Annotated in this window: 50 protein-coding genes and 1 pseudogene (2 of these 51 only partly in view); 29 read left to right on the plus strand and 22 right to left on the minus strand. The window is 36.8% G+C overall.

The window, feature by feature from the left end; translation table 11 throughout:
* The 12 genes from IGI63_RS02180 to queG all read left to right on the plus strand — a co-directional run.
* Positions 1-145, plus strand: the end of a protein-coding gene (locus tag IGI63_RS02180) for a shikimate kinase (protein ID WP_368021022.1). 362 nt of this gene lie to the left of the window's left edge; the window shows 145 of its 507 coding nt (coding positions 363-507); the start codon falls outside the window, past its left edge; it ends in the stop codon at positions 143-145.
* Positions 146-152: 7 nt separating this feature from the next.
* The gene (gene pheA, locus IGI63_RS02185) at positions 153-1001 is read left to right on the plus strand and encodes a prephenate dehydratase (protein WP_142666424.1); all 849 of its coding nucleotides are present in this window, start codon (positions 153-155) and stop codon (positions 999-1001) included.
* Positions 1002-1144: 143 nt separating this feature from the next.
* Positions 1145-2317 carry an LCP family protein gene (locus IGI63_RS02190; protein WP_002365661.1) on the plus strand — a complete coding sequence of 391 codons (1173 nt, stop codon included), beginning with the start codon at positions 1145-1147 and terminating at the stop codon, positions 2315-2317.
* 75 nt (positions 2318-2392) lie between these two features.
* The gene (locus IGI63_RS02195) at positions 2393-3241 is read left to right on the plus strand and encodes a DegV family protein (protein WP_002382324.1); all 849 of its coding nucleotides are present in this window, start codon (positions 2393-2395) and stop codon (positions 3239-3241) included.
* Between the two features lie 193 nt (positions 3242-3434).
* Positions 3435-3629 carry a hypothetical protein gene (locus IGI63_RS02200; protein WP_002357574.1) on the plus strand — a complete coding sequence of 65 codons (195 nt, stop codon included), beginning with the start codon at positions 3435-3437 and terminating at the stop codon, positions 3627-3629.
* 11 nt (positions 3630-3640) lie between these two features.
* Positions 3641-4117 (plus strand): hypothetical protein, encoded by a 477-nt coding sequence (locus IGI63_RS02205; RefSeq protein ID WP_002360311.1) that lies wholly within the window; start codon positions 3641-3643, stop codon positions 4115-4117.
* A 77-nt stretch (positions 4118-4194) separates the two neighbouring features.
* Positions 4195-4527, plus strand: coding sequence for an ACP phosphodiesterase (locus tag IGI63_RS02210; protein WP_002357572.1), 333 nt, complete (start codon positions 4195-4197; stop codon positions 4525-4527).
* A 35-nt stretch (positions 4528-4562) separates the two neighbouring features.
* A complete protein-coding gene (locus IGI63_RS02215; RefSeq protein WP_429975229.1) occupies positions 4563-6617 on the plus strand; it encodes a cation:proton antiporter in 2055 nt (684 codons plus the stop codon).
* A gap of 110 nt (positions 6618-6727) precedes the next feature.
* Positions 6728-8617 carry an ABC-F family ATP-binding cassette domain-containing protein gene (locus IGI63_RS02220; protein ID WP_002396340.1) on the plus strand — a complete coding sequence of 630 codons (1890 nt, stop codon included), beginning with the start codon at positions 6728-6730 and terminating at the stop codon, positions 8615-8617.
* A 17-nt stretch (positions 8618-8634) separates the two neighbouring features.
* Entirely contained in the window at positions 8635-9582 is a 948-nt protein-coding gene (locus tag IGI63_RS02225) for a thymidylate synthase (protein WP_429975230.1), read from the plus strand.
* A gap of 17 nt (positions 9583-9599) precedes the next feature.
* Complete coding sequence (gene dfr, locus IGI63_RS02230; protein WP_002360302.1) at positions 9600-10094, plus strand: trimethoprim-sensitive dihydrofolate reductase; 495 nt, start codon at positions 9600-9602, stop codon at positions 10092-10094.
* A gap of 23 nt (positions 10095-10117) precedes the next feature.
* Positions 10118-11287 (plus strand): tRNA epoxyqueuosine(34) reductase QueG, encoded by a 1170-nt coding sequence (gene queG, locus IGI63_RS02235; protein WP_429975231.1) that lies wholly within the window; start codon positions 10118-10120, stop codon positions 11285-11287.
* A gap of 13 nt (positions 11288-11300) precedes the next feature.
* Here the strand turns inward: queG and lexA are convergent, their stop codons facing one another.
* Positions 11301-11921 (minus strand): transcriptional repressor LexA, encoded by a 621-nt coding sequence (gene lexA, locus IGI63_RS02240; RefSeq protein ID WP_002357566.1) that lies wholly within the window; start codon positions 11919-11921, stop codon positions 11301-11303.
* Between the two features lie 150 nt (positions 11922-12071).
* On the opposite strand from lexA, the gene IGI63_RS02245 reads away from it, so the two are divergent.
* Both IGI63_RS02245 and tkt read left to right on the plus strand, forming a co-directional pair.
* Positions 12072-12314 (plus strand): DUF896 family protein, encoded by a 243-nt coding sequence (locus IGI63_RS02245; protein WP_002384502.1) that lies wholly within the window; start codon positions 12072-12074, stop codon positions 12312-12314.
* Positions 12315-12385: 71 nt separating this feature from the next.
* Positions 12386-14380 (plus strand): transketolase, encoded by a 1995-nt coding sequence (tkt, locus tag IGI63_RS02250; protein ID WP_429975232.1) that lies wholly within the window; start codon positions 12386-12388, stop codon positions 14378-14380.
* A 51-nt stretch (positions 14381-14431) separates the two neighbouring features.
* On the opposite strand, the gene IGI63_RS02255 is transcribed toward tkt, so the two are convergent.
* Positions 14432-15622 carry an MFS transporter gene (locus tag IGI63_RS02255; protein ID WP_002357563.1) on the minus strand — a complete coding sequence of 397 codons (1191 nt, stop codon included), beginning with the start codon at positions 15620-15622 and terminating at the stop codon, positions 14432-14434.
* Positions 15623-15976: 354 nt separating this feature from the next.
* On the opposite strand from IGI63_RS02255, the gene IGI63_RS02260 reads away from it, so the two are divergent.
* From IGI63_RS02260 to IGI63_RS02275, 4 genes are all read left to right on the plus strand, one after another.
* On the plus strand, positions 15977-16837 hold the full coding sequence (locus IGI63_RS02260) for a glucosaminidase domain-containing protein (RefSeq protein ID WP_002357562.1): 861 nt from the start codon (positions 15977-15979) through the stop codon (positions 16835-16837).
* 228 nt (positions 16838-17065) lie between these two features.
* Entirely contained in the window at positions 17066-17998 is a 933-nt protein-coding gene (gene cysK, locus IGI63_RS02265) for a cysteine synthase A (protein WP_429975233.1), read from the plus strand.
* A 138-nt stretch (positions 17999-18136) separates the two neighbouring features.
* Positions 18137-18580, plus strand: a complete 444-nt coding sequence (locus IGI63_RS02270) for a Fur family transcriptional regulator (protein WP_002357560.1) — start codon at positions 18137-18139, stop codon at positions 18578-18580.
* A 297-nt stretch (positions 18581-18877) separates the two neighbouring features.
* Positions 18878-20218, plus strand: coding sequence for an NADH oxidase (locus IGI63_RS02275; RefSeq protein WP_002361833.1), 1341 nt, complete (start codon positions 18878-18880; stop codon positions 20216-20218).
* A 47-nt stretch (positions 20219-20265) separates the two neighbouring features.
* Here the strand turns inward: IGI63_RS02275 and IGI63_RS02280 are convergent, their stop codons facing one another.
* Positions 20266-20874, minus strand: a complete 609-nt coding sequence (locus IGI63_RS02280) for an NUDIX hydrolase N-terminal domain-containing protein (protein WP_002360295.1) — start codon at positions 20872-20874, stop codon at positions 20266-20268.
* A 233-nt stretch (positions 20875-21107) separates the two neighbouring features.
* Here IGI63_RS02280 and IGI63_RS02285 point away from each other — a divergent pair.
* Both IGI63_RS02285 and IGI63_RS02290 read left to right on the plus strand, forming a co-directional pair.
* Positions 21108-21212: pseudogene (locus tag IGI63_RS02285) on the plus strand (GNAT family N-acetyltransferase); the annotation flags it as partial.
* Positions 21213-21231: 19 nt separating this feature from the next.
* Positions 21232-21759 carry a GNAT family N-acetyltransferase gene (locus IGI63_RS02290; RefSeq protein ID WP_002361836.1) on the plus strand — a complete coding sequence of 176 codons (528 nt, stop codon included), beginning with the start codon at positions 21232-21234 and terminating at the stop codon, positions 21757-21759.
* Between the two features lie 54 nt (positions 21760-21813).
* On the opposite strand, the gene IGI63_RS02295 is transcribed toward IGI63_RS02290, so the two are convergent.
* Positions 21814-22632 carry a helix-turn-helix transcriptional regulator gene (locus tag IGI63_RS02295; RefSeq protein ID WP_002363966.1) on the minus strand — a complete coding sequence of 273 codons (819 nt, stop codon included), beginning with the start codon at positions 22630-22632 and terminating at the stop codon, positions 21814-21816.
* A 136-nt stretch (positions 22633-22768) separates the two neighbouring features.
* Between IGI63_RS02295 and IGI63_RS02300 the strand changes: the two genes are divergently transcribed.
* The 5 genes from IGI63_RS02300 (at position 22769) to IGI63_RS02320 (ending at position 29691) form a co-directional block, all read left to right on the plus strand.
* A complete protein-coding gene (locus tag IGI63_RS02300; protein WP_002357553.1) occupies positions 22769-24517 on the plus strand; it encodes an ABC transporter ATP-binding protein in 1749 nt (582 codons plus the stop codon).
* A complete protein-coding gene (locus tag IGI63_RS02305; protein WP_002378276.1) occupies positions 24510-26288 on the plus strand; it encodes an ABC transporter ATP-binding protein in 1779 nt (592 codons plus the stop codon). Before IGI63_RS02300 ends, IGI63_RS02305 begins: the two co-directional genes overlap by 8 nt.
* Positions 26289-26376: 88 nt before the next feature.
* Positions 26377-26802 (plus strand): NUDIX domain-containing protein, encoded by a 426-nt coding sequence (locus tag IGI63_RS02310; protein WP_429975234.1) that lies wholly within the window; start codon positions 26377-26379, stop codon positions 26800-26802.
* A 139-nt stretch (positions 26803-26941) separates the two neighbouring features.
* Complete coding sequence (locus IGI63_RS02315) at positions 26942-27952, plus strand: hypothetical protein (RefSeq protein ID WP_429975235.1); 1011 nt, start codon at positions 26942-26944, stop codon at positions 27950-27952.
* 302 nt (positions 27953-28254) lie between these two features.
* On the plus strand, positions 28255-29691 hold the full coding sequence (locus tag IGI63_RS02320) for a catalase (RefSeq protein WP_429975236.1): 1437 nt from the start codon (positions 28255-28257) through the stop codon (positions 29689-29691).
* Positions 29692-29888: 197 nt separating this feature from the next.
* Here the strand turns inward: IGI63_RS02320 and IGI63_RS02325 are convergent, their stop codons facing one another.
* From IGI63_RS02325 to IGI63_RS02340, 4 genes are all read right to left on the minus strand, one after another.
* Positions 29889-31322, minus strand: coding sequence for a cryptochrome/photolyase family protein (locus tag IGI63_RS02325; protein ID WP_429975237.1), 1434 nt, complete (start codon positions 31320-31322; stop codon positions 29889-29891).
* A gap of 132 nt (positions 31323-31454) precedes the next feature.
* The gene (locus IGI63_RS02330) at positions 31455-32336 is read right to left on the minus strand and encodes a helix-turn-helix domain-containing protein (protein ID WP_002363971.1); all 882 of its coding nucleotides are present in this window, start codon (positions 32334-32336) and stop codon (positions 31455-31457) included.
* Between the two features lie 272 nt (positions 32337-32608).
* On the minus strand, positions 32609-34537 hold the full coding sequence (locus IGI63_RS02335) for a sucrose-specific PTS transporter subunit IIBC (protein WP_002357541.1): 1929 nt from the start codon (positions 34535-34537) through the stop codon (positions 32609-32611).
* A 16-nt stretch (positions 34538-34553) separates the two neighbouring features.
* The gene (locus IGI63_RS02340) at positions 34554-36227 is read right to left on the minus strand and encodes an alpha-amylase family glycosyl hydrolase (RefSeq protein WP_174118989.1); all 1674 of its coding nucleotides are present in this window, start codon (positions 36225-36227) and stop codon (positions 34554-34556) included.
* Positions 36228-36469: 242 nt separating this feature from the next.
* On the opposite strand from IGI63_RS02340, the gene IGI63_RS02345 reads away from it, so the two are divergent.
* Positions 36470-37930, plus strand: coding sequence for a sucrose-6-phosphate hydrolase (locus tag IGI63_RS02345; RefSeq protein WP_429975975.1), 1461 nt, complete (start codon positions 36470-36472; stop codon positions 37928-37930).
* Positions 37931-37948: 18 nt separating this feature from the next.
* Positions 37949-38929 carry a LacI family DNA-binding transcriptional regulator gene (locus tag IGI63_RS02350; RefSeq protein ID WP_429975238.1) on the plus strand — a complete coding sequence of 327 codons (981 nt, stop codon included), beginning with the start codon at positions 37949-37951 and terminating at the stop codon, positions 38927-38929.
* Between the two features lie 59 nt (positions 38930-38988).
* Here the strand turns inward: IGI63_RS02350 and IGI63_RS02355 are convergent, their stop codons facing one another.
* The 8 genes from IGI63_RS02355 to IGI63_RS02390 form a co-directional block, all read right to left on the minus strand.
* Positions 38989-39150: a hypothetical protein gene (locus IGI63_RS02355; RefSeq protein WP_002361843.1), complete on the minus strand. Its 162-nt coding sequence runs from the start codon at positions 39148-39150 to the stop codon at positions 38989-38991.
* A gap of 108 nt (positions 39151-39258) precedes the next feature.
* Positions 39259-40668 (minus strand): glycoside hydrolase family 1 protein, encoded by a 1410-nt coding sequence (locus IGI63_RS02360; RefSeq protein WP_429975239.1) that lies wholly within the window; start codon positions 40666-40668, stop codon positions 39259-39261.
* Positions 40668-42548: a beta-glucoside-specific PTS transporter subunit IIABC gene (locus tag IGI63_RS02365; protein WP_429975240.1), complete on the minus strand. Its 1881-nt coding sequence runs from the start codon at positions 42546-42548 to the stop codon at positions 40668-40670. The genes IGI63_RS02360 and IGI63_RS02365 overlap by 1 nt, the downstream gene beginning before the upstream one ends.
* A 338-nt stretch (positions 42549-42886) precedes the next feature.
* Positions 42887-43705 (minus strand): metallophosphoesterase family protein, encoded by an 819-nt coding sequence (locus tag IGI63_RS02370; RefSeq protein ID WP_002389125.1) that lies wholly within the window; start codon positions 43703-43705, stop codon positions 42887-42889.
* Between the two features lies 1 nt (position 43706).
* Positions 43707-44489, minus strand: coding sequence for a PhnE/PtxC family ABC transporter permease (locus IGI63_RS02375; RefSeq protein ID WP_429975241.1), 783 nt, complete (start codon positions 44487-44489; stop codon positions 43707-43709).
* Positions 44486-45265 carry a phosphonate ABC transporter, permease protein PhnE gene (gene phnE / locus IGI63_RS02380; RefSeq protein WP_002360273.1) on the minus strand — a complete coding sequence of 260 codons (780 nt, stop codon included), beginning with the start codon at positions 45263-45265 and terminating at the stop codon, positions 44486-44488. The genes IGI63_RS02375 and phnE overlap by 4 nt, the downstream gene beginning before the upstream one ends.
* Positions 45262-46035 carry a phosphonate ABC transporter ATP-binding protein gene (gene phnC / locus IGI63_RS02385; protein ID WP_429975242.1) on the minus strand — a complete coding sequence of 258 codons (774 nt, stop codon included), beginning with the start codon at positions 46033-46035 and terminating at the stop codon, positions 45262-45264. The genes phnE and phnC overlap by 4 nt, the downstream gene beginning before the upstream one ends.
* Positions 46036-46073: 38 nt before the next feature.
* The gene (locus IGI63_RS02390) at positions 46074-46997 is read right to left on the minus strand and encodes a phosphate/phosphite/phosphonate ABC transporter substrate-binding protein (protein WP_429975243.1); all 924 of its coding nucleotides are present in this window, start codon (positions 46995-46997) and stop codon (positions 46074-46076) included.
* A 196-nt stretch (positions 46998-47193) separates the two neighbouring features.
* Here IGI63_RS02390 and IGI63_RS02395 point away from each other — a divergent pair, with 196 nt between their 5' ends.
* Positions 47194-47859 carry a cyclic nucleotide-binding domain-containing protein gene (locus tag IGI63_RS02395; RefSeq protein ID WP_429975244.1) on the plus strand — a complete coding sequence of 222 codons (666 nt, stop codon included), beginning with the start codon at positions 47194-47196 and terminating at the stop codon, positions 47857-47859.
* 94 nt (positions 47860-47953) lie between these two features.
* On the opposite strand, the gene cls is transcribed toward IGI63_RS02395, so the two are convergent.
* Positions 47954-49414 carry a cardiolipin synthase gene (gene cls / locus IGI63_RS02400; protein ID WP_429975245.1) on the minus strand — a complete coding sequence of 487 codons (1461 nt, stop codon included), beginning with the start codon at positions 49412-49414 and terminating at the stop codon, positions 47954-47956.
* A 180-nt stretch (positions 49415-49594) separates the two neighbouring features.
* On the opposite strand from cls, the gene IGI63_RS02405 reads away from it, so the two are divergent.
* Complete coding sequence (locus IGI63_RS02405) at positions 49595-50146, plus strand: DUF2179 domain-containing protein (protein WP_002361848.1); 552 nt, start codon at positions 49595-49597, stop codon at positions 50144-50146.
* A gap of 58 nt (positions 50147-50204) precedes the next feature.
* Here the strand turns inward: IGI63_RS02405 and IGI63_RS02410 are convergent, their stop codons facing one another.
* The 5 genes from IGI63_RS02410 to parC form a co-directional block, all read right to left on the minus strand.
* Complete coding sequence (locus IGI63_RS02410) at positions 50205-51089, minus strand: DUF1803 domain-containing protein (protein ID WP_016626662.1); 885 nt, start codon at positions 51087-51089, stop codon at positions 50205-50207.
* 71 nt (positions 51090-51160) lie between these two features.
* The gene (locus tag IGI63_RS02415; RefSeq protein WP_002360265.1) at positions 51161-52087 is read right to left on the minus strand and encodes a manganese-dependent inorganic pyrophosphatase; all 927 of its coding nucleotides are present in this window, start codon (positions 52085-52087) and stop codon (positions 51161-51163) included.
* 95 nt (positions 52088-52182) lie between these two features.
* Positions 52183-52947: a pyruvate formate-lyase-activating protein gene (gene pflA / locus IGI63_RS02420; protein WP_002357530.1), complete on the minus strand. Its 765-nt coding sequence runs from the start codon at positions 52945-52947 to the stop codon at positions 52183-52185.
* 76 nt (positions 52948-53023) lie between these two features.
* Complete coding sequence (pflB, locus tag IGI63_RS02425) at positions 53024-55270, minus strand: formate C-acetyltransferase (protein ID WP_002357529.1); 2247 nt, start codon at positions 55268-55270, stop codon at positions 53024-53026.
* Between the two features lie 289 nt (positions 55271-55559).
* On the minus strand, positions 55560-57671 hold the 3' portion of the coding sequence (gene parC, locus IGI63_RS02430; RefSeq protein WP_002357527.1) for a DNA topoisomerase IV subunit A. 351 nt of this gene lie beyond the right edge of the window; only the last 2112 of its 2463 coding nucleotides appear in the window; the start codon falls outside the window, past its right edge; the stop codon is at positions 55560-55562.

Below are 57671 nucleotides of genomic sequence, written 5' to 3' on the forward strand. Positions count from 1 at the left end.
TATAGAACGTTCTTCAAAAGAAATCATTGCTTTGTTTGAGTCTCGTAAAAATTTTTATGAAGAATGTGCGAAGATGACAATTGATACGACCAATCGCTTGCCAGAAGAAATTATCAATGAAATTCTGCAACAATTAAAGGAGTAGAGAAACGATGAAAGTTGGTTATTTAGGTCCGATTGGTTCCTTTACGTACAGTGCAACGTTGGCTGCTTTTCCTGATGCTACATTGATACCGTACGCATCGATTCCAGCTTGCTTGAAAGCAATTGAACAGCAAGAAGTGGCATGGAGCATTATCCCAATAGAAAACACGATTGAAGGAACCGTTAATGCATCGATAGATTATTTGTATCATCAAGCGCAGTTACCTGTCCAAGCAGAGTTGGTTTTACCGATTCAACAACAATTAATGGTGGCAAAAGAGAATCAAGCGATCTGGCAACAAAGTCAGAAAATTTTATCACATCCGCAAGCATTAGCTCAATCGCAGATGTTTCTAGAGAAAAACTTTCCAGAAGCGATTTTAGAAGCAACGCCTTCAACAGCTTACGCCGCCAAATACATTGCAGAACATCCAGAATTACCTTTTGCAGCTATTGCACCAAAACTTTCTGCGGAAATGTATGATTTGACCATTGTTGAAAAAAATATACAAGATTTATCGGTAAATCAAACCCGATTTTGGGTTCTTGGTTCTGAAAATTTAGCGATTTCTTTCCCGCTATCTGAGAAAAAAATAACGCTGGCGATTACGATGCCAAGTAATGTTCCTGGCTCTTTACACAAAGCATTAAGCGTGTTTAGTTGGCGAGGGATTAATCTTAGCAAAATAGAATCGCGGCCGTTGAAAACAAAGCTAGGAGAGTACTTCTTTTTAATGGACTTAGTGAATGATCAACCAGAAAAATTAATTGAAGCAGCCTTAACAGAACTGGAACTCATTGGCGCAGAAATAAAAATTTTAGGGGATTACCCGATCTATGTTTTGTCCACACTTTAAAGAGTTAAAAATGAAAATGAAGCTTACTTATTAGATAAAGTGAGTTTCATTTTTTATTAAATTACATATTTGTAATAGGAATTTCCTGCGAAATGAGGTATCCTAAGAAAGGTGATAAAACACAGAGGTAAAGGAGTGACACGATGAGTCGTGTAGATCGTTATAAACATATTCATGAAAAATCGAGACCAGCAGAGCATAAAAAGACCTTTAATCCCCGAAAATCAATGGGTGAACATAGAGAAGAAGAACCAGAAGAACTAGCTGAAAGCCTTCAAGAGCCAGTTTACGAAGACAGCTATACTGAGGACAGTCGCAGAAGTGAGAGGCGACATCAAACAGATTCAGGTGGTGGCAACGGTTCTGACCAACCACCCCGCGGAAAAAAAGACAAGAAACCAAAAAAGAAACGTAAAAAATCAAAAACAAAACGCTTTTTCAAATGGCTAGTGATCCTATTGATTCTGTTATTTGCCTATAGTACAGTCATGTTTTTAAAAGGAAAATCTGCAGCAGAACATGATGACTCGTTGCCTCAAGAAAAAGTAGAAACATTTAATGGTGTCAAAAGTAGCAATGGGGCTAAGAATATTTTAATTCTTGGCAGCGATACACGTGGGGAAGATGCTGGACGAGCCGACACAATAATGGTTCTCCAACTAAATGGACCATCAAAAAAACCGAAATTAATTTCATTTATGCGTGATACATTCGTGGACATTCCTGGTGTCGGGCCGAATAAAATTAATGCCGCATACGCTTATGGCGGTGCTGAATTGGTTCGTGAAACGTTAAAACAAAACTTTAATTTAGATACGAAATATTATGCTAAGGTAGATTTCCAATCATTTGAAAAAATTGTTGACTCTATGTTTCCAAAAGGTGTCAAAATCGATGCAGAAAAATCACTGAATTTAGATGGTGTTGACATTGAAAAAGGGCAACAGGTCATGGATGGACATGTCTTACTTCAATACGCTCGCTTTAGGATGGATGAAGAAGGCGACTTTGGTCGGGTTCGTCGCCAACAACAAGTTATGTCAGCTGTAATGAGCCAAATGAAAAACCCAATGACTTTATTAAGAACTCCAGAATCACTTGGGAAATTAGTCGGCTATATGTCGACAGATGTGCCTGTCAGTTTCATGCTAACGAACGGACCATCATTGCTGATTAAAGGAAAAGCAGGGGTTGAGTCATTATCGGTTCCGGTACCAGATTCTTGGAATTTTGGTGAATCCTCTTATGCAGGCAGTATTTTAGAAGTAGATGAACAAAAAAATGCTGACGCCATCGAAAAATTCCTGAACGAATAAGGAAAGCATTTTAAAATATCCTTTTTTATGCTATATTAGAAACAACGTGGAAAATTAGTGAAACGAGGTTACAAAATGAAAATTGCTATTGTGACAGATAGTACAGCTTATTTACCCGAGCGCATTAAAGATCATCCGAATCTTTTTGTAATTCCCATCCCAGTCATTTTAGATGGAAAAATATACAACGAAGGCATTGACATTGAAGCAGATGAATATTATGCATTGCTAAATAATAGTAAAGAATTTCCGACGACTTCACAACCTGCTTTAGGAGAAGTGTTAGAGCTTTACAAATCAATCGCTGAACAAGGGTACGACACCATCATCAGCATTCATCTTTCTTCAGGAATCTCTGGTTTTGTTCATACATTGCACGGACTTACTGATGAAATCCCAGGCGTTGCTTTGTATCCATATGACTCAAAAATTACAAGTATGCCAATGGGACACATGGTAGAAGCTGCTTTAGATTTAACAGAAGAAAAAGCCAGCTTAGAAGAAATTTTTGCCAAATTAGATTTAATTCGTGATAATACGTATGCATATCTAATTGTAGAAGATCTGAACAACTTAGTTCGTGGCGGTCGCTTAACGAATGGCGCAGCCTTGATCGCTGGGCTATTGAAGATTAAACCTATCTTGACTTTTGAAGATGGAAAGATTGTATTATTTGAAAAAATCCGTTCAACGAAGAAAGCTTTTGCTCGTGCAGAAAAGATTATTGGTGAACGAAACGCAGGGATTGAAGCGCCAGTTAAACTGTATGTGATTCATGCCAATAACCGCATCGTTGCTGAAAAAGAACAAGCAAAATTACAAAAGCTATACCCAAATGCAGAAATTGAAATCGGTCATTTTGGTCCAGTTATTGGGACCCACCTAGGGGAAAAAGCAATTGGCTTAGCGATTTCAGCTCAATAATAAAAGATGAGACAAAAGTAAACTACTTCTGTCTCATCTTTTATTCTATTATTTTGTCGTTTGCTGCTGTTACTCAGCCGAATACTTTTTGTTTATAAGAAAATGTAAAATTACTCCTTTTTATTAGAAAATATCTTGCAAATTAAGCAATTCCTTACAAAGTAATGTATACTAAGGAAGAGGAGGCGGTTAAATGAAAAGAAATATAGCCTTGTTGCAAAGCGAAAAAATGAAAAAAGTTCAAGCTTTAGCAAACTACTACCAAGAATCAATTGACTTACCGCCTGGAAAAAACCGTGAGGCGGTTATCAAAAAGATTAACGAATCAAAAAAAGAAATTAAAGAAATAAATGATATATTAACAGATATTCAAAAGAAAAAGAAATAAAGGAGTCGTTTGTGATTATCGATGGATTTACGTTATTGCTATTTTTATTTGTCGTCGTTATGTATGGTTACTTTTACTTCGTACGTAAAAGTATTGTAATTCCGGCTGCAAAACATCCTACAACAAAATATCTAGTTGCTTTTTTTAGTTTAATGATTCTGGCCAATGCATTTTCGGCAGGAGATAAAATTGAAATGATTCGAAGTGTGTTATATATTTTGATTATCTTCAGTTTTCTTTACGATGCAAGAGGTTTTGCGGAGGACTGTATTATTACGCATCCTTTTGACAATCGGGGCACGACCTTTAAAGATATCGAAAAGATTGTCCTTGTTCAAAAGCCGAACGGTATTCGTTTAGGGTATTTAAAAAAAGGCAGAAGAGGGGTGGTTTTACGCTTTTCTGCGCCACTAGAAGAAATAGTTCTTTTTCTTTCAACACGGATGAATGAAGAGGCAGAAATTGATATTATTGTTAATGAAGATTAACCATGTTCAGCTCCTAGAAATCAGCTTTTCCCGCGTTAAGTTTTGTCTGAATTTCTTTTGAAAAAAAGAAAGCAATTTTGCTTGTACTTTTGGTAAAATTTGTTATAATTAGTCAGATTAAATTTTGGAAGGAAGTTGTTTCGGTGAGTGAAGAATTTGAAAAGTGTGTCGCTGACTTGAAAAAGAAATATCAAGCAATCCCTGAAGAAAAACGACAACACTTTGCAGAACGTATGCAAAAGAAAAATTTCTTACGCTACAAAAAAATTGAATTAATTAAAGGAGAACTTCTTCGTTTAGAAGCACGACGCGCTCAATTGGAACTTTGCGAACGCAGTTCTGAGTTAGAAGAAGTCGAAAAGAAAATTATTCTTAAAAAGAAAAAATTACTTAAATGTTTTGATCGGTAAGTCAATAAAAATTTAATATAGAAGGGAATGATAGGATGGAATTTACCTTTCTAATCATTGTTTTTGCACTGTCTATTACCTTCTCAAACATATTCAACCGGATTGTTCCCGTCATTCCGCTGCCAATTGTGCAAATTATTGGAGGCGTTCTAATTGGTTTAACTAAAATGGGGCAGGAAATTGAATTTGAGCCTGAAGTGTTTTTAGTAATGATTATTGCACCGCTTTTATTTAGAGAAGGGGAGCTAATCAATCTGAAAGCAATGATGAAAAATTTCGGGATGATTCTTTTCTTGGCCTTTTTTGGTGTGTTAATTACCTTAGTCGGAGTCGGCTGGACCCTGCATATGATTTTGCCTACTTTACCATTAGCCGCTTGCTTCGCTTTTGGAGCGGCTCTAGGGCCAACGGATGCGGTGGCGGTAGGTTCGTTATCAGGTCGAATTGACATTCCTGAACGTTCGATGAACATTTTATCTGGTGAAGGACTCATTAATGATGCATCAGGCGTTACAGCCTTTCAATTTGCATTAGCGGCTTTATTAACGGGATCATTTTCGCCGGTGGAAGCGGCAGGGACCTTGGTTATTTCCAGCATTGGTGGAGCGGTAGTCGGAATCGTGTTAGTTCTATTAAAACAGCAAATTGTTCATTTACTTGAAACTGCAGTGGCAAAAGATGTTACAGGCTACTTGTTGATTGAATTACTCTTGCCATTTATTGCTTATTTAATTTCAGAGTTGATTGGCGTTTCTGGAATTATTGCTGCTGTGATTGCTGGAATTATGCAAGCGTCTAGTTTGAAAAAAGTTTCGCTTTTTGAAGCAGAACTGTCAAATGTTGGCGAAAGTATTTGGAGTATGATTGAGTTCACTTTAAATGCCTTAGTTTTCTTATTCTTAGGAATTGAACTTTCTCAAGTGTTTTCGCCAATTTGGATTGACCAACAATATTCAAACTGGTTCCTACTAATGGTTGTTCTAATTATTAGCGCCGTTGTCTTTTTGATTCGTTTCTTAGCCATTTTCAGTGTTTACACGCTTCAACATGGCCTTAAGAAAGTTAAAAACGCAATGAATGAAATGCTGATTTTAACTTTTGGCGGTGTTAAAGGAACAGTGAGTTTAGCCACCATCTTTATTTTGCCAACAGCGATTAACGGCGAGCATTTTAAAGAACGACCGTTATTACTATTCATTACGGCTTGTGTTATTTTGGTGACTCTGATTGGTGGGATTCTAGTTTTACCATTTTTAACTGATTCAGAGACGGAAGTGGAAAATGAAGAGTCAGTCGAAATTGATTTATTACGTGATGTCATTGATGTCTTAAAACAGCAAAATGAAGAGAATCCTCGTGGTGAAATGAATGCGGTCATTGAAAATTATCAAGATCGTTTAAAAGAATTGTATACTGAGCAGCTAAGTGCGGAACGAAAACAAGAAGTGCAAGAGTTGCGGACGTTAATTGTGTCCATTGAACGAGACGGCTTAGAAGAAAGTCTGAAACAAGGAGAAATTAGTGTCAGAAGTTATCGTATGTATCAACGCTTGATTACACGGATGCAACGGTCGATTGCCAAACAATTATTATCGATTGTAGGCTTTTGGTTATTATTTGCTCGACAAATCATTTCGATTCTTTTACATCCTAAGCTATTTTTCAATCGTGATGAAGCTTCTGAAGAAGAAAAAGAATTACGAAATGAAGAACTAGAAAATATTCGCCAAGTTTTTCTAAGAAATTCTCAAGTTATTCTGAAGAGTTTAGATAATTTGCGCGGTGTCTATGATGATGATTTAATTGATTTCTTCATTGACGGACGCTTGGATTTAGCCCATAAGTTTGAAAAAGGCGAATTTATTGATTCGTATATTGTTCATACGGAGACAGACTATGTCAAAGACCTATTATTAGGCTTCCAAGAAGAACGACGGATGATTGATCATTACGAACAATCTGAACGCATTTCAATTATCGAAGCGAACGAGTTACGAAAAAATGTCAATTTATTAGAGAGTTATTCGATTAGCGGCGAAGTGAATAACGTTCCGCTGAAACGATTTGTTAAAAATTTTAATAAAGAATAAGTAATAGTGTATGAGATGAAACCAAGACGATTTTTATCTCATGCACTTTTTTTATAATCCAATTTTTGATACAATAAGCAAGACCAAAATAGAAGGAGTTGGTAGTGTCGGTGAAAGAATTAAAAGTAACAGATTTAACCAAAACATATGGGGAAAAAACACTATTTGATCATCTTTCTTTTTTGATTCATGAAAAAGATCGCATTGGTTTAATTGGGATTAACGGCACAGGAAAAACCAGTTTATTAAATATTATTGCTGGCGTAGATAGCGGTGATGGTGATCTTGCTGCGATTCAGCAGCCAAGTGATTATCAAATTGGGTACCTTTCCCAGAATCAAACATTTGACGAGAATATTACGATTGCAGAAGCCGTGTTTCAGGGAGACAGCCCGATCATAAAAGCGGTCAAAAATTATGAATTAGCGTTAGCTGCTTTAAGTGAGAATGGTTTAGACGAAGGGGTTCAAAGACGTTACACGCAAGCAGAAGAAGCCATGAATAAACAAGATGCTTGGACAGCAGATACCAATGCAAAAATTATTTTACAAAAATTAGGTATTCCCACATTGGAAAAGAAAATAGGTGAGCTTTCTGGTGGGCAGTTAAAACGAGTAAGCTTGGCGCAAGTCTTAATTGAAGCGCCTGATTTACTGTTATTGGATGAACCAACGAACCATCTGGATTATGAAACGATTGAATGGCTGGAAAACTTTTTAAATAACTATCGTGGCGCGGTTTTAATGGTGACCCATGACCGCTACTTTTTAGATCGAGTAACCAATCGGATTTTCGAACTTTCTTTTGGAAAACTGTATGAATACAAAGGAAACTATGAAACGTATGTGATGGAAAAAGCCGAACGTGAACGTGTCGCTGTAGAACAAGAAGAAAAAAGAAAACGCCTCTTCAAACAAGAACTTGCGTGGATGCGAGCAGGCGTTCAAGCACGAGGAACGAAACAGCAAGCAAGAATTGATCGGTTTCAGGATTTAAAAGAAAACTTGCATCAGGTACAAACCAATGGCACCTTAGAAGCAGACTTTGCCACGCAGCGTTTAGGGAAAAAAGTTCTGGAAATCAAGGAAGGAAATTATGCCATTGATCATAAACAGCTTTTGAAAGACTTTAATTTACTCATTCAAGCAAACGATCGAATTGGCATTACTGGTAAAAACGGTGCAGGCAAATCCACGTTATTAAATATTTTAGCTGGCCGTATTCCTTTAGAGAGTGGCCTATATAGTATCGGTGAAACCGTCCGAATTGGCTATTATACCCAGCAAAACGAAGAAATGGATCCTAATCAACGGATGATTGCTTATTTGCAAGAAGCAGCAGAAGAAGTGAAACGCAGTGATGGAAGCAGCGTTGGGGTCGCTGAAATGTTAGAACGCTTTTTATTTCCTCGTTTTATGCACGGGACACTGATTGGCAAACTGTCTGGTGGAGAAAAACGCCGGTTATATCTCTTAAAATTATTAATTAGTCAGCCTAACGTGTTATTATTGGATGAGCCAACCAACGATTTGGACATTGATACGTTGACCATTTTAGAAGATTATATTCAAACGTTCAAAGGAGCGGTAATTGCGGTTTCTCATGACCGTTATTTCTTGGATAAAACAATGGATAAATTGTTAGTTTTTCAAGGAAATGCTCAGATCCTATCATTTTATGGCACAATGAGTGAATATTTGGCGAACCAAAAAGAACAAGAAAAGGTCAAAGAAAAACCGCTCAATAAACCAGTAAAAGAAGCATCGACAGAAAAGAAAGAAAAAACAAAGCTGACTTATATGGAACAAAAAGAGTGGGCAACAATTGAAGAAGACATCACACAATTAGAAACGAAATTAGAAACATTAACTGAAGAAATGAATCATCAGGGTGATGATTTTGTTCGTTTACAAGAACTACAAGAAGCGGTAACAGCAACGGAACAATTGTTAGAAGAAAAAATGAATCGTTGGGAATACTTGAGTGAATACGCGGATTAAGAGACGGAGGGAATAAGATGGAAGAAGCATACTTAGCGCTAGGAAAAAAGATTTTAGAAGAAGGTCATTTTAAAGAAGACCGTACAGGAACTGGGACGTATAGTTTATTTGGCTATCAAATGCGTTTTGATTTGGCCAAAGGATTTCCCTTACTAACAACCAAACGAGTACCGTTTGGCTTGATTAAAAGTGAGTTATTGTGGTTTTTAAAAGGCGACACGAATATTCGCTATTTGTTAGAGCGAAATAATCATATTTGGGATGAATGGGCGTTCGAACGTTACGTAAAAAGCGCAGATTATCAAGGACCAGACATGACGGATTTTGGGCATCGTGTCTTACAAGATCCAGCGTTTGCAGAACAATACAAAGAAGAACATCAAAAGTTCTGTGACACCATTTTAAACGATGCAGAATTTGCAGAAAAATATGGTGAATTAGGGAATATTTATGGTGCGCAATGGCGTCACTGGGAAACCAAAGACGGTAGCTTTATCGATCAATTAGCTAATGTGATTGAAATGATTAAAACCAATCCTGATTCTCGCCGTTTAATTGTTTCCGCTTGGAATCCAGAAGATGTGCCTTCAATGGCGTTGCCACCTTGTCACACTATGTTTCAATTTTATGTAAATGAAGGAAAATTAAGCTGTCAACTTTATCAGCGCAGTGCCGATGTTTTTTTAGGTGTTCCTTTTAACATTGCAAGCTATGCTTTATTGACACATCTAATTGCACATGAAACAGGTTTAGCAGTGGGCGAGTTTGTACACACGCTAGGAGATGCCCACTTATATCAAAATCATGTGGAGCAAATGCAAGAACAATTATTACGAGAAGTTCGTTCTTTTCCAACGCTCGTTTTGAATCCAGACAAGGCTTCTGTTTTTGATTTTGATATGGAAGATATTAAAGTAGAAGGCTATGACCCACATCCAACGATTAAAGCGCCGATTGCCGTATAAAAAAGGAGAGAGAAGCTATGTTAGCAGCCATTTGGGCCCAAGATGAACAAGGAGTGATTGGTAAAGAAGGCAAATTGCCTTGGCATTTACCCAACGACTTGAAATTTTTCAAGGAAAAAACAATTCATAATACATTGGTCTTAGGACGTGCAACTTTCGAAGGCATGGGATGTCGTCCGTTACCAAATCGAACAACGATTGTTCTTACCAGTAATCCGGATTACCAAGCTGAAGGCGTTTTGGTTATGCATTCCGTAGAGGAAATTCTTGCGTATGCTGACAAGTATGAAGGCGTGACCGTTATTGGTGGAGGTTCTGTCGTTTTTAAAGAATTGATTCCCGCATGCGATGTCTTATATCGGACGATGATTCATGAAACGTTTGAAGGCGACACTTTCTTTCCAGAAATCGACTGGTCTGTTTGGGAAAAAGTTGCCACTGTTCCCGGCGTCGTGGACGAGAAAAATCTCTATGCACATGACTATGAAACGTATCATCGAAACGATAAATAATAAAATGAAGGGAGGCATGAGCAATGCCGACATTGAAAGAAAAAATTATTCAAGAGAGTCAACGTTTAGACATCGATAAAATCGGCTTTACTCATGCTGAACCATTTATTGAATTAGAAGATTCTCTGCATGAACAACGAGAGCGAGGATATAACTCGGGGTTTGAACATCAAAATGTGGAAGAACGAATTTACCCAGAAAAAACGTTTGAGCATCCTAAAAGTATTATCTCCATTGCTTTAGCTTATCCCACCAAAGCTCAGGAAAAAATGCCTAGAGATGAAAAGCGTGGACAATTTGCGCGAGCCTCTTGGGGAATTGATTATCATCACATTTTGCAGGATCGGTTGCAAAAATTAATTGCTTTTATTGAAGAGCAAGCTGCCACTGAAGCAGAAAAAGAACACTGGCGCTTTCGGCCACAAGTAGATACTGGCGAATATGTTGACACCGCTGTTGCTCAGCGGGCGGGTTTAGGATTCATTGGTAAAAATGGTCTACTGATTACCGAAGAATTTGGTTCCTTTGTATATTTAGGTGAGTTGACCACCAACATTCAATTTGAACCAGATGAACCTGTTCCAAATGGTTGCGGTGATTGTACTCGTTGTATCACAGGGTGTCCTACAGGGGCTTTGTTAGGGGACGGTCGAATGAATGCTCAAAAATGTTTGTCTTATCAAACGCAAACAAAAGGCATGATGCCTGAAGAGTATCGGAAAAAAATGCGTAACGTCATTTATGGTTGCGACATTTGTCAGCTGGTTTGCCCTTATAATAAAGGAAAAGATTTTCATTTTCATGAAGAGATGGAACCAAAGATTGAGGAAGTTTATCCCAAATTGGCACCGTTATTAACTATTTCCAATAAAGAGTTTAAACAGCAATTCGGACACTTAGCAGGCTCTTGGCGTGGCAAAAAACCATTGCAACGAAATGCTTTAATTGCGTTAGCGAATTTGGGCGGCCGTGAAGCTATCCCACAAATTATTCTCTGTTTAAATGATCAGCGTCCTGTCATTCGCGGAACAGCTGCTTGGTCGTTAGGTCAGCTCGCAAAAAGAGAACCCGAGCAAAGTTTAGAAGCTTTAAATTATCTACTTTCTGTAGAAACTGAAGAAGAGGTTATCGAGGAAGCTCAAAAGGCTATTCACTTGTTAACAAGCAAAAAAGGAAGCCGCTCAACGGAGTGACTTCCTTTTTTTATTAAATATGATTGCGATATAAACCAACAACTTTACCTAAAATTGTAACGTTATCTAAAAGAATAGGCGCTAATGCATCATTTTCAGGCTGCAAGCGGATATGATCTACTTCTCGGAAGAATCGTTTACAGGTTGCTTCATCTTCATCGGTCATTGCGATTACGATGTCGCCATTATTGGCATTCGATTGCTTACGAACAATCACTTGGTCGCCATCTAGAATACCTGCGTTAATCATACTTTCTCCTCGAATCGTCAACATAAATAAAGCATTTTCTTCTGTACGTAAATCAGGAGGTAACGGGAAGAAATCTGATGCTTCTTCCACCGCTAAAATTGGTTCACCAGCAGTTACGACACCTAACATCGGAATAGTTGTCGGTTGAATTCCGATCTTTTCCAAGCCTTCTGGTGTTAATTCGATTGCTCGCGGTTTTGTTGGGTCACGTAAGATTAGACCCTTTTTTTCAAGACGAGCTAAATGTCCGTGAACGGTAGAAGTTGAGGATAAATCAACAGCCTTCCCGATTTCGCGAACGGTTGGCGGATAACCCTTTAATTCGACTTGTTCGTATATATATTTAAGTACTTCTAATTGTCTTGTTTCTGTACGTTTCGCCAAAACCCGCACCTTCTTTCAATTGATAAAATTAGTGTACCATAAAATGCGAACGAAATCAAACAAGCGTTCGTGTTTTATAAATATCAGAATATAGTTGTTTTTTTAAGGCAGTTCTTATAATATAGACAGTGAGAGTAAGGAGGGATTTTGATGTTATCGAAAGAAAAAATTGCCCGTATAAATGAATTAGCGAATAAAGCAAAAGTGGAAGAACTTAGTGCGAAAGAAAAAGTCGAACAACAAGAATTACGTAAAGAGTATTTAGAAGCATTTCGTGGAGGGATGCGTCACCATATCGAAGGAATGAAGGTCGTGGATCAAGAAGGGACCGATGTGACTCCTGAAAAACTAAAACAAATTCAACGTGAAAAAGGACTTCACAACAGAAAGTAATTGCTTTCATTGTCGAAATAAGCTACACTATGAATAAAGGTAAAAAAAACCTAAATTAGGAGATGATTTTTTTGTTTGACAAGACAGATCAATTGGGCGTTAATACAATCCGGACATTAAGTATTGAAGCCGTACAAAAAGCGAACTCAGGACATCCTGGTTTACCAATGGGTGCTGCCCCAATGGCGTATGCACTTTGGACAAAACATTTAAAGGTGAACCCAACAACTTCTAGAAACTGGGTTGATCGTGATCGTTTTGTACTTTCAGCAGGCCACGGCTCTGCAATGTTGTACAGCTTATTACATCTATCAGGATACAACGTAACAATTGACGATTTGAAAAATTTCCGTCAATGGGATAGTAAAACACCAGGGCATCCAGAAGTGCACCACACAGATGGTGTTGAAGCAACAACGGGACCTCTAGGACAAGGGATTGCTATGGCTGTTGGTATGGCAATGGCTGAAACGCATTTAGCTGCAACTTATAATCGTGATAGTTTCCCTATTATGGATCATTATACGTACGCAATTTGTGGTGACGGCGATTTAATGGAAGGTGTTTCTCAAGAAGCAAGTTCAATGGCTGGTCATATGAAATTAGGTAAATTAATTGTCTTGTACGATTCAAATGACATCTCATTAGATGGACCAACTTCTAAAGCCTTTACTGAAAATGTTGGGGCTCGTTATGAAGCATACGGATGGCAACATATTTTAGTTAAAGACGGCAATGATTTAGATGAAATAGAGGCTGCGATTGAAGCGGCTAAAGCTGAAACAGATAAACCAACACTGATTGAAGTTAAAACAGTCATCGGTTACGGAGCACCAAAAGAAGGAACATCTTCCGTTCACGGCGCGCCAATTGGTGAAGAGGGCATTACAGCGGCTAAAGCTGTTTATGGTTGGGAATACCCTGACTTTACTGTGCCAGAGGAAGTCGCTGCTCGTTTTAAAGAAACGATGATTGACGAAGGCCAAAAAGCAGAAGCGGCTTGGAATGAGATGTTTAAGAACTATGAACATGCGCATCCAGAATTAGCCAAACAATTTAAAGAAGCTTTTGCCAACCAATTACCTGAAGGTTGGGAACAAGAATTACCTAAATATGAACTAGGAACAAGTGCCGCAAGTCGTGTAACAAGTAAAGAAACGATTCAAGCTATTTCAAAAGTTGTTCCAAGTTTCTGGGGCGGTTCAGCTGATTTATCTGCCTCAAATAATACAATGGTTGCTGCAGAAAAAGATTTCGAACCTGGTCAATACGAAGGCCGTAATATTTGGTTTGGTGTTCGCGAATTTGCAATGGCTGCAGCAATGAACGGGATTCAATTACACGGTGGTAGCCATGTTTATGGCGGGACATTCTTCGTCTTTACTGACTACTTACGTCCAGCAATCCGTTTAGCCGCTTTACAAAAAGTTCCTGTAACTTACGTCTTAACGCATGACTCTGTTGCGGTGGGTGAAGATGGGCCAACACACGAACCAATTGAGCAATTAGCAAGTGTTCGTTGCATTCCAAATGTTCATGTGATTCGTCCAGCTGACGGCAATGAAACGGTTGCTGCTTGGAAAATTGCTATGACTTCTACGGAAACACCAACTATTTTAGTTCTAAGTCGTCAAAACTTACCTGTTTTAGAAGGAACGTTAGAACACGCTTCTGATTCTGTTCAAAAAGGTGCTTATGTATTGTCACCACAAAAAGGTGAACAACCAGCAGGGATTTTAATTGCGACTGGTTCTGAAGTAAATCTAGCAGTGGAAGCACAAGCGAAATTAGCGGAAGAAGGCATCGATGTATCTGTCGTGTCAATGCCAAGTTTTGATTTATTTGAAAAACAATCTGCTGAATATAAAGAAAGTGTGTTACCTAAAGCTGTGACAAAACGTGTGGCGATTGAAGCTGCAGCAAGCTTTGGTTGGGAACGCTATGTAGGAACAGAAGGCAAAACAATCACAATTGATCACTTCGGCGCTTCTGCACCTGGCGGTCTAGTTCTTGAAAAATTCGGCTTTACTCCTGAAAATGTGGTTAATACCTATAAATCACTATAAATAAAGATTAAAAAACCTGAATGCTTGTGATAGCATTCAGGTTTTTTTGCTTCATTTCTTTTTGGGAGCAAAGAGCATAAAGTGAAAAAATAATGCGAACAATTGGAACCCAATACCAGTTAAAGTAACACCAGACCAACCATAGTTTTGCCACATTAATGTACCAATCAATGAACCCAGTGAACCGCCGATGAAATAGAAAAACATAAAGACGGTATTGTTACGATTGCTGGCTTCTTCTCCCAAATTTTGGACGCGTGTTTGATTGGCTACTTGCCCAAATTGAGTACCGATATCTAAAACAATAATTGCTAAGATTAGTAAGACCACATGTGTTCCACCTAGAAAAAGTAAGATAAAACTACCGAACTGCATCAACAGGCCAATCAAAACAATCTTCCGTTCTGGATAATAATCGGATAGACGACCAATGATGGGTGCTACGAAAGCTCCTGATAACCCAAAAATTGCTAGAATACCGACTTCTTTCGGTCCCCAATAATAAGCTGGACTACTAACAAAGAAAATTAATGTAGACCAAAAGATTGAAAAGGTTGCAAACATAAAAAAGCCATTGACAGTTGCTTCTCTTAACAAAGGTTGCGATTTGATTAGCTTAGGAAGACTTTTCAAAGAACCTAAATAAGTTAATCGATTTGAAGTTTGAGTATGTATCACTGTTTTGGGCAATTTTAATTGAAGTAGAACGACCAATGCTAACACGAATATTACGGCGATTAAGTAGACTGTTCGCCAAGAAGCTGCACTAGCAATGAAACCCGAGATCGTTCGAGACAATAAAATTCCTGTCAATAGTCCGCCCAGCATTCGACCTGTTACTTTACCACGGTTCGCCGGTCCCGCCATGACCGCAGCATAAGGAATAATAATTTGGGCGACAATAGAGAGCAGCCCGATAAAAAAAGAAGAGAGTGCAAAAAGGAGAAAACTTGGTGCAAAAAACGCAGCACTTAGAGACAGCGAGGAGAGCGCGGCTACTCGAATGATTAATTTGCGACGATCAACGACATCGCCTAATGGAACAAGAAAAAGTAAGCCTAGCGCATAGCCTAATTGGGTCAGCATAGTAACAAAACCAATAGAACCAATACTGACTTGAAAGGCCTGAGCAATTTGGGTGCCAATTGGTTGAATATAATACATATTGGCGACCACGACCCCGCAAGTTAACGCTAATAAAAACGTCACTTGATTTGTTAAACCCGATTGTTGTTTCTTCATCTAACCACCTACATTTCTATGTAATTCATTTTGTAATACAACAACTACTCGGCAATAGTTGTTTTGATTACAAAAACAGACTTCTCTTATAAAGTTTGTTCAAAAAGTGACAAGTCCATTAAAAAGTTTATCACAATAAATAAAGAAAAGTAAGAGGATAAATAACAAAAATCTCATCAAATTGAAAAGAAGAAGTGGTTGTTTTCACAAGTGTGAAGAGGGTTAATTAAATACAAACAAGATTTCAATTACATTACAGAAATTTTAAAACTCAAAATTTAATACGTTTATTTCTTGTTTCAATAGGAAATTAACGGTAAAATAGAAAAGTGAGACAGTGAGGAGGAAAAATGAATGAGCGAACAGTTAACAAGAAGTAGTAAACATATTCAAAAAGCTCTTAAAAAGCAAAAAGCTTATAAACGTGCTACCGCCGTTGCGGGGACTTCAATGATTTTAGCACCTGTGGTTGGTGCTGCGGTACCTGCCCAAGCAGAATCAAGCCAGCAAGCATTTATTAATGAAATCGGAAATTCAGCAGCAGCCGTTGCCAATAGCAATGATATGTATGCTTCCGTCATGATTGCTCAAGCGTTGCTAGAAAGTAGTTATGGTAGTTCTGGGTTAGCATCTGCACCGAACTATAACTTGTTTGGTGTAAAAGGAAGTTATAATGGACAATCTGTTTATATGCCAACAAAAGAATATTTAGACGGACAATGGGTGACCGTCACAGCAGCATTTAGAAGTTATAATTCTTATGCGGAATCGTTCCAAGATCATGCCAATGTTATTCGTTCCACTGCTTTTGGGGATACATACCATTATTCAGGCGTTTGGAAGAGTAATACTAGCAGTTATCGCGATGCAACAGCCGCTTTAGCTGGAAGTTATGCAACTGATCCAGGCTATGCCGAAAAATTGAATTGGTTAATTGAAGCATATAATTTAACTCAATATGATTGGGGAGCACCGGTCGCTCAAACCACTAGTTATTCAGATACAACGGGAACCGTTGATACAACAATCGATACAGCGGCTTCTGCAACAGCAACAGCAGAAACTGTAGCTAGTCAAAGTTACACTGTCGCAAACGGCGACACATTGTGGGACATTGCTGCACGTTTTGGAACGACAGTTGATAATTTAATGTCACTAAATGGATTAACATTGGATTCTGTTTTATCGGTGGGTCAAACCATCCAAATCGGTTAATTTTGCAATTATTTAGTTGAAGAAAGACCTTACAAAAGCAGTAGTTTTTGTAAGGTCTTTTATCGTGAAAATAGGTAGGGCTAGCAGCAATTATTTGATGAGCCTAATCCGTTTTTTTATTTAATTTTTCACAAACTAAAATTCGTTTTTCTGGTAGAAATCGTTTTTTTGAGCTATGCTTAGAGAAAGAATTATTATATTGTTTGTAAAATTGGAGGATGTAGGATTATGACTAAAGGTTATGTAAAATCAGTAACAGAGTTAATTGGTCAAAGCCCAGTTGTGAAATTAAAACGGATGGTACCAGAAGGAGCTGCAGATGTTTTTGTTAAACTAGAGTTCTTTAATCCTGGTGGCAGTGTGAAAGATCGAATTGCTTTAAGCATGATCCAACAAGCCGAAGCAGATGGTCGCCTAAAACCTGGACAAACGATTATTGAGCCGACTAGTGGTAATACAGGCATTGGGTTAGCAATGGTAGGTGCTGCGTTGGGATATCCAGTTAAGATTGTGATGCCAGATACTATGAGTATTGAACGCCGCAAATTAATGCAAGCATATGGGGCTGATCTATTATTAACCCCTGGTGCCGAAGGAATGAAAGGGGCAATTGCAAAAGCTACAGCATTAGCAGAAGAACACGGGTACTTCATGCCTTTGCAATTTAATAATCCAGCTAATCCAATGGTACATGAACAAAAAACAGGAAAAGAAATTGTTGATGTCTTTGGTAAACGTGGCTTAGATGCGTTTGTTTCTGGTGTTGGCACTGGAGGAACCGTTACAGGAGTTGGTCATGAATTGAAACGGATTTTTCCAGATATTGAAATTGTTGTAGTAGAACCAACGGAGTCGCCTGTTTTAGAAGGTGGCGAACCAGGTCCACATAAAATCCAAGGAATAGGCGCTGGCTTTGTCCCAGACGTTTTAGACACCACCGTTTATCAAAAAGTTGCCGCCGTTTCTAGTGAAGACGCGTTAGAAACTGCTCGTTTAATGGGGCCAAAAGAAGGCATCCTTGTGGGGATTTCAGCAGGGGCAGCAATTAAAGCTGCCATTGATTTGGCAGTCGAATTAGGCACAGGCAAACGTGTCTTAGCGCTGGTTCCAGATAACGGTGAACGTTATCTTTCGACAGCTCTTTACGAATTTCCAGAATAAAAAACACGCCAAAAAACGAGCATTTCTCTTAGTTTAGTAAAATGCTCGTTTTTTCCACGAGAATCCTACAATAATTCTTGTCAATCGTAATAAGAAATAGTATTATTTAAGAAAGATAGACAGGGGAGGGATACAAAGATGGACAACGTATTGGTTAAAAATGCACTCGCTGAATTAAAAGAAGCCAATATCCGAATTACTCCGCAACGTTATGCTATCTTGGAATATTTAATCGAAAATCATACACACCCAACAGCTGATGAAATTTATCGCGCACTAGAAGATCATTTTCCAAATATGAGTGTAGCAACGGTTTACAACAATCTACGTTTATTTACTGAAATCGGTTTCGTTCAAGAAATGAGTTATGGCGATGCATCTAGTCGTTTTGATTTTAGTTCGAAGAAACATTATCACGTGATTTGTCAAAAATGTGGTAAAATCGTTGATTTTCATTATCCAGGGTTAGAGGACGTTGAAATGGCCGCTAGTAAATTAACAGGCTTCGAAATTAATGAACATCGTTTAGAATTATATGGATTATGTCCAGATTGCCAACAAGCACAACAGGAGAATGTGTAAAAAATTACATACTGTTAAAAATTTATCAAAAGATAAGTCACTTGTCTAGGCAAATTTCACAAGCGTAAGAGTTTTCACTCTTATGCTTGTTTTTTTGTGTGGTTATTGACTTTTAAATTCTTAAAAACAAAAAATTAACTAGCTATTATTAAGAATTAGCAACAGTTTGTGAATTTTTTTATATGCGATTCACAAGCATAGAACTCGAATAAGCTTGATTCCTCTGATATATTTTAAACAGACAGAGGGAGACGTCACCTCTGCAAAACAAAGATTGTGAAAGAAGGGATTTACAACATGAAAGTCGTAGTCGTAGGATGTACCCATGCTGGAACTTCAGCAGTTAAAAGTATTTTAGCAAATCACCCGGAGGCGGAAGTCACTGTATATGAAAGAAATGACAATATTTCCTTCCTATCTTGCGGAATTGCCTTGTACGTTGGAGGCGTAGTTAAAAATGCTGCTGATTTATTTTATTCAAATCCAGAAGAACTGGCTTCTTTAGGAGCAACAGTGAAGATGGAACACAATGTTGAAGAAATCAACGTGGACGACAAAACTGTTACAGCGAAAAACTTACAAACGGGCGCAACTGAGACCGTTTCTTATGATAAATTAGTGATGACAACTGGTTCTTGGCCAATTATTCCACCAATTCCAGGAATTGATGCTGAAAATATTTTATTATGTAAGAACTATTCACAAGCCAACGTGATCATCGAAAAAGCGAAAGATGCCAAACGTGTCGTTGTCGTTGGTGGCGGTTATATTGGTATTGAATTAGTAGAAGCTTTTGTAGAATCAGGTAAACAAGTTACTTTAGTTGACGGGTTAGACCGCATTTTAAATAAATATTTAGATAAGCCATTCACAGATGTTCTAGAAAAAGAATTAGTTGATCGTGGCGTTAATTTAGCTTTAGGTGAAAATGTCCAACAATTCGTAGCAGATGAGCAAGGAAAAGTAGCAAAAGTCATTACACCAAGTCAAGAATTCGAAGCAGATATGGTGATTATGTGTGTTGGTTTCCGTCCAAATACAGAATTATTAAAAGATAAAGTTGACATGTTACCAAATGGTGCAATTGAAGTCAATGAGTATATGCAAACAAGCAATCCTGATATTTTTGCTGCGGGTGATAGTGCAGTTGTTCACTACAACCCAAGTCAAACAAAAAATTATATCCCATTAGCAACGAATGCTGTTCGTCAAGGTATGCTAGTAGGTCGTAATTTAACTGAACAAAAATTGGCTTATCGTGGCACACAGGGAACTTCTGGTTTATATTTATTCGGTTGGAAAATTGGTTCAACAGGTGTGACAAAAGAAAGTGCCAAATTAAACGGACTAGATGTCGAAGCGACTGTTTTCGAAGATAACTATCGTCCAGAGTTTATGCCAACAACTGAAAAAGTTCTGATGGAATTAGTCTATGAAAAAGGAACACAACGCATTGTTGGTGGTCAATTGATGTCTAAATATGATATCACACAATCTGCCAATACTTTATCATTAGCGGTCCAAAATAAAATGACTGTCGAAGATTTAGCGATTTCTGATTTCTTCTTCCAACCACATTTTGATCGCCCTTGGAACTACTTAAACTTATTAGCCCAAGCCGCTTTAGAAAATATGTAATTAATAATAGAAAAAGGATGAAGAACAGAAGTTCTTCATCCTTTTTGTTAGTCACTAAGCGCTCCAGTTGTTTGGTTCATTAATGCCATTAATTGCTCTTTCGTTGTTCGTTTGATAGAAAGAGGGGGAAGATTATCTAAAGAAAAATAAGCACAATTCGAGGTTTCAATGTTTTTTTCAAAGGGATGATTTTCTAAAATCTCACAAGAAAAGATCATTTTATAGTACTGAAATAGTTGAGGAATGTCTTTTCGTTTATCTGTATCATAAACAGCAAGCAATTCTTTTGCTGTAACAACTAAGCCAGTTTCTTCCAATACTTCTTTTTCAATATTTTCTTTAGGGGAGCAGCCAATTTCGGCATAGCCACCAGGTAATGACCATTCTTTGGTCCGTAAATCTTCAACTAATAAAAAACGATTCTCTTTTTTTATCAAACCGCGAACATCTACTTTCGGTGTTGGATAGCCTTCTTCTTTAGTTAAGATTTTTTCTAAGTCGGGCAAGACAGTCGCTTCGTGTCCGGTTGCGCTAATAAGTTGTAACGTAAGTTCCCGTAGTTCTTGGTAACGTTCTTGATCAAAAGCATCTTTCCCGTAAAAAAGACCTGCATCTGCCAATGCTAGCAACCGCTTATAGGTGTTCAGATAATCCATATACGCACGCTCCTCATAGACTTAATACGTTTAGTTTAACAGAAAAAAACAAAGGAAGGGCAGATTTAGCGGGAAAAGGCGTCGTTTTAAGGAAATAATAAAGAATAAATGACTAACTTACATTTTTAAACTACTTATGCTATTATTTAATAAAAAGGATCGGGTATACAATAATTTTGTTATGTAAACAAAGCAAAAAGATTGACGTCATTCGCTAGACAGGTTAATATCATACTATTCGTTTTTACGAATCATTGGGTTTTAAGCGCCTTGAGGTTTTTCCGACATTATGGGACGCTTGGAATCCTTGTTTAATTTTAATTAAACAGTTGATTTAATCTACAAAGGAGTTTTAGTATGTCAGTATTTATTAGAGAGTGTACCGTCGCAGACGTACCAGAATTAGAGGCCATTTGCCAAGAGACTTTTGCAGATACTTATGGAGATGGCGAAAACGAAAAGGATTTACAGGCACATTATGAGAGGAAATTTAGTCCAGCAGTTTTAGAAAGCGAAATCTTACATAAAGATTCGCAATATTTCTTTGCTTTTTATAATAATGAACTTGCAGGTTATGTGAAATTAAATCACGGTGATGCTCAGATTACCTATCAACATCCACAAGCGTTACAAGTTGAGCGCATTTATATTCGTAAATCTTTTAAGCGTTTAGGCTTAGGCAAACATTTGATTACGAAAGCAATTGAATTAGCGGAAGAAGCAGAAAAAGAGACGGTTTGGTTAGGTGTTTGGGAACATAATCATCCAGCGCAAAAATTTTATCAATCATTGGGCTTCGTCAAAACAGATGAACATGATTTTTATATGGGAAATGAACGCCATACCGATTATACAATGACGAAACAGTTAAAAGAGTCAACGTAAAGCAAAAACAAGGAAACGGACGCAATGAAGCCGACGATTCCTTGTTTTTTTATCTTAAAATTGTGAAGGGGATTTTCCATAATATTTTTTGAATAATTTACTGAAATGATAGGCATCTTCGTAACCAACCGTTTTTGCTACTTCTTTGACACTTAAGGAATCATTTTTCAACAATTCTTTCGCATGGTTTAAGCGGATTTGAATTAAATAATTGATTGGCCCAACGCCTGTGGCCGCTTTAAAGGTTTTCGACAAATAAGTCGGGGTCACATATAACATTTCAGCTAACTGTTCCAAAGTAATTTCTTCGTCATGGTGCGTTTCCAGATAATAAATCGTATGATTGACTAAATTTCGTTTTCTTTTTTCCGTTTTCGATAGCCGAGTTTCAATTTTATTTTCTTGATCAACTGCTAAGCTTCTTAAAATATAAACCAATAGTTCAATAACTAAAGCTTTAATTTGTAACGCTGATTCAACTTCTTGATGGTTTAATTCATGAACAATTTGCCAAGCTTTTTCTAAAAAAGCACCATGTAAATGACTTAAATCTAATAAAGCTGATTTATTTGGAAATACGTTTCGCTCTAAGCCTTCTAAATAGAGATTTGAAATGCCAATGTGTAGTTGATGTGAGTAAGTTCCTGCTTTTTGTTGCTCACCATGTTCCGTTCGCGGATTAAAAAGAAACACCGTACCAGCAGTGGCATGGTACTGTTGCCCTTGAACAATATATTCAGATTCACCTTCTAAAAGAATAGATATTTCCAGAAATTCATGATGATGACAATTATAAGGGTGGGTCTCTTCGTTCCAAGGATCGAAGGCATATAAAATTTCAGGATTAAACGTTCGACTATTTGTGTAGTTCATAAAAAATCACTCCTGCTTGTATCCGCTTTCTATACTATATTGTACATCAAAATATACAAGAATGCCCATTTCTTTTCCTATAAAAAAACAGTAATCTTATACACGTCCATAAAAACAAGAGAGAGTAGGGGAGAAAATGAATAGTTTTGAATGGATTTGGCAATATGCTAAAAAAAATAAGAATAAGTTACTGCTAGCTGTTATTTTTGTCGTTATTAACGCTATTTTAATTGTTATTATTCCATTGTTATCTGGCAGAATTGTAGACCAAGTAATCAATCAGGGGAAAACTGAAGAGCTTGTCCCAATTCTTGGGATTATGATTGGGGTGACCGTTATTCGGACAGTTGTTCGTTATAGTTATCAAGTCTTGTTTGAATCGGTTGGACAATCTGCGTTATTTGACTTAAGAAAAGATATGTATGTCAAACTTCAAGAATTAGATTTTGATTTCTTTAATCATACACGTGTTGGCGACATTATGGCGCGAATGACAGGGGATACAGACGCTATCCGCCATTTCGTTTCTTGGGTCACTTATAACCTCTTAGAATGTATTTTATGGTTCATCGCAGCCGTGATTGTGATGGGGACGATCAATTGGCAATTGATGCTAGCATTAATTTTAATTACACCTTTGATTTTTCTGTTAACACAAAAAATGTCGAAGGAATCGCATCCGGTATTTTTTGAGATCCGGGAAAGTTTTTCTCGGCTAAATTCGATGGTCGAAGAAAATATTGGTGGAAATCGGGTGGTTAAAGCTTTTTCTCAAGAACCTTATGAAATTGAAAAGTTTAACAAGCACAATGAAGACTATAAAAAATGGAATATGGCTTCTGCAGATGTCTCAAAAAAATATTTACCGTGGTTAGACGGTTTTGCAGGTAGTTTAAATGTTATTGCCTTAGTTCTTGGTGGCCTCTTTGTGATTCAAGGTCGAATGACAATTGGTGATTTAGTGGCCTTTAACGGCTTTCTCTGGATGTTGAACATGCCAATGCGAATGAGTGGCTGGTTGATCAATGATGTGCAACGCTTTACGGCATCGTCCATTAAAATTCGTCAGTTATTAGCAACGAAACCGAAGATTCCCATTGCTCGGGAAAAAGAAGCAGAACCGATCCAAGGCTATGTGACGTTTGATCACGTGTCCTTTCATTTTTCAGATGATCCAGAAACCCCCATTTTATCGGATGTTTCATTTTCAGCAAAACCTGGTGAAACAATTGGTATTTTAGGGGAAACTGGTTCAGGCAAAACCACTTTAGTTAACTTAATCGCTCGGTTCTACGATCCAACAAAAGGCACTGTTTATATTGATGGAAAAGATGCTAAAAGCTATTCTGTTCGTAAATTGCGAGAAAATATCTCCATGGTTATGCAAGATGTCTTTCTTTTTTCCAATACAATAGAAGATAACATTGCTTTTGGTAACACATTGGCTAACTTGGAACAAGTGCAAATGATGGCTGAAATTGCTGATGCCCATAGCTTTATTTCCAGAATGCCCGAAGGTTATGCAACAATTGTTGGTGAACGCGGCGTTGGCCTATCTGGTGGTCAAAAACAGCGGATTTCACTGGCCCGTGCTTTAACCAAAGATCCAGCTATTTTAATTTTAGATGACACAACTTCCGCTGTTGATATGGAAACAGAATCAAAAATTCAAAAAGAACTAGGTCGTTTGACGGAAAAGAAAACGACATTTATTATCGCCCACCGAATTTCTTCTGTGAGAGAGGCCAATTTAATTTTGATGATGGAAAAAGGCCGTGTGGTGGAAAGCGGTACGCATAGCGAATTAGTCGAACAAAAAGGCAAATATTTTGACGTATATCAAAAACAATTAGGTCTGACAAAGGAAGGTGAGTCGCGTGGCTAGAAATACGTTTGATGTGGATGAGACTTTAGAAAAAGAATTTAATTGGTCTCATTATAAACGATTAGGCGCCTATATTAAGCCTTACAAAAAAGCTGTTTTTAAAACATTATTTGTCATCATATTAGCTAATCTGGCAAGTATGTTAGGCCCTTACTTTACTAAAATTGCGATTGACCAAGTAATTCCACAAAAGAATCTCTCGTTACTCTTGATACTAGGGGCTATTTTCCTATTTTCCTTGGTGATTATTGGTTGGTGTATGCGTTATCGAATATATGCCATCACAGAAATTGGACAAGATATTTTAAAAGATATGCGTTTTTCAATTTTTGAGCATCTACAAAAATTACCATTTTCTTATTTTGACAGTCGGCCGCATGGAAAAATTTTAATACGGGTGGTCAATTACATCAATACGTTAAGTGATTTACTAAGTAACGGATTGATCAATTTAATTTCTGATTTATTTAATGTGATTATCACCTTAATTTTCATGTTATTTATTGATGTGAAATTAACCTTATACAGTTTACTGCTATTGCCTGTGTTGTTCGTGATGGTTCTGTTTATTCAAGGGAAACAACGGAAAGCTTACCAAGAGCTTAGCAATAAACAATCAAACTTAAATGCCTATATTCATGAAAGTATTTCAGGAATTAAAATTACACAATCTTTTGCACGAGAAGATGAAAATTTCCAGATTTTTAACGAGGTAAGCGAAGAATATCGTCAATCCTTTATGAAAGCTGTACGTGTCCAGTATTTATTATGGCCAGCAGTGCAAAATATATCCGTTATTACGACTTGTTTTATCTATTTCGTAGGAATCCGTCAATTAGGTGTGTCCGTTACCACTGGGACGCTAATTGCTTTTATCGGTTATATCAATAACTTTTGGAATCCGGTCATCAATATTGGTAACTTCTACAATTCTCTGATTACTGCAACTGCCTATTTGGAAAGGATTTTTGAAACGATGGATGTTGTTCCAGAAATTCAAGATGCGCCGCACGCTATTGCGTTGCCGCCAATTAAAGGAACCGTTGACTTTCAGCATGTTTATTTCCGTTATGAAGAAGGAAAAAATATTTTGACCGATGTTAGTTTTCATATTGAGCCAGGACAAACAATCGCCTTGGTTGGGCCAACAGGTGCGGGTAAAACAACAATCATCAATTTATTAAGTCGTTTTTATGATGTGAATGAAGGGGCCGTTAAAATTGATGGTTATGATGTTCGCGATGTGACACTCCGTTCGTTAAGAAAACAAATGGGGGTAATGCTTCAAGATACGTTTATTTTTTCAGGAACGATTATTGAAAACATTCGGTACGGAAATTTAGCAGCCACAGAGGAAGAAGTCATCCAAGCCGCAAAAATTGTTCGTGCGCACGATTTTATCAAGGATTTAAAAGATGGCTATGAAACAGTTGTGGAAGAGCGGGGTAGTACACTCTCGGCAGGACAACGCCAATTAATTTCATTTGCTCGTGCTTTACTGGCAGATCCCAAAATTTTAATTTTAGACGAAGCAACCTCCAGTATTGATACAAAAACAGAAGAATTGTTACAAGAAGGACTACAACAACTTCTAAAAGGACGGACATCGTTTATTATTGCTCATCGGCTTTCTACCATCAAAAATAGCGATAAAATTTTCTATATTGATGGTGGTCGTATTGTGGAAGAAGGATCTCATGATCAACTAATGGCAAAACATGCGTTATATCATCATTTATATCAATCGCAATACGACTTATTAAAGAGCTAGATGATAAAACAGAGAAAATTCTTAGTTGAATCTTTCTCTGTTTTTCTGTATCGTAACCTTAACAAAGGAAAAAATGATGAGGTGCCAAATGAAGCGGAATTTTGAAGTGGAATTAACAACATTATGTATGATTAGAAATCAGAAAAATGAAATCCTTGTGCAAGAACGACAAAAAAAGGATTGGCCTGGTTGGACGTTCCCTGGCGGGCATGTTGAAAAAAACGAGGGTATGGATACAGCCATGGTTCGCGAACTCCTTGAAGAAACAGGCTTAGTGCTGAAACCACAATTAGTAGGTGTTGCAGAATGGCTGAATGATTGTTCGGGTGCGCGGGAATTAGCCACATTATTCATTGCAGAAACAGCGGATGAACTACCAGAAGAAACGGAACAACCCTTGTTTTGGGTCACTGAAAAAGAATTGCGAGAAGGTCCTTTAGCTGGCAGTTTAGCAGAACTTTTCCCAGTATTTTTTGGCGAAAAGCAATTTTATTTTAAAAATAATACAGCTTAATGATTCAAACCTAAAAGATTAAATCAATCCCACTTATTAAAAGAGAGAAAATCTAAAATTAAACATTGCTATTTATAAGCAATGTTTGCTATTCTTAATAAAAGGGAATTAATTTTTTATATAATGAGGGGGAAAAAGTGTGTTAAAAAGAAAAGTGGGGATTATCGCAGGCGTTTTCTGTTCAGCTTTGTTACTGACAGGCTGTGGCAAAAGTGCGAAAGATGAGTTCATTCAAGGGATTGGCAATCAAAACGCACAAGAATCTGGGGTTTGGGATTTCTCTATGTCAATTAGTGACATGAAATTTTCACAAGAAGATGGTGCACAAACGAATCCTATGATTGGGATGCTCATCACGCAAATCAAAGACGCATCGCTTTCTGGGAAGATTCAAGTAGATGCCAAAAAAGAAAAAGCATTCAGCTTAGAGATGAAATTAAAAGCGATGGGCATGGATGTACCGATTTCATTGATTGGATCATTAGATAACGAGGGCAAAGAGCCAAAACTCTATTTAGCAACAGATATGATGGAATATATTGTCGCTGTCGCAGACTCAATGACTGACGGTGCTATCGATAGTTCTCAGTTAGATACAGAAAAACTAAAAGGAAAATACATTGATCTTTTAGCCATGAACGAGGAAAGTACGAAAGAATGGCAAGATACAATCAAAGAGTATCAAGAATCGGAAAAAGAACGAAAACAGTCTGCTAAGGAATACAAAGAGTTTTTAGAAGGATTAGACAAGGATACGTTCGAGAAAAAAGGGGACACCATTACCCATACGTTTACAAAAAAAGAATTACAAAAGTTAATCAAAATTACGACAGAAGCATCTGAGAAAGGTAAAGAACAAGATCCTTTCGAAAAAATCAAAGATGTTTCTGCTAAAGTTTCTGTTAATACAAAAGAAAATAAAACAAATATGTTGATTAATGTGAAACCGCAGCAAGACAAGAACGTTGATATGGGACTTGAATCATTATCTAGTAAAACTAGCATTACACAAAAAGCCAAAAAAGCGACGATTTCAATGCCTAAGAAAGAAAATATTTTATCAGAACAAGAAGTTGAAAAAATATTTTCCGATAGCACCTCTATGACAGGTCTATCGACTGAAGACACGACTGTTGCAATCAATCAATAACGCTGAATGACCAATAAAAACGGCCGCTCAAAAAAAATAACGAAAGACCTAGCATGATTGGGATGCTAGGTCTTTTTTGAATAAAAAAACAGCATTTTAGTTTTCTTTGAATTATTGGTTGTTATTTTAGATGGTGTAAACAGTTTAAAATTAATACATTTGTTTTTGATTTAAATTCTACTGCTATTTTTAATCATTCTATTAAATAACAAATGTTTTCGAGTGTTTTTAAGCATTATTTTTGTTATGCAGAGTGGTTTTTTTATACAATGAGTATAATTTTAGATGAAGGAGTGTTTTAGGTGAGAAATCAACATTTAACTACGTCACAAGGAAGTCTAGTTGGCGATAATCAAAATTCGCTAACTGCAGGAGAATTTGGTCCTGTCCTAATCCAAGACGTTCATTTATTAGAAAAATTAGCTCATTTTAATCGTGAGCGCGTGCCAGAACGGGTTGTTCATGCCAAAGGTGCTGGTGCTCATGGGATTTTCAAGGTGAGCCAATCAATGGCACAATATACTAAAGCCGATTTTTTATCTGAAGTTGGCAAAGAAACACCTTTATTCGCTCGTTTTTCAACTGTAGCTGGAGAATTAGGTTCATCAGATACATTGCGTGATCCTCGCGGTTTTGCGCTTAAATTCTATACAGACGAAGGAAATTACGACTTAGTTGGCAATAATACGCCCATTTTTTTCATTCGTGATGCAATTAAGTTTCCAGATTTTATTCATAGCCAAAAAAGAAATCCGCGGACGCATTTGAAAAGTCCAGAAGCAGTTTGGGATTTTTGGTCTCATTCACCGGAAAGCCTTCATCAAGTAACAATTTTAATGAGTGATCGTGGCATTCCGTTGTCGTTCCGTCATATGCATGGTTTTGGTAGCCATACATTCAAATGGGTCAATGCTGCTGGAGAAGTATTTTTTGTTAAATATCACTTCAAGACGAATCAAGGAATCAAAAATCTAGAGAGTCAATTAGCAGAAGAAATTGCTGGGAAAAACCCAGATTTCCATATTGAAGATTTGCATAATGCAATTGAAAATCAAGAATTTCCTTCTTGGACATTATCTGTACAAATTATCCCGTATGCAGATGCGTTAACAATGAAAGAAACTCTTTTTGATGTAACAAAAACGGTTTCTCAAAAAGAGTATCCGCTGATTGAAGTTGGCACGATGACTTTAAATAGAAATCCAGAGAATTATTTTGCAGAGGTTGAACAAGTAACCTTTTCACCAGGGAATTTCGTTCCTGGTATTGAAGCTTCTCCAGATAAATTATTGCAAGGACGTTTGTTCGCTTATGGGGACGCACATCGTCATCGTGTGGGCGCTAATAGTCACCAATTGCCAATCAACCAAGCAAAAGCGCCTGTAAATAACTACCAAAAAGACGGCAATATGCGTTTTGACAATGGCAATAGCGAAATTAATTACGAACCAAATAGTTATACCGAAACACCAAAAGAAGATCCTACGGCGAAAATTAGTTCCTTTGAAGTTGAGGGAAATGTTGGTAATTATAGCTATAATCAAGATCACTTTACACAAGCAAACGCTTTGTATAATTTGCTGCCAAACGAAGAAAAAGAAAACTTAATTAACAATATAGCGGCATCTTTAGGTCAAGTGAAAAATCAAGAAATCATCGCGCGTCAAATTGATTTGTTCACTAGAGTAAATCCGGAATATGGAGCACGTGTCGCACAAGCAATTAATCAACAAGCATAATTTATATAACGTACGTGACAAAACCAGTCTAGATAAACTAAGCTTTTTAATGCTTTTTACTTTACTTTGTATAATGTATATTATGTAAACTAGAATAAAATAAAAAACTTTAGCCGATAAATTGCACTTCTCTTTCGACTAATTAATTTGCCCAACTAACCTTACAAGTTGTTTGCTAAGCTAGTTGGGTTTACTATTTATTTAAACCTTGGATTGTTCATTTCTTGATGAATTTCTTTGCTCGCTTCATATAGAAACAATGTTTGTTTTTTACTTGATGCATAATCGACAATGGGTTTTGGATAATTTTCTCCTAAATGTACATGATATTGCGTTTGTAAGGCTTCGTTCATTAGATTTGGTTGATGAATATACTTTTGTGGCACTTGCTTAAGTTCTGGAACATATTTTTTGATGAACTGGCCGTCATTATCAAATTTTTTTGACTGGATAATTGGATTAAAAATCCGAAAATACGGGACAGCGTCCGTTCCTGTCGAAGCAGCCCATTGCCAGCCACCGATATTATTGGCGGCATCATAATCAATCAACATTTTTTGAAAGTATTTTTCACCCCAACGCCAATCGATGTGTAAATTTTTAACTAAAAAAGAGGCAGTAATCATTCTTAAGCGGTTGTGCATCCAACCAGTTTGATTCAGTTGTCGCATTGCGGCATCAATTATAGGGTACCCCGTCTCCCCTTTTTGCCACTTGGCAAACATTTCTGGGTCATTTGCCCATTGAATATAACGAAATTTTTCTTGAATAGCTTCCTCTTTTTGTTGTGGAAACGTACTATAGATCATATTGTAAAAGTCGCGCCAAGCTAATTCTTTTTTGAAGGTTTCTTTACTTAAGCTAGAAGGCGCAGATGCAAGCTCTTGCCAAATAGTGCGAATCGAAAGTTCTCCCGTTCTTAAAAAAGTAGACAGATGACTCGTTTGATCCTGATAAGGGAAATCACGCTTATTTTCATAGGATTGAAGTTTTTGATCAATAAAAGTATTTAAGCACCTTCTGGCTGTTTTTTCGCCGACACTATAGTGTGTTAAAGGAATCCTCGCAATCTGTTCCCCATATGCTGCTTCCTCTTCTGGAAAAAGACACGCACTAAAAATTTTTTCAGCTGTATAGGAAACAGGAATCGGGGTTTCTTTAGGCGCCTCTTTCCATTTATTGTAATAGGGCGTAAACACTTGGTACTTACTGCCATCGTTCTTCTTAATTTCTTCAGAGCCATGCAAATAGGCATCTTGAAAAGAGAAAGACTGAATATTATTTTCTTCAAAAAAGCGCATAGCTTGCTGGTCCCGCTTTGCCCCAAAGCCACAAGTATCTTCATTAAAATAAATGGCCTGCCAATCGGGTAATTTGCGTTTCAAACGTGAAAATAAATCTAATGGTTCGCCGACCATGATTTGTAAATGTGCCTCTTGATCGATTCGTTCTTTAAGCGAGGCTAAACTTGCAAAAAAAGCGTTATGATTAGCACTTTCTTGAATAAATTGTTGAGGATTCATTTGGAATAATAAAATCAATTCATCAGCTGCAGAATTTTGTAACGCGTGTGCTAATGCTTTATTATCCTGTAATCGTAAATCACGTCTAAACCACATCACTCTTTTCATTTTTAAATCCTCCTAAATACTTCGTCTTGCTTATCGTAACCGTGACTGCTGATTTTTAAAAGCAACTTGCCTAGACTTTTCAAAAAGCCGATAAAAACTGGGTTTTCAGCTTTTATCGGCTTTTTGATTAAATTAATAGGAAATATTAAAAGCTTTCATATCTTTCTCAATATATTGTAGGACTTCTGTATTACCAAAAAATTGTGTAAAATAATAGGCTTGACGATAGTCATCGGCTGTGTCTTCCCCGAGCATTTGTTTATTAAAGGCTTTTTCATATAAAAGATAATCTAGCAAATAAATGGAGTGTTTGTCACGACAAATCTGAATCCCTTTTTCGCTTAAAATGACACTTTTTTGGTAGTCTTTCATTTCCGAGTAGAATTTAGCAGAATTATAATAAATTCTACAACGCTCCAAGGAACATTCTAATTTAAATTGTTCCAATTCTTGTAATGATTTTTCGTAATACACTTGCGCTTTTCTCATATCTTTTTCCAGTTCGTATAGCGTACCTAGCGCATTCAGGCTTAAAATGTTGTAAATATTGACTTTACGGTCAATTTCCGCGCCCCGGTATAGGTAAAACAAGGCCTCTGCTTTATCTTTTTTTCCTAATAAACAAGTAATTCCCTTATAATATAACAATTTAGTCGTTAGTTCATTATTAGATAAGATAAGACCTTCAGGCACTTCTTGTAATAAATTGTAGGCCTCTAAGTGAAATAACCGTAAAGATAAATCCTCGACTTTGTTTAGTAGATTTTCAATTTTCTTTTCTTCAGAAATCATCATGCATTCTTCTACTTCTAAATCTAATCGGAGGCAAATAGATGAGAAAATATCTAAACTGTCACATAGATTACGGTTTTCAATATTACTAATTGTTGCTTGCGTACAGATGCCGTTAGCCAGCTCTGATTGTGTGATTTTTTTAAGTTTTCTCGCTTGTTTTATTTTGTCTCCTGCTACCTTCACGAACAGACCTCCACTTGTATTATTATGTAAATTCATTAAAAAATGTTATACTTTGATTATCAATTAAAGGAGGTACATGCTATGTTTGATTTACTTGCATTATTGACTGGAACATCAACTTATGGCAACGTTCCCCATGTTTAATTAGTCAATGCGTGTCAAGTATGGTCTTCCATACTTGGCATGTTTCCTTTAAAACTGACTCAATCATACTACAAACGGATAGACAAATACAACCGAAAATCATTGGTTTTTTATTAAGAAAAAGAACAGCAAGAAGTGATAACTACTTCTTGCTGTTCTTTTGTTTAGTTAGGTGTATTTAGATTTAAAATAATTTGTTCCGGCGTAATTTCATTATGATCTGACATCATTGGTTCTACGCTTAAATAACTTGAAGTGTTTGTAATGATAACCATGACAGTTGAGTCAAGCCCAGCTTCTTTAATGGCTTTTCGATCGAACGTTCCTAAAAGATCTCCTTTTTTAACACGGTGACCTTGGGTTACTTGTGTCTGAAAGACTTCCTGCCCCAACGTGACGGTATCAATTCCTATATGAATTAATACTTCAGCTCCTGCGTCCGTTTGGATACCATAAGCGTGCCCAGTTTCTGCAACCAAGTTTAATAAACCATCTGCAGGTGCGTAAACCTTGTTCGCTGTTGGCATGATTGCTAAACCTTTGCCCATCATCTCGCTTGAAAATACTGGGTCATTAACAGCAGTAAGATTCATGGCGTAACCATTTACCGGAGAAAAAAGTTGTTCATCTAAGGTGTTATGTTGCATTTCAAAGACTTCGCGTTCTTCCTCTTCGATTACTTTATCTGAAATTAAAACCTCTTGTGGAATTGCAAATAGACTGGTTAATGCATAACATACACCGACAGATAAAAGTGCGACTAATAAATAGATCACTAATTGATGTGCACTATAGATATACATTAAGAAAGAAGGAATAACGGCTAATCCATAAGAATTTGATTGAATATGAAAAATAGCTAAAATTGCTCCGCCTAAACCTGATGTAAACAAGACACATAGCAGCGGTTTTAAGTTCCAACGAATAAGTAATCCAAATAACACAGGCTCACTAACTCCAAATAATTGAGACAACATAGAACCAATGGCTGTCGACTTCACTTTGCTATCTTGCGCTTTTTTCGCAAAGGCTAAACAACTGCCAACGTTGGCAAACCCATACATGGCACATATTGTAATCAATGCATTAAATCCTGTATTTGCTAATAATGATGTTTCTACCATAGTTAGTGTATGATGAATACCAATCAAAACCATTAAAGGATATGAGGCACCAATCACGAAACCACCTAGTCCTAAGGGCAACCCAATCAACCATTGGACAACATCTACCATGCCTAACTCAACGGTATGCAAAATTGGGCCAATTCCGAGAATCATGATTAAAAAAGTAATTAACATAGTCATAAAAGGTGTAAAAATTTGATCAAGAATATTCGGCATCTTTTTTCGGAAAAAAAGTTCAATCTTTGCGCCAATTATACCAGCAGCAATTGCACTTAAAACGGAACCTTGTGCACCGACAACTGGGATAAAACCAAAAGCCATAATAGCTTTCACGCCAGAATCTGGTGTTGCAACTGCATAAGCGTTTGGTAAAATGGGTGATACCATCATTAAACCAATAACAATCCCGATTACAGGCGTCGCATTAAATGCTTTAAAGGTAGACCAAACAATCAAAGCTGGCAAAAAGGCAAAGACGGTATCTGTAATGACAGAGACAATTTGTTGAAAGCTTTCAGGAATATTGGCTACACTTGCTCCGAATAATTGTAAAAAAGTGTCGTTAAAAATAACACCTTTTAACCCTAGGAACAATCCTGTTGCTGCAATTACTGGAACAATTGGAATGAATATTTCACTTAAAATGCGCATTGTTTTGCGCATGCCTGTTTCATTATTTTTTAAAATTGCTGTTTGCTCTGCTTTTGACACAACATTGATTCCAAGTTTTTCTATTTCATCATACACTTTAGTCACAATACCAGTTCCTAAAATCACTTGGTATTGACCACCATTATAAAAAACCCCCTTGACTAAATCGATTTTTTCTAGTTGTTTACCATCTACTTGTTCATGGTCCTTCAAAATAAAACGTAACCGCGTTTGACAATGGGTGACCGATATAATGTTATCCATACCGATTAATTGAATAATGTCTTTGGCTGCCTGCTGATAATTTTCTGCCATGTTATACTCCTCCTAGCTACTCATTTATAGTAATCAATAGTCCTTGATAGCTTTTTAATAATGTTCCCTGCTGAACTAACTGCTCTCGTTCTTCAGACTGTGTATCAAAAATAACTGTGCCATTAACTAAATAATGAGGGATTGGAACCGCCTCACCAAAATTAAAAAAGGCGTAAATTGTTTTTTCATTTAATTTGCGTTTATAAGCAATAACATTATCTGGAAGATTTGATAGTCCCTCAAATGTTCCATAAAGTAAGATGTCTGTATAGGGACTCTTTTGACGAAATGCAATCATCCGCTTATAGAAATGAAAAATACTTTGACTATTTTTTATTTCTGCTTCGGCATTGATTTCTTTATAATTATCCACCATTCCTAACCAAGGCTTGACGCTTGAAAAACCGCCATACATAGAATCATTCCATGGAAAAGGCGTGCGGGCATTGTCTCGACTACGCAAATTGACAAGTGACAAGGCTTCTTTGGGTGTAAATCCTTCTTTTATTGCTCGATAGTATTGATCAATGCTAGAAATATCATCGAATTCATCAATCGAACCCCTTTCAAAATTGGTCATTCCTAATTCTTGTCCTTGGTAAATAAAAGGCGTACCCCTTAAAAAGAAATACATGGCGCCGAATGTTTTAACCGCATTTGGCTGTTGAGCCTGTTCTTTTAAATATTTCGTTGTCGCTCGAGGTTGATCATGATTTTCAATAAAATTTGCACTCCAACCAGCCTTTTGCATGGCTTCTTGCTGTTTGAAAATTAATGTGCGTAAATCATTCCAAGACCAATCGATTCTATAAAACCATTCACTTCCTGATTTCACATCCAAATCAGCCCATTTGAAGTCAAAAATCATGTCGAAATACCCTGTTTCTCCAATAAATTCTGATAAATTTGGATAATTGACGCCGGCCGCTTCGGCAACTGTGACAATATCAAAGCCAGCAAAAGCTTTTTCTTTTAATTCGTTCAGAAAGTCACTCATTCCTGGCATGTTTCTACTAGCTTTTGTTACTTTGGCTAATTGATCTGCCCCATCAGCAGGTAAGTTTGTCCAAGTCAAATCTTTCTTAATAAAATTAATCGCATCTACACGAAAACCAGCAATTCCTTTGTTTAACCAAAAACGAATCATTTGATAGATTTCTTTGCGTAGTTCAGGATTTTCCCAATTTAAATCCGGCTGTTTTTTATGAAAGGCATGAAAGTAGTAGGCATCTTCCCCAGGTAATTTTTCCCAAACACTACCACCGAAGTTAGACCGCCAATTTGTAGGTGCTTCTCGTCCTTCTTTTATAATATAAAAGTCTCGAAAACGACTTTGAGGATTTTTTAAAACATCTTGAAACCAAGCATGTTCATCAGATGTATGGTTTACCACCAAATCTAAAATAACTTTTATGTTTCGTTTTTTTGCTTCTTCAATGAGTTCATCGAAGTCTGCCATTGTACCAAAATCGCTAGAAATACCATAATAGTCTGAAATATCATATCCATTGTCAGCCATTGGCGACGGGTACATTGGACTCAGCCAAATCAGCGTAATTCCTAAATTTTCTAAGTAATCCAGTTTTTGAATAATGCCTTGTAAATCACCAATTCCGTCATTATTACTATCCGAAAAGCTACGTGGATAAATTTGATAGGCCACTTCTTTTTGCCACCAATTTCTGTTCATTCTGGTTCTCCTCACTCTTAAACTAGTCCTGTTAATTTTTTCTGTAACCGTTTTTACATTTTGTATGATACTCGTTTTTGCGTAATATGTCAAACGTTTATCATAAATAAATGTAAATTATAATATTCTTTTTATTTAAATAGATTTATATATGTTATACGTTTGACTTTTTTCTGATTTGTTTATACTATTAGACTAACTACTATTTTCTAATAAAGGAGACATTACTTATGTCAAGCATCATGAACCAATGGACTGATGAATTACGTTATGCACCTTATTCTTCTTGGACATCTGCTCACCTCGAAAATTTAACTTCTATTATCGCGCAATCTAGTTGGCGTTTTAAGTATCATATTCAACCACAGACAGGACTACTAAATGATCCCAACGGTTTTTCATATTTCAATAACCAGTGGCATTTATTTTATCAAGCGTTTCCTTTCGGGAGTGTTCACGGACTAAAAAGTTGGGCCCACTTAACTTCCTCCGACTTAATTCACTGGGAGTATGAAGGAATCGCCCTTTATCCCGACTCTGAATATGATTCTCATGGCGTCTATTCAGGTTCAGCTTTACCAATAGATAACCAACTATGTTTATTTTATACAGGGAATGTTCGTGATCAAACTTGGCAACGATTTGCATATCAAAATATTGCATGGCTGAATTCTTTAGGTGCGATCACAAAGGAATCAACACCATTCCTACCAATTGACTCCAATTATTCTTCCCATTTTCGTGATCCGATGGTATTTCCTTATCAAGAAGGACTTGTTTTATTAATTGGTGCTAGTGATTTAAATGGACAAGGAAAAATTGTGGTCTATTTTTCTAAAGATCGAAACGTACACAATTTTCATCAACTTGGCGAATTGACGTTCACCGACCAAGAATTAGGCTACATGGTTGAATGCCCCAATTTGGTATTTATTGATGGCCAGCCTGTCTTATTATTTTGCCCACAAGGTCTATCTCCATCTGTAAAAAGTTATCAGAATATCTATCCGAATATGTACACATTGGCCAAAACGTTTGATTTGGAGAATCTTTCCTTAGTTCAGGCTGAGCCTTTTGAAAATTTAGATGAAGGGTTTGATGTCTACGCCACTCAAGCCTTTAATACGCCAGATGGTCGTGCACTTGCGGTCAGTTGGATTGGATTGCCAGAAATCACTTACCCAAGTGATGTGGAGGGTTGGGCAAATGGCTTAAGTCTGGTTAAAGAACTCACAATTCACAACGGGAAACTATTTCAATATCCAGTTTCTGAAACAGAAATGCTTCGTCAATCCGCCACTACTTTATCAAATGGCTGCCATTTTTTATCTACTGCTTCTTTTGAATTAGAAGTGGATATTCCCAAAAATGAGATTGCTTTTATTCGGCTTTTAGCGAACGAAACGGGTTCAAAAGGACTTTTAATTACAATTGATACGATTCATGGTAAAATAACCCTTGATCGAACATTTGCTGGCCAACCTTTTGCTGAAAAGTATGGCACAATTCGTGAAACTAAAATTAGGAAAAATAAGTCAGTTCAGTTAACTATTTTTGTTGATTGCTCTGTTGCAGAAATCTATGTAAATAAAGGTGAAAAAACGATGACTGGTCGCTTCTTTCCAGATAAAGCGCAACAGTATCTTCATCTATCCAAGACGGCAAAAGCTTGTTTTTATGAGCTGGAAAATACGAATAATTAGGAATGATGGTGAATTTTGATGGTGGTTAAATTAACGGATGTAGCAAAGCTTGCTGGGGTGAGCCCGACAACGGTGAGCCGCGTGATTAATAATTATGGTTATCTTAGTCAAAAAACAATTGATAAAGTTCATCAAGCGATGGAAGAATTAAATTATCAACCTAATGGATTAGCCAGAAGCCTCCAAGGAAAAAGTACGCAGCTGATTGGTTTAGTCTTCCCTTCTGTTAGTCATACATTTTTTGGTGAATTAATTGAAACACTGGAAAGAAAGCTTTTTGTTCAAGGATATAAAGTGATTTTATGTGATAGTGAAAAAGATCCAGAAAAAGAGCGCGCCTATTTACGAATGCTCGCTGCAAATAAAGTGGACGGTGTAATCACTGGTAGCCATAACTTAGCTATTAACGAATATGAAAATGTTTCACTACCTATTGTTTCCTTTGACCGTTTCTTGGCACCTGGCATTCCAATTGTCTCTTCGCAAAACTTTCAAGGTGGCCAAAAAGCCACTGAAGCCTTATTTGCAAGTGGTGCACAAAAGATTGCAATTATTACTGGTGCTAATAACACAGGCGCACCTAGCGATTATCGATTGGCTGGTTATAAACAAACAATGGAAAAATATGGCGCAGAAAAAACGATTCTACAAATTGATAATGGGACCTCAACAACATTAAAAAATCTAGAAATCGAACGTTTGCTTCAAAATAAAACTGTAGACGGCATCTTTTGTACAGATGATTTGACAGCAATTACAGTTATGAATATTGCTCAAAAATTGAAGATATCCATTCCTGAAGAATTAAAAGTAATTGGTTATGATGGGACAAAATTAATCAAAAGAATTGCCCCACAACTATCAACCATTGTGCAGCCGATCGACGAGATGTGTGACGTTATGATTGACTTACTGCTTCGTAGAATGAAGGATCCTGATGTTGCACTCGAGGAAAATTATCCTATTCCGATTCAGCTATCATTGTCTGAATCCTGTTAAAAAAGACACCTGAAAAGGTGTCTTTTTTTATTCTTAATTCCTCATTTGCCCATTTTCCCTTAATTCCAAAGCACAGAGATTAAATAATACAACAACATGATCCCTACAAATACACCGAGCATTAGTAAAACATACCACCAATTTTTGGCGCTATAGGTTTCATTTTTATCTTTTTCGGTTCGTTTCCCGGCAGCCCATTTCCATAAATCGTAATTATTCATCTCTCTCACCACCTTTAATGGGTTTATTAACTTAAGCCTAACACGGAATGACAGAACTTGAAAACAAAAGGATCACCCGCTTATGCAATGGATGATCCTTTTTGGGCACTATTCTTCTGGTAACCCATTATTTTTAATCACTGATTGGTACCAATAAAAACTATCTTTTTTAATGCGTCGTAAATCTTTTAACTCATGGTCTTCACGATTGACGTAAATAAAACCGTAGCGTTTTTTGAATCCTTGATGAGAACTTAAAATATCCATGACCGACCAAGGGCAATAGCCAAACAACTCAACACCGTCAGAAATAGCCGCATGACAAGCAGCAATATGATCATGCAAATACGCAATTCGATAATCATCATGAATTTTTCCGTCCTCTGTTAGGTGATCTGGTGTGCCTAAGCCGTTTTCTGTAATGATTAACGGCAAACGGTATTGACGATAATAATCATTTAAAACTAAACGTAGACCAGTTGGATCAATTTGGGCACCATACTTAGAGGTTTTTAAATGTTGATTTTTTTCGATTTTAAAATAACCGTATAGATCAAAATCAATGTCCTTTTCTTTCGAACCCAATGGGTGTTGCTCATCTGTCGGTAAATAGCTAGCAACTAACGTCCGATAATAATTAAGGGCGATAAAATCTGGTTTAGCGGCTTTCAGAATTGCTTGATCTTCTGGCTGTGTTTCGGGATAAATGCCGCATTTGGTCAAATACTCTTGATAGTAACCAGGGTATTCGCCAAAACAATACATTTCTAGAGCGTAATTCGTTTTAAAGTTATCATTCATACGAGCTGCCCAAACATCCTCAGGTTTATTGGAACTAGGATAAGTCATCGTTGAGGAAACAGAGGGACCGACTTTTCCCCCAGCGACCAATTGGTGACAATCATTCGTCGCTAACGCATGGGCAACAAACATATGGTAATCCATTTGTGCACGAATTTTTTCAGCATTTTCTGGTGCAACATCGTACATATTCATTCGTTCATCAACACGAATCATTAAGTTTTGTTCGTTCGTAACTTGCCAATTTTTGACTCGATCACCAAACGCTTGATAACAAACTTGCGCATAGCGTTGAAATGCGGAAACGCAGCGACGATCAACCCAACCATTGTATTTTTCCACCAATGCAAAAGGTAAATCAAAATGATAAAGTGTGACAAACGGCAAAATATCGTTTTCTAAAAGTGTATCAATGACGGCATTATAGAAATCGATGCCGGCTTGATTGATTTCGCCATCACCTGTTGGAATGATTCGTGCCCATGAAAGAGAAAAACGATAGGTTTTTAAGCCTAATTCTTTCATTAACGCAATGTCCTCTTTGAAACGATGGTAAAAATCGCTGGCGACTTTCGTATCTGCTTGTACAGCTGACTTTTTAAAAGAATTGTAATCAGCTACTGTTAGGCCTTTGCTGTCCTCATTCCAAGCGCCCTCAATTTGAAAAGCGGAGGAAGAAGCGCCCCATAAAAAATCGTTCTTAAATTGTTTAACCATTAGTTTTGCTCCTTTACTTGCATGAAAAATAAATTTGTTTGTGGTGTAATCTCTGTTTGTTTGGTTGTCTCAATTATAGCCATTTCCACAGTATTTGTTACGATGACTAAGACGGTTGGATCATAACCAGCAGCTTGGATGATTTGTTTATCAAAAGAGAGCAGTTTTTGTCCTAGTCTGACTCTTTCTCCTGCTTTTACGAACGTTTCAAATCCCCGCCCTTTTAATTCGACTGTATTGATTCCAATGTGAAGGAGGATTTCAGCACCATTGTCTAACTTTAAGCCAATTGCATGATGAGTTGGATATAAAGCCGTCACTTGCCCATTTCCTGGTGAAACAATTTGTTCCTCTGTCGGATAAATAGCTAGCGTTTTTCCCATTTGTTGAGAAGCAAAGACTTCATCGTTGATTTGGTCTAAAGATACGAGTTGTCCTTGAACAGGTGCTTGAATCCGTTGCTTTTCTTTGACTGTCGTTGCCTCTGTCTTTAGGACTGGTTCTTGACGTGACTCGTCGAGCGGTAAATCATTAAAGCCTAGAAAAATCGTTAATAGAAATGCACCAAAAAAAGCAATGCCACAACCTAATAAATAACAAATAAAGGCTTTAGTTCCAGCTTCTGCGTAAACTGGGATGGTCAAGAGTCCTTGGTTAGCGAAGGCTGTCCCGTAGGAACCGCCCCAGCCCATTAAGGCCCCGCCTGCTGCTCCGCTAGCCACCGCATAAATCATCGGTTTTTTTAGCCGCAAGTTTGCCCCATAAATGGCTGGTTCTGTGATACCAAATAATGCAGTCACTGTTGCAGAGGCAGCAACAGCTTTCAAGTCTTTATTTTTTGTGCGGACAAACACGCCAAATGCGGCGCCCGCTTGAGAAAAGTTCGCTGCACCAGCAAACGCTAGCAAATTTTGCCGTCCTGTTCGAGCGACATCATTAATCCCAATTGGCACAAGCCCACGGTGAGCCCCAAAAATGACTAAGACACACCAAATTCCGCCGATAAAACCGCCTAACAAGATGGGACTCAAATTCATTATATAATAATACAACCAATTCACGCCGTCACCTAAATAAATCCCTATCGGTCCAAATAATAATAAAGTGGCTGGAATCATTAAAAGTAATGACAGCGTAGGAACCATAATAATTTTTAGAACTTCTGGAATAACTTTTTCCAAAAAGCGTTGCACATAAGCTAACATAAAAATTGCAAGAATAATAGGAATTACTGTGGAAACGTAATTGGCTTTGGTCACATGTAATCCAAACAAGGTAACCGCTGATTCTTCAGTCATTAATGAAACGATGGTTGGATAACATAAGGTGGCACCAATTACCATGGCGATATATTCGTTTGTTTTGAAAACCTTAGCAGCTGAATAACCTAAAATAACTGGCATAAAATAAAAAAGTGCATCGGAAGCGGCGCTTAAAATAATATACGTATTCAAAGGTTTTAAATCGACCTGGTAAAAATTGTTTGCGACCATCACAGCAATAGCTAGAATTCCTTTTAACATGCCAGAAGCGGCAATTGCTGGTACGACAGGTGTGAAAATCGCGGCAACAGTATTTAAAATTCGATTACCTAATGAATTTTTTTCTTTTGTAGATGTTTTGGTCGTAAGTTGCTGAGCCAACAAAGGTTCTAGAGCATTATAAACATGCGCGACTTTATTGCCTAAAACCACTTGATACTGCCCGCCACTTTCAACAACAGAAATGACACCTTCTGTTTGTAGTAAGGCTTCTTTGTTCGCTTGTTTCGTATCTTTCAATACGAAACGCAATCGTGTATAACAATGTGTGACATCCACGATATTGTCTTTGCCACCTACGTCTTTCAAAATTTCTTTTGCTATTGCTTGGTAGTCCATGGTGACCACTCCTTATCTATAAAATAACGGCTCAATAAAAAAGACCAAATCACACATGCACGTTTCAGCAAACACACTCAATATTTGCTCGTCGTGAATGTCCCTTTGATCTGATCTACGTAATAACTATGTTTCTCACGATAGAATAGCTGATTGAATTTATTTTTAATTTACCATTATTTAGAGGGATTATCAATGAATTAGGTGTACGAACCTAAGATAAGCAGATGAAGATGAAATTGTCGTGCACTACACTCTATTTTAATCTTTTCCCACATAGCAAATACCATAGCAAACTGATTTTTTATGACCAGTTACTATGGTATGTTATTGTGTAATTATAAAACAGAGCTATCTATCTGCATGTTTAATTTAGCTAATAGTTTGTCTGTTCTATAATAATTTACTTGAAAATGGGTAAACCGACCTTTGTCAATAGAATATAGGTTATAGCCATAATTTTCTTCAAACCTTACAATCCCCTGACCTTCATCTTCGCCAACAAAAGACATGCCAGCTACCGTATAATAGGGAATCCCGTTTATGTGGTGTAAATACGGATGATGTGTATGGCCAGTTAATACACCTAAAATATCAGAACCTTTTAATAATTGAATGGTTTCCTCTGCTTCTGGCAATGTCGGCATACTACTTTGTTCCCTTAACAAATGATGATGCATGACTAACAGGATAGGCTTATCTGACAATTTTTTTAAAGTTGTTTGTAACCAATCTTTTTGTTCCTTATTCATATGGCCATCAGGATTGTCATGTTCTGAATTATCTAGACTAATAATGTGAAATTCTGGATAAGTTTGTACAACGTTATACGGTCGTTCAGTTCCTATTTGATTAAGCCAACCAATTCGAAAGTTTTTCTTTATATCATGATTTCCTAATGTCACAATCATCGGAATTCCCTGTAAGATAGTTTGTAACTTTTGTTTTAAAAAAGCATAGTCTTCTGGCTCACCGTCTTCTGTGAGATCACCACTGATAATTACTAAATCAATTTTTTTTATTTTTAATAGACTGGTTAAAGAGGACTCTAAGCGAATCAACGGATTTTCCATTTTGGTTAACATTCCTTTATAACCATCTTTTGCTTTTTCATAATTTCTACGAAAATGAATATCTGATAAATGTAAAATATCCATACTATCTCAATTTCTTTCTAATTAATTCTGTTACTTGATCTAAAACAAAAATTGTCAATACAACACCTATTAATAGAATACTCACTTTACTCCAATTTCTTGTTTGAATCGCAAAAATTAATGGTGCTCCAATGCCCCCAGCACCTACTAAGCCTAAAGTAGCTGCACTTCGAATAGCAATTTCAACATGATTTAATATCAGAGAGCTATAAATAGGTAGTAAAGAAGGGATTCGCACATAAAATAACTTTTGCCAAAAATTTGCCCCCACAGCATCCATACTTTCGATCAATTTTTCATCCATACTTTCTAATTCTTCTGTGAACAACTTACTCAACATCCCAATTTGGTGAACACCAATTGCCATTACTCCAGCAAATGGGCCGGGCCCCAAGACTTTTACAAAAATAATTGCTAAAATTAATTCTGGAAAAGCGCGTAAAATATGGATACCAAGCTTGCCAATCTTTGTTAAAAAAGGTGCAGATGGCCACAAATTAACGGCACTAAATAAAGTTACTGGTATTGCTAATACAGTTGCAAAAGAAGTACCCAAACAAGCAATTGCAACCGTTAAAATAAGTAAACTTACTAAATCTTCCCCACTCCCATCGTAGACAAAGGACCAATCTGGATGACCCAATCCAATAAATACATCTATCGCCATTTTTAAAGAAAATGTTTGAAGTCCTGTATAATCGATTCGTGTAAGTGTAATGAAAAATAGTAAAATTAGTACTACTGTTGATACTATTTTCTTTTTACTTATTTCTGTTATGATCATAATAACGTTCTCCTAACATATGCACTCAACCAATCAACAACTATTTCCATTACCAATATGACTAGAATGATGATACCCACGCGATCATATTTAGCTAAAGAAAGGGAGGTGTTTAAAATAATCCCAATGCCTCCAGCACCTACATAACCCAATACTGTGGATGCACGAACATTTACTTCAAAGGCGTAAAAAGCATACCCAAAAAATTGACTGGCTACTTGCGGGAAAATAGACCATACAGCAATTTGTAATTGAGTGGCTCCTGTTGCTTCGGTAGCTTCAATTGGCCCTAAATCAATTGTTTCAATTGCCTGAAACATTAATTGTGATAACATACCAAAAGTAAAGATGGTAATTGTCAGGACACCTGTTGCTTCACCAATACCAAAAATCGCCACCATTAATGCCGCAAGTAAAAGTGTCGGAATTGTCCGAATCAAACTTAGAAAAAATCTTAATATTAACAACCCTATTCTGTTTTTTGTGACAACATTTGAGGCTAAAAAGCTAAAAGGAACTGCTAAAAGGAATCCTAGTATCGTGCCTAAAAAAGAGATTTCCAATGTCTTGATTAAAGGTGTAATAATTTTGGGTAAAAATGAAAAGTCTGGTGGGAAAAATTGCTGCAAAAAGCGACCAATTTGGCTGAAATTAGTAAGAATTTCAGTAAAATCCGCACCAGTAACAGCAATACTACTTTCTATACAAATAAATATAATAAACAATATAAATAGTTTTTTATACCATAGAAAATGGATAGTATCTTTTATCTTCATACGTTGTTCTCCGCCATTTCTACTTCTTCAAAGATTGCCATTCCGTAAATTTCTTCTAAACGAGTATCAGTCAATTGTTCTGGAATCCCATCAAAAACAACTTCACCACTTTTTAAAGCAATAATTCTTGTGGCATACTCCCGTGCTAAAGAAACAGAATGTAAATTTATAACGATAGTTTTCCCTAGTGTCTGATTAATCGTTTGTAAATCGTTCATCACTTTTTTTGTCATAATAGAGTCCAATGAAGCTACGGGTTCATCTGCCAAGATGATCGGCGCCTGTTGAACCAACGCACGTGCAATAGAGACACGTTGTTGCTGTCCGCCACTTAATTCATCACTACGTGTATGCAGTTTATCCACAAGTCCGACAGCATTTAAAGCTGCCGTTGTTTTTTGATAGTCATCCTTAGTAAATAAGCCAAAGATACTTTTCCAAGTAGAGTAATAGCCCAAACGCCCAGAGAGAACATTTTTTTGTACAGAGCTGCGTTTTACCAAATTAAAATTTTGTGAAATAAGACCAATTTGTCGGCGAATCAAGCGCAGCTTTTTTTTCTTAGCCTGAGTAATTGACTGATTGTTTATATGAATTTCACCTTCCGTTATTTCCACTAGTCGATTAATCGACTTCAAAAAGGTGCTTTTCCCAGCACCACTCAAACCAATAATGGCAACAATTTCGCCTTCCTTAATTGTCAAGTTAATATTTTGTAATCCTTGTACCCCGTTTGGATAGGTTTTAGATACATTAGTAAAAACAATCATTTTGATACTCCTTTAATTGATTAGATTAGTCTTAGTGATTATTCTGCTGCTTTTTCTGTATATGCACGGATTGTATTATATGCATCATCTGCTGCTTCTTCATAACCTAAATGCCCCCATAAATTCATAGCTTCTTTTCCTTCAGGGTCATTTTTCATCTCTAAAAATGTTTCTTTGATCTTTTCTTTTAGATCAGTTGACATTTTTGGATTGACTGCAATGGCATCGTTAGGGATATCACCTTTTGTTAAATAAAGGACACGTAATTCTTTGGTTAAATCTTTACCTGGAAAGGCTGCATTAAAAACATTTCGCGCTCCTTCAAAAACAAAGGCTGCATCCATTTGGCCGTTTAAAACGGCAGTAATTTCGCTGGGAATATCATTTACCGTCGTTAAAGTAGCTTCTTGTACGGGATCAATTCCTAAATCTTTTAACTCAGCGACAGGATAAATATAGCCGCTTGCAGAATTAGGATTCAATGTTGCGATTTTTTTATTTTTTAAATCTTTTAATTCTTTTAAATTACTATCATTACGGACTAAAACTTCACCTTTAAAGGTTGTCGCTAAAACATTGTCTAAAGGCTTCCCTGTTTTTTGATCATAATCTTTCAACTGTGAAGTTAAAATCGCGTGCGCCGCGTGCATATCTTTTGCACGTACGTAGGCTGCAGGTGGCATGATTCCTAAATCTACTTTTCCAGAATCCATTGCTTCAGAAATCGTCGAGTAATCTGTTGCTAAGGTTACTTCCACTTCACGATCTAATTTTTTTGACAAATATTCTGCAAAAGGTTTTGTCTTCGCTTCCATACTGCCATCATTATTCGTAGGCACAAATTGAACAACTAATTTATCTGATGTTACTTCTTTTTTCTTTGCTTGACTCATGCCACAACCGCTTAACCCTAGAATAAGTAAACTTCCCAAAACAATTGATGTCACTTTTTTTAAACGCATTTTTTCTCCTCCTAAAAATAAATGTTTCGTTTACAAAGGAAATCATAGCAAACTTTTAAAGTATTAAATAGAGACACAAGTCCTTATTTACACTTTATTTACATACAATTAACAAAAATAACAAAAAAATATTCGTTTTTTATCTGGAAATATTTTATAATGAAGCTAACAATAAATAAAGGTGCTGACAGTTTTTATGAAATATTTGAAAAATAGACAGAAATTACAAGAATATATTGATTTATATCAATTGCAGAGTTACATGGATACACCATTAGCAGAAATTGGCCAATTAGTAACATTTGAAAAATTCGAACATTTAATTGAACTCGATCAATCCTCTAACCATTTATACTTTCTTTTGGAAGGAAATGTTATGATTTATACGCCTACATTAGAAGACCAGAAAGTTTGCATCAGCTATACTCACCCAATTGCGCTCTTAGGCGAAGCCTCTTCTTTATGGAAAAAATCACCAAAAAGTAATGTTTTGGCTAATACTGCGTGTCTTTGTTTATGTATTCCGTTAAATGAACACCGCACAGTGTTACAGAATGATTTACTTTTTTTACAAACCATTTGTCTTACCTTAAGTGAGCGACTTAACTCTGGTGCACTTCTGGCTTCCTCTTTGATAGAGCCTGTTGATGTTCGCTTAGCAAAATATATTTTAGCGCATCAAAAGAATAGTTATTTCAATTGTAAACTAACCACTTGTGCAACTACATTAAACGTTAGTTATCGTCATTTAACACGCCTCATTACACAATTTAAAAAAGAGGGCCTCATTCAAAAAGAGCAACAAGAGTACCTCATCCTTAATCCAGAAAAATTGACAGATATAGCAAAAATGAAACGATAAAAAAAAACTAAGAAATTAGATTTTTATCTAATTTCTTAGTTTTTTATTAGTTAATCATTCTTTGACTAGCGTACAGCTGTTTAAAAGATATTTTTTACAAGACTGGGGACAACAAGCGTGAAAAGTTTTGCTTGAAGCGTAGCCAGTACCCTTGTTTTTTAATTATCTCGTCGGTTAGTAAGACACTTTTTTCTATATCTTCTTCAAAGACTTGCGCTAACATCCACGCAATGTCGGGATTGTAAATAAACGTACTTACCTCAAAATTCAATGAATAACTGCGAATATCTTGGTTTGTTGTCCCAACCATAGCTAATTCATCATCAATCACCATTGTTTTTGCATGAATAAACCCACTATCATAAATATAAATTTTAATGCCGCGTTTGTGTAAGTAATTCGCGTAATATTGTGTTGCGCGGTAAATAAAGGGATGGTCAGGCATACAAGGAATCATAATTCGCACGTCGACACCTGAACGAACCGCCACTAACAACGCATTAATCATACTATCGTCAGGGATTAAATACGGTGTTTGAATCCAGACACTCTTTTCTGCAGAAAAAATCATCCGAACAAACCCGCTTTTCAAAATTTCTTCTTCTGAATCAGGACCATCTGAAACAACTTGTAAGGACAAATGCTCCACTTCATGATCTTCTGGTAATTTAAAATATTTTTCATGATACGTCATACGTTCTTCAGGATATTTGACTGAAGCATTCCAATCCATGATAAATATCTCTTGCAATGAAAATACGGCCGTCCCGACCAAACGAATATGGGTATCTCGCCAGTAACCAAATTTTTCGGTGACATTCAAATATTGATCCCCAACATTGAACCCGCCGGTCCAGCCAATTTTCCCATCGATGACAACAATTTTTCGATGCAAGTGATAATTTAGACGTGTTTTACGGATCATATCGCGAGAAGTAATAAAGGGAGCTACTTTTCCTCCAGCGTCAACGTAACGAGCAAAAAACTTTTTATTTGCGCCGGGTGAACCCCAAGGATCGCAAATTAAGTAAACTTCCACGCCTTCATGCAACTTTTCGATTAATACATCTAAAAATTGATTGCCAATTGTGTCATTAAAAAACGCATAATACTCCACATGAACGGTTTCTTTCGCTGCACGAATATCTTCAAATAATGCTTGGAATTTTTCTTGGCCATCTGTGAATAATTGCAAACTATTTCTTTTGGCCAACGGTGATGCGTCCATATTCCGGAAATAACGATTTAAAACTTTCGCATCATAAAGTAAATCATAACGTTTATCGCGCCCTGCTTTTTTGTTATCGATGTCCACTTTTTCTTTAATTCGTTGAACCATTTGTTTTTCATCATCAGACAATTTAAAAACTTCTTGTCCATCGATACCTCGCCCACAGAATAAGTAAATAATAAAGCCAATACCAGGCAAGAAAATCAACGTCATCATCCATGCTAAAACGCTGGAAATACTACGAGGTTTTCTAAAAACAGTAATTAAGGCAGCAATAACGTTAATTACTAATAAAAATAACAAAATCCAAACAAAAATTTTCATTGCTTACCTCCTTCTTACTTCATACTAAGATTATATCAAATAACAGTTAAATTAGGCGAATAATATGAGCGAGTATTCAAAAAAGAATTCATTTCTATAAGTGTTTCGCCTTTGATTCTCAGTTTTTCTGTACTATAATGAGGGCTGGATGTAAAGATTTTGAAAAGAGGTACTTATTTTATGGTCGTTGATTTGAAAATGTTAGCCATGATTTTTATCATTAATTTTGCGTATATTACCTTAAATACTATTCGTTTTATGTTAACGATGAAAGGTTATCGGGTTATTGCACCGCTGGTTAGTATGGCTGAAATAACAATTTATGTCTTAGGGCTGAGTATGGTTCTGAATCGGTTAGACAATCCTTTAAATTTACTTGTTTATGCGCTTGGTTACGCTGTTGGCATTAGTGTAGGAATTAAAATCGAAGACTATTTGGCCTTGGGTTATATTATGGTATCGGTTATCCTCCCTTCTACTACTGAACAATTTCATTTACCAGAAACACTTCGTGAACACGGCTATGGTGTTACGCAAAGTGTCGCCTACGGACGCGAAGGAGAACGAATGGTTTTAGAAATTCTTTCCCCAAGAAAAAACGAACGTACATTGTACAAATTAATCAATCAATTAGAGCCGAGAGCATTTATCATTTCCTATGAGCCTAAGTTCATTTCCGGTGGTTTTTGGACGAAAAAAGTTCGCAAAAGAAATGACGCCATTTCTCACTAAGAAGCGGCGTCATTTCTTGTTATTGATTTTTAGTTTACATAATAAAATTATCGTAACTTTAATTTATTCTAAGATAACTTAGAGAGTTCGTACCTAGTTGCTCAATCAATTGTTGCATAAAAACTAAGCGTTCGATGGCCGATCGGTTAGCAATTTTTTCATAATAAAATGCTAGAATATCCGACTGTGCTTCTAAAGGCTCGGCTTGTTCCGTTGCTACTGGTAAAAGGAGTTTTAAGTGGTCCTGGTCAATCGTAATCACTTGGGTCAAGTGCAAACTTTCTTGAAAAATATTAGGCACAGTACTGACTTTGCGGCCTCGCAGAGCTTGTTTAATGACTCTTCTCGCTTGCGAAAGATAGTATTCAGGATTTACGTCCCCTAGCAAGTCATATAAAGCGCTGAAGGCTTCTGGCAAGGCTTCCTCTTTGCCCAAATAATCAAAATAACGAGGCATTGTTGGAACCTCTGTCTTTTCTTTTTCAAGCGTAATTATAGATAGTTGTGCCGAGGCCAATCTTTGTTTTTGATAAAATGAGAGGCCACCGCTCACGCCAAAAAAATAGTCTTCCTCTTCTGGAAACACTTGTGGCCAAAAAGATTCAGTTAGCCAAAATAATTGCTCTGTTACAGTTCCTTTAAACTTAGGAAGTTCGTCTTCAGCCAAGGTCAAACTCGCAACTTCAGCTGCCGTATAAATAGGAAAATTCAAACGATATTGACGATTTTCCCGAATGATTAACTGACAATCAATCATTTCTGATAAAAATTGTTCTAACTTGGCTTCTGTTGCAAAGGCCGCTTTTAATTGTCTTAAAATGATTCTTTCTTCTCGATGTTCATACATAAAAGTAACAAGAGGGAAAAAAAGTGATTGGTTGAGCAAATGATTGTATTGTTTCGTTTGTTGCGGAGAATGATAGTAAATTGCTAAATCATTCATGTTAACGCCCCTTTACTATTGAAGCGCCTAAGCAACAAGGAATTTATCGCGTTGCTTAGGCGCTTACGGTTTTAGTTAAAGACTTCTGTTAATTGTGGTACTACTTGTTTTTTACGAGAAACAACGCCTGGTAAGAACGCACGATTGTTAACTAATGTTACATTGAACGCTGCTTCAATTTTGGCTTGTTCCGCACCAATCGCTAATAATTCAGAATCACTGTCTAGGATATTCGTAATAATTAAGACAAACAAGTCATAATTATTGGCTGCATTTTCTGCGGCCATAGCTGCTTCTAATTCAGCTTGACGATCTAAAACTTCTGCTAAATCGACGGTATTTACTTGAGCAACGCGAACTGTTTTGCCGTTCATTGGGAAGCTCTTAGCATCTAAATCTAAAAGAACTTCAGCTGATTTATCGCTTAAATTTGTTCCTGCTTTTAATAAGTCAAGACCATAGCCTTCTAAATTAATTTCAGCAATATCAGCTAGGGCGTGCGCTGCATCGATGTCTTCTTGTGTGCAAGTTGGTGATTTAAATAATAATGTATCAGAAATAATCGCTGAGACCATCATACCAGCAATTTGAGCTGGAATTGTCACGTTATTTTCTTTAAACATTTTATAGATGATTGTACTGGTACACCCTACTGGTTCTGCACGATAATACAATGGATCTGCTGTTTCGAAGTTGGCAATCCGGTGATGATCCACTACTGCTAAAATGTTTACTTCAGCGATATCTGAAATGCTTTGTTGGAATTCGTTATGATCCACTAACATGACTTGGTTTGTTTCGCTAGCTGCTTCAGTGACAACACGTGGTGCTTCAATATTAAAATAATCTAAGGCATATTGAGTTTCTTCACTTGGTGTTCCTAAAGCGACAGCTTCTGTCTCTTTTCCTAATTCTTTTTGTAAGTAAGCAAAACTAATTGCTGCTCCGATAGCATCTGTATCAGGATTTTGGTGTCCAAAAACTAAAATTTTTGACATAATACACACTCCTTGGTTTTGATTCACTCTTAATGATAACAAAAAATAGAAAAGAAACAACAAAAAAATTGTCTTCTTTTCTATTTTTTCGTTTGTTAACGTGCTAGATAACCTTGATAGTCCTCGACATGTAGTAGTTTTTTCGCATTTTCAACACGATCATTTTTAGGAGGCTCAATTCCTTCTAATGGATAAGGAATACCTAGTTCTTCCCATTTGTACTTGCCCATCGTATGGTAAGGAAGCACTTCAACTTTATCTACATTGTTTAATGTTTTTATGAAGGCATCCAGACGGATTAAATATTCGTCGTAATCACTACGTTGAGGCACCAATACGTGGCGAATCCAAACAGGTTTGTCAATTTCAGATAAATAGGTAGCCATCTCTAAAATATTATCATTTGATTGCGTTGTTAACAGTTTATGCTGCTCGTTATCAATATGTTTGATGTCAAATAAGAGTAAATCTGTATACTTCATCAATTCATCAAATTGACTAATGAAGGGTTCTTCCCGAGTAAAAGGTTTGCCACACGTATCTAAGGTTGTATGAATGCCTTGTGCTTTGGCTTTTTTAAATAAATCGATTAAAAAGTCCATTTGCAATAGCGGCTCACCACCACTGACAGTGATACCACCCTTTTCGCCCCAATAAGAGCGAAAACGTAATGCTTCCTCTAATACTTCGTCAGTCGTCACCACACGACCACCGGAACCAATTTTCCAAGTATCTGGATTATGACAGAATTGACATCTCATGCGACACCCTTGTGTAAATACGATAAAACGGACACCTGGGCCATCAACGGTACCAAAATTTTCTGTTGAATGAATTCTACCTGTAACTGGTGTTGTCATAATGATCCCTCTTCTTTCAAACGAAAAGGATGACACGTTGAATGTCACCCTTTCAGTTAAATAATGTAAATGTTTTTTATAGTCTGTCGTGTGAAGTTCTTGAAATAACGTCTGCTTGTTGTTCAGGAGTTAAGTCACGGAATTTCACGGCATATCCAGATACACGGATAGTTAAGTTTGGATATTTTTCTGGATGTGCTTGTGCATCTAATAATAATTCGTTTGTAAATACGTTTACGTTTAAGTGGTAACCACCTTTATCGAAGTAGCCATCTAATACGTTACGTAAGTTGTTAATTCTTGTGTCGTCGTCTTTACCTAAACCATTAGGGTTGATGGTTTGTGTATTAGAAATACCATCTAAAGCGATTGTATATTCTAAACGAGCTGTTGAGTTTAATGAAGCTAACAAGCCATTTTTCTCACCTAAGAATTTACCGTCTTGATAACTTGGGTTCGCACCTGGTGCAAGAGGTTTGCCGGCACGACGTCCGTCAGGCGTGTTCCCTGTTGCTTTACCATAAACAACGTTTGAAGTGATTGTTAATAATGAAGTCGTTGGTTTAGAGTTACGGTATGTGTGTTGACGTTTAATTTGTGTCATAAAGTAATCTAAAATCCAGTTAGCCATTGCATCGGCTTCTTCGTTATCGTTTCCGTATGTTGGGAATTCTTTTGTTGGTACATAATCAATTGCCATACCATCTTCGTCACGGATTACTTCTACTTCACCGTGTTTAATTGCCATGATACTATCAGTCGCATGAGAGATTCCGGCAATACCAGTTGCGAATGTCCGTTGTAAATCAGTATCCATTAAAGCTAATTGTGGTGCTTCATATGCATATTTATCATGCATATAATGAATAATGTTTAATGTGTTAACATACAATTCAGCTAACCAGTCTAAGATGTCTTTATAGCGTTCCATGAATTCGTGGTAATCTAATTTGTCACCAGTCATTGGACGATATTTTGGTGCTACTTGCATTTTAGTTTTTTCGTCGACCCCGCCGTTAATTGCATAAAGAACAGCTTTCGCTAAGTTCGCACGAGCGCCGAAGAATTGCATATCTTTACCCATAACTGTTGCAGAAACACAACATGCGATTGCACAGTCGTCAGAACCCCAGTTTTCACGTAATAAGTCATCGTTTTCAAATTGGATAGATGAGCTTTCTTTCGCGATTTTAGCTGCATATGTTCTGAAACCTTCTGGTAAGTGAGAAGAATACAATACAGTTAAGTTAGGTTCTGGAGATGGTCCCATGTTTGTTAATGTGTGTAAGATACGGAAGTCATTTTTGGTAACTAATGAACGACCGTCAATACCCATACCAGCAATAGATAATGTTGCCCAAATTGGATAACCAGAGAATAATTGGTTGTATTCTGGTGTACGTGCAAATTTAACCATACGTAATTTCATGATTAAATGGTCAATCATTTCTTGTGCTTCAAATTCAGTGATTAAACCTGCTTCTAAGTCACGTTGGATATAGATATCTAAGAATGCTGAGATACGACCAATTGACATTGCCGCACCATTTTGAGATTTAATGGCACCTAGGTAACCAAAGTATAACCATTGGATTGCTTCTTGCGCATTTGCAGCAGGACGAGAAATATCGAAACCATAAGAAGCAGCCATTTGTTTTAAGTCATTTAACGCACGGTATTGTTCAGAAATTTCTTCACGTAAGCGAATAACATCGTCTGTCATTTCTTTGTTACCAGTGTTATCATGATCTTTTTTCTTTTGTTCCATTAAGTAGTCGATACCGTATAATGCGATACGACGATAGTCACCGATAATACGGCCACGGCCATAAGCATCTGGAAGACCAGTAATGATTTTGTTTTTACGTGCTAAACGCATTTCAGCTGTGTAGGCATCAAAAACACCTTGGTTATGTGTTTTTCTGTATTCTGTGAAGATTTTTGTCATTTCTTCGTCAGTTTCATAACCATTTGAAACTAAGGCATTGTTCGCCATTTTAATACCACCGAATGGCATAAATGCTTGTTTTAATGGTACATCTGTTTGTAAACCGACAATTTTTTCTTCTTCTTTGATTAAGTAACCAGGTTCATGTGACGTAATAGTTGCTGGGATATCGCTATCCATGTCATAAACGCCATTTTTTTCATGTTGGATTTCAAATAATTCTTGTAGTTTTGTCCATAATTTGTCAGTGCTTGGAGCGATTGGTTCTAAGAAACTGTCGTCGCCTTTGTACTCTGTGTAGTTGTTTTGAATAAAATCACGAGTGTCAACGCTTGTTCTCCATTTGTCGCCTTTAAAGCCTTCCCATTGTTTCATGAAGTGTTTGCCTCCTTAGTTAACTGCTACTTGATTGTATGTAACAGCTTTATGTGATTAGTATAACACATAACCTTTTAGATGCAAGCGTTTTTTTATTATTTATTGCACTTTCTTAATAAATAAATGGGGAGCGAAGATTCTAAACGCTGATATATAAACATTTATACTTGTGAAAATAAGAACGATTTATAGTTGTTATCACTTGTGAAAAATGTACTTCTGTATTAAAAACAGCAGCCATCTGTATTAATACAGATGGCTGCTGTGGAGATATTTATAACACAGTTTAGTTTGTTTGTTCTTCTTCAATCACTGCAGAATGCATCTCGTGGACTTCCATTACTTGGCCATCTTTTTGTTCATCGATGACAAAGGAACCGTTGGATGTTCGTTCACTGATTGGATAGTTTTTCGACTGAATAACTTCTTGTGTGCCTTTTTGCGTAGTAACTAATAAATCTAAATCGGTACTTTCAGACATAAAGACAACACGATGTGGATTTTTCTTCAATTCCCGCAAGACCATTAGTCCACGTTTTGCTCGTCCTAATTGTGTTAATTCTTGGGCTAACATGCGTTTAACACCGCCACGTTGGGTAACGATGACAATCGGTGTATCCCCTTCAGAATGAACCAGTAAACCATTAACGACATAATCGTCTTCTTTGAGGTTCATTGATTTAACTCCAGCCGCTTTACTACCCACGACTGGTACTTCATATAATGGATAACGTAAGCCAAAACCGCGATTGCTAACGAGGAAAACATCCAATAAGTCTTGATCATTTGTTAAATAAACATTGGTAATTTCATCTTGGTCTGATTTTAATTTCATACAAGATGTCGGGCGGCTCTTATAAGTGCGCCAAGGCTCAAAATCAGCCATTTTGGTTTGTTTAATCATGCCAGCTTTTGTAATGAAAACAAAGGTTTTTGTCGGACTTAACTCTTTATAAGGATATACAGCAATAATCGATTCATCGATAGCAAGATTTAAAATGGTTTGAGAAATATGTTCGCCAATTTCTTTCCAGCGTAAATCTGGCAACTCATGGACGGGGCGATAGATCATATTCCCTTTATTTGTTACTAGTAAAAGATGATCTAATGTATTGACTTCGCCAGCATATAATAAAAAGTCGCCTTCTTTCATGCCGATTTCTTCTGGTTTTGATGCTGTATAAGAACGAATACTACTCCGCTTGATATAGCCTTCGTGCGTCACGGTTACGACCACGTCTTCCTGCGCAACTAACACGGCTGTTTCAATCTTGATTTCTTGGATTTCCTCTTCAATTTGAGTTAAGCGCGGATTGCCATATTGCTTTTTAACTTCGCGAAGTTCTTTTTTCATGACTGAGAATAGTTCTTTTTCATTGTTTAAAATGTTCAATAACTCAGCAATTTGTTGTTCTAAAGTTTTCGCTTCTTCTTGTAAATCAGTAATATCTGTATTAGTTAAACGGTATAGCTGTAAAGTAACGATTGCTTCAGCTTGTTCTTCAGTAAACGCATAGTCGGATACTAAGTTCTTCTTCGCATCTTTTTTATCTTTACTGCCACGGATTGTTGCAATCACTTTATCTAAGATAGACAATGCTTTAATTAAACCAGCAACAATATGCTCACGTTTGCGAGCTTTGTCCAACTCAAATTGACAACGGTTAATGATAACTGATTTGCGATGCGTAATGTAACTTTCTAAAATCCGTTTTAGTCCCACTTGTTGCGGGGTCATGTTGTCAATGGCTACCATGTTAAAGTTGTAATTGATTTGCAATTCAGTGTTTTTAAATAGATAATTTAAAATACCTTCTGCATTGACATCTTTTTTTAGTTCAACAACAATTTGCAAGCCAGTTCTGTCACTTTCGTCACGAACTTCGGCAATGCCGTCTACTTTTTTATTTAAACGGATTTCATCCATCTTCTTCACTAGCGTTGCTTTGTTGACTTCATAAGGAATTTCAGAAATGACAATTTGTTGTTTGCCGCCTTTTAAGGGCTCAATCTTTGTCTTCGCACGTAAAATTACTTTACCACGGCCGGTTTCGTAGGCTTTTTTAATTTCTGCTTTTCCTTGTAGGATCCCACCTGTTGGGAAATCTGGTCCTGGAATGTATTCCATTAATTTCTCTAAACTTGCATTAGGATGATCAATTAAATACACAGTTCCATCAATGATTTCCGCTAAATTATGCGTAGGAATTTCTGTTGCATAGCCTGCTGAAATCCCCGTTGAGCCGTTTACCAATAAATTAGGATATTTGGCTGGTAAAACAGTGGGTTCTTTTTCTGTATCGTCAAAATTCCAGACGAAATCGACGGTATTTTTGTCGATATCTTTTAACAACTCACCACTTAACTGTGATAAACGAGCTTCTGTATAACGCATCGC

It is taken from the genome of Enterococcus sp. DIV0086 (assembly GCF_050498705.1).
GTDB lineage: Bacteria > Bacillota > Bacilli > Lactobacillales > Enterococcaceae > Enterococcus > Enterococcus faecalis.

What these genes read in the sequence shown, in the direction of transcription:
- pheA (WP_142666424.1), top strand. Translation starts at nt 153, where the DNA reads ATGAAAGTTGGTTATTTAGGTCCGATTGGTTCCTTTACGTACAGTGCA.
- IGI63_RS02190 (WP_002365661.1), top strand. Translation starts at nt 1,145, where the DNA reads ATGAGTCGTGTAGATCGTTATAAACATATTCATGAAAAATCGAGACCA.
- IGI63_RS02195 (WP_002382324.1), top strand. Translation starts at nt 2,393, where the DNA reads ATGAAAATTGCTATTGTGACAGATAGTACAGCTTATTTACCCGAGCGC.
- IGI63_RS02200 (WP_002357574.1), top strand. Translation starts at nt 3,435, where the DNA reads ATGAAAAGAAATATAGCCTTGTTGCAAAGCGAAAAAATGAAAAAAGTT.
- IGI63_RS02215 (WP_429975229.1), top strand. Translation starts at nt 4,563, where the DNA reads ATGGAATTTACCTTTCTAATCATTGTTTTTGCACTGTCTATTACCTTC.
- IGI63_RS02225 (WP_429975230.1), top strand. Translation starts at nt 8,635, where the DNA reads ATGGAAGAAGCATACTTAGCGCTAGGAAAAAAGATTTTAGAAGAAGGT.
- dfr (WP_002360302.1), top strand. Translation starts at nt 9,600, where the DNA reads ATGTTAGCAGCCATTTGGGCCCAAGATGAACAAGGAGTGATTGGTAAA.
- queG (WP_429975231.1), top strand. Translation starts at nt 10,118, where the DNA reads ATGCCGACATTGAAAGAAAAAATTATTCAAGAGAGTCAACGTTTAGAC.
- IGI63_RS02245 (WP_002384502.1), top strand. Translation starts at nt 12,072, where the DNA reads ATGTTATCGAAAGAAAAAATTGCCCGTATAAATGAATTAGCGAATAAA.
- IGI63_RS02255 (WP_002357563.1), bottom strand. Translation starts at nt 15,622, where the DNA reads ATGAAGAAACAACAATCGGGTTTAACAAATCAAGTGACGTTTTTATTA.
- IGI63_RS02260 (WP_002357562.1), top strand. Translation starts at nt 15,977, where the DNA reads ATGAGCGAACAGTTAACAAGAAGTAGTAAACATATTCAAAAAGCTCTT.
- cysK (WP_429975233.1), top strand. Translation starts at nt 17,066, where the DNA reads ATGACTAAAGGTTATGTAAAATCAGTAACAGAGTTAATTGGTCAAAGC.
- IGI63_RS02270 (WP_002357560.1), top strand. Translation starts at nt 18,137, where the DNA reads ATGGACAACGTATTGGTTAAAAATGCACTCGCTGAATTAAAAGAAGCC.
- IGI63_RS02275 (WP_002361833.1), top strand. Translation starts at nt 18,878, where the DNA reads ATGAAAGTCGTAGTCGTAGGATGTACCCATGCTGGAACTTCAGCAGTT.
- IGI63_RS02280 (WP_002360295.1), bottom strand. Translation starts at nt 20,874, where the DNA reads ATGGATTATCTGAACACCTATAAGCGGTTGCTAGCATTGGCAGATGCA.
- IGI63_RS02290 (WP_002361836.1), top strand. Translation starts at nt 21,232, where the DNA reads ATGTCAGTATTTATTAGAGAGTGTACCGTCGCAGACGTACCAGAATTA.
- IGI63_RS02295 (WP_002363966.1), bottom strand. Translation starts at nt 22,632, where the DNA reads ATGAACTACACAAATAGTCGAACGTTTAATCCTGAAATTTTATATGCC.
- IGI63_RS02300 (WP_002357553.1), top strand. Translation starts at nt 22,769, where the DNA reads ATGAATAGTTTTGAATGGATTTGGCAATATGCTAAAAAAAATAAGAAT.
- IGI63_RS02310 (WP_429975234.1), top strand. Translation starts at nt 26,377, where the DNA reads ATGAAGCGGAATTTTGAAGTGGAATTAACAACATTATGTATGATTAGA.
- IGI63_RS02325 (WP_429975237.1), bottom strand. Translation starts at nt 31,322, where the DNA reads ATGAAAAGAGTGATGTGGTTTAGACGTGATTTACGATTACAGGATAAT.
- IGI63_RS02330 (WP_002363971.1), bottom strand. Translation starts at nt 32,336, where the DNA reads ATGAATTTACATAATAATACAAGTGGAGGTCTGTTCGTGAAGGTAGCA.
- IGI63_RS02335 (WP_002357541.1), bottom strand. Translation starts at nt 34,537, where the DNA reads ATGGCAGAAAATTATCAGCAGGCAGCCAAAGACATTATTCAATTAATC.
- IGI63_RS02340 (WP_174118989.1), bottom strand. Translation starts at nt 36,227, where the DNA reads ATGAACAGAAATTGGTGGCAAAAAGAAGTGGCCTATCAAATTTATCCA.
- IGI63_RS02345 (WP_429975975.1), top strand. Translation starts at nt 36,470, where the DNA reads ATGAACCAATGGACTGATGAATTACGTTATGCACCTTATTCTTCTTGG.
- IGI63_RS02350 (WP_429975238.1), top strand. Translation starts at nt 37,949, where the DNA reads ATGGTGGTTAAATTAACGGATGTAGCAAAGCTTGCTGGGGTGAGCCCG.
- IGI63_RS02355 (WP_002361843.1), bottom strand. Translation starts at nt 39,150, where the DNA reads ATGAATAATTACGATTTATGGAAATGGGCTGCCGGGAAACGAACCGAA.
- IGI63_RS02360 (WP_429975239.1), bottom strand. Translation starts at nt 40,668, where the DNA reads ATGGTTAAACAATTTAAGAACGATTTTTTATGGGGCGCTTCTTCCTCC.
- IGI63_RS02365 (WP_429975240.1), bottom strand. Translation starts at nt 42,548, where the DNA reads ATGGACTACCAAGCAATAGCAAAAGAAATTTTGAAAGACGTAGGTGGC.
- IGI63_RS02370 (WP_002389125.1), bottom strand. Translation starts at nt 43,705, where the DNA reads ATGGATATTTTACATTTATCAGATATTCATTTTCGTAGAAATTATGAA.
- IGI63_RS02375 (WP_429975241.1), bottom strand. Translation starts at nt 44,489, where the DNA reads ATGATCATAACAGAAATAAGTAAAAAGAAAATAGTATCAACAGTAGTA.
- phnE (WP_002360273.1), bottom strand. Translation starts at nt 45,265, where the DNA reads ATGAAGATAAAAGATACTATCCATTTTCTATGGTATAAAAAACTATTT.
- phnC (WP_429975242.1), bottom strand. Translation starts at nt 46,035, where the DNA reads ATGATTGTTTTTACTAATGTATCTAAAACCTATCCAAACGGGGTACAA.
- IGI63_RS02390 (WP_429975243.1), bottom strand. Translation starts at nt 46,997, where the DNA reads ATGCGTTTAAAAAAAGTGACATCAATTGTTTTGGGAAGTTTACTTATT.
- IGI63_RS02395 (WP_429975244.1), top strand. Translation starts at nt 47,194, where the DNA reads ATGAAATATTTGAAAAATAGACAGAAATTACAAGAATATATTGATTTA.
- cls (WP_429975245.1), bottom strand. Translation starts at nt 49,414, where the DNA reads ATGAAAATTTTTGTTTGGATTTTGTTATTTTTATTAGTAATTAACGTT.
- IGI63_RS02405 (WP_002361848.1), top strand. Translation starts at nt 49,595, where the DNA reads ATGGTCGTTGATTTGAAAATGTTAGCCATGATTTTTATCATTAATTTT.
- IGI63_RS02410 (WP_016626662.1), bottom strand. Translation starts at nt 51,089, where the DNA reads ATGAATGATTTAGCAATTTACTATCATTCTCCGCAACAAACGAAACAA.
- IGI63_RS02415 (WP_002360265.1), bottom strand. Translation starts at nt 52,087, where the DNA reads ATGTCAAAAATTTTAGTTTTTGGACACCAAAATCCTGATACAGATGCT.
- pflA (WP_002357530.1), bottom strand. Translation starts at nt 52,947, where the DNA reads ATGACAACACCAGTTACAGGTAGAATTCATTCAACAGAAAATTTTGGT.
- pflB (WP_002357529.1), bottom strand. Translation starts at nt 55,270, where the DNA reads ATGAAACAATGGGAAGGCTTTAAAGGCGACAAATGGAGAACAAGCGTT.